General features: G+C 74.4%; 56 protein-coding genes and 1 pseudogene (1 of these 57 cut by a window edge). 31 read left to right on the top strand and 26 right to left on the bottom strand.

What is annotated here, in order from left to right:
- A protein-coding gene (locus IE305_RS22450; RefSeq protein WP_190131493.1) for an NAD(P)H-dependent flavin oxidoreductase crosses the window boundary here: on the bottom strand, window positions 1-1,057 show its 5' portion. Its footprint begins 59 nt before the window's first position; only the first 1,057 of its 1,116 coding nucleotides appear in the window; it begins with the start codon at window positions 1,055-1,057; its stop codon lies off the left edge, out of view.
- Window positions 1,058-1,299: 242 nt separating this feature from the next.
- A pseudogene (locus IE305_RS22445) lies at window positions 1,300-3,628 on the bottom strand (serine/threonine-protein kinase).
- 256 nt (window positions 3,629-3,884) lie between these two features.
- Here IE305_RS22445 and IE305_RS22440 point away from each other — a divergent pair.
- From IE305_RS22440 to IE305_RS22420, 5 genes are all read left to right on the top strand, one after another.
- Window positions 3,885-4,562 (top strand): hypothetical protein, encoded by a 678-nt coding sequence (locus IE305_RS22440; RefSeq protein WP_190131492.1) that lies wholly within the window; start codon window positions 3,885-3,887, stop codon window positions 4,560-4,562.
- A complete protein-coding gene (locus IE305_RS22435) occupies window positions 4,559-5,779 on the top strand; it encodes an MAB_1171c family putative transporter (RefSeq protein ID WP_190131491.1) in 1,221 nt (406 codons plus the stop codon). Before IE305_RS22440 ends, IE305_RS22435 begins: the two co-directional genes overlap by 4 nt.
- Window positions 5,776-6,711 (top strand): NsdA family TPR-like regulatory protein, encoded by a 936-nt coding sequence (locus IE305_RS22430; RefSeq protein WP_190131490.1) that lies wholly within the window; start codon window positions 5,776-5,778, stop codon window positions 6,709-6,711. Before IE305_RS22435 ends, IE305_RS22430 begins: the two co-directional genes overlap by 4 nt.
- Window positions 6,712-6,770: 59 nt before the next feature.
- Window positions 6,771-7,247, top strand: coding sequence for a DUF3574 domain-containing protein (locus tag IE305_RS22425; RefSeq protein WP_190131489.1), 477 nt, complete (start codon window positions 6,771-6,773; stop codon window positions 7,245-7,247).
- 126 nt (window positions 7,248-7,373) lie between these two features.
- Window positions 7,374-8,513: an NADH:flavin oxidoreductase gene (locus IE305_RS22420; RefSeq protein ID WP_229891362.1), complete on the top strand. Its 1,140-nt coding sequence runs from the start codon at window positions 7,374-7,376 to the stop codon at window positions 8,511-8,513.
- A 93-nt stretch (window positions 8,514-8,606) separates the two neighbouring features.
- Here the strand turns inward: IE305_RS22420 and IE305_RS22415 are convergent, their stop codons facing one another.
- Entirely contained in the window at window positions 8,607-9,008 is a 402-nt protein-coding gene (locus IE305_RS22415; RefSeq protein WP_190131488.1) for a DUF5997 family protein, read from the bottom strand.
- Between the two features lie 58 nt (window positions 9,009-9,066).
- Here IE305_RS22415 and IE305_RS22410 point away from each other — a divergent pair, with 58 nt between their 5' ends.
- Window positions 9,067-9,885, top strand: a complete 819-nt coding sequence (locus tag IE305_RS22410; RefSeq protein WP_190131487.1) for a LysR family transcriptional regulator substrate-binding protein — start codon at window positions 9,067-9,069, stop codon at window positions 9,883-9,885.
- Window positions 9,886-9,900: 15 nt separating this feature from the next.
- On the opposite strand, the gene IE305_RS22405 is transcribed toward IE305_RS22410, so the two are convergent.
- The 3 genes from IE305_RS22405 to IE305_RS22395 all read right to left on the bottom strand — a co-directional run bounded on the left by IE305_RS22405 (window position 9,901) and on the right by IE305_RS22395 (window position 13,179).
- Window positions 9,901-11,088: an acyl-CoA dehydrogenase family protein gene (locus IE305_RS22405; RefSeq protein ID WP_190131486.1), complete on the bottom strand. Its 1,188-nt coding sequence runs from the start codon at window positions 11,086-11,088 to the stop codon at window positions 9,901-9,903.
- Between the two features lie 124 nt (window positions 11,089-11,212).
- Window positions 11,213-11,998, bottom strand: a complete 786-nt coding sequence (locus IE305_RS22400) for a phosphatase PAP2 family protein (protein ID WP_190131485.1) — start codon at window positions 11,996-11,998, stop codon at window positions 11,213-11,215.
- Window positions 11,999-12,183: 185 nt separating this feature from the next.
- Window positions 12,184-13,179, bottom strand: a complete 996-nt coding sequence (locus tag IE305_RS22395) for a CapA family protein (RefSeq protein ID WP_229891360.1) — start codon at window positions 13,177-13,179, stop codon at window positions 12,184-12,186.
- 162 nt (window positions 13,180-13,341) lie between these two features.
- On the opposite strand from IE305_RS22395, the gene IE305_RS22390 reads away from it, so the two are divergent.
- The 3 genes from IE305_RS22390 to IE305_RS22380 are packed head-to-tail and all read left to right on the top strand — an operon-like array spanning window position 13,342 to window position 14,689.
- Window positions 13,342-13,581, top strand: a complete 240-nt coding sequence (locus IE305_RS22390; protein WP_190131484.1) for a hypothetical protein — start codon at window positions 13,342-13,344, stop codon at window positions 13,579-13,581.
- Complete coding sequence (locus tag IE305_RS22385) at window positions 13,578-14,120, top strand: RNA polymerase sigma factor (protein WP_190131483.1); 543 nt, start codon at window positions 13,578-13,580, stop codon at window positions 14,118-14,120. Before IE305_RS22390 ends, IE305_RS22385 begins: the two co-directional genes overlap by 4 nt.
- The gene (locus tag IE305_RS22380) at window positions 14,117-14,689 is read left to right on the top strand and encodes a hypothetical protein (protein ID WP_190131482.1); all 573 of its coding nucleotides are present in this window, start codon (window positions 14,117-14,119) and stop codon (window positions 14,687-14,689) included. The genes IE305_RS22385 and IE305_RS22380 overlap by 4 nt, the downstream gene beginning before the upstream one ends.
- Before the next feature lie 18 nt (window positions 14,690-14,707).
- On the opposite strand, the gene IE305_RS22375 is transcribed toward IE305_RS22380, so the two are convergent.
- From IE305_RS22375 to IE305_RS22355, 5 genes are all read right to left on the bottom strand, one after another.
- Window positions 14,708-15,112, bottom strand: coding sequence for a VOC family protein (locus tag IE305_RS22375; RefSeq protein WP_190131481.1), 405 nt, complete (start codon window positions 15,110-15,112; stop codon window positions 14,708-14,710).
- Window positions 15,113-15,176: 64 nt separating this feature from the next.
- Window positions 15,177-16,274 (bottom strand): RICIN domain-containing protein, encoded by a 1,098-nt coding sequence (locus IE305_RS22370; protein WP_190131480.1) that lies wholly within the window; start codon window positions 16,272-16,274, stop codon window positions 15,177-15,179.
- A 20-nt stretch (window positions 16,275-16,294) separates the two neighbouring features.
- Window positions 16,295-17,410 carry an alpha/beta hydrolase gene (locus IE305_RS22365; RefSeq protein WP_190131479.1) on the bottom strand — a complete coding sequence of 372 codons (1,116 nt, stop codon included), beginning with the start codon at window positions 17,408-17,410 and terminating at the stop codon, window positions 16,295-16,297.
- 102 nt (window positions 17,411-17,512) lie between these two features.
- Window positions 17,513-17,866, bottom strand: coding sequence for a MazG-like family protein (locus IE305_RS22360; protein WP_229891358.1), 354 nt, complete (start codon window positions 17,864-17,866; stop codon window positions 17,513-17,515).
- A complete protein-coding gene (locus IE305_RS22355; protein ID WP_190131478.1) occupies window positions 17,851-18,501 on the bottom strand; it encodes a M15 family metallopeptidase in 651 nt (216 codons plus the stop codon). The genes IE305_RS22360 and IE305_RS22355 overlap by 16 nt, the downstream gene beginning before the upstream one ends.
- Window positions 18,502-18,742: 241 nt before the next feature.
- Here IE305_RS22355 and IE305_RS22350 point away from each other — a divergent pair, with 241 nt between their 5' ends.
- Window positions 18,743-19,285, top strand: a complete 543-nt coding sequence (locus IE305_RS22350) for a YajG family lipoprotein (protein WP_190131477.1) — start codon at window positions 18,743-18,745, stop codon at window positions 19,283-19,285.
- Window positions 19,282-19,758 carry a DUF3592 domain-containing protein gene (locus tag IE305_RS22345; protein WP_229891356.1) on the top strand — a complete coding sequence of 159 codons (477 nt, stop codon included), beginning with the start codon at window positions 19,282-19,284 and terminating at the stop codon, window positions 19,756-19,758. Before IE305_RS22350 ends, IE305_RS22345 begins: the two co-directional genes overlap by 4 nt.
- Here the strand turns inward: IE305_RS22345 and IE305_RS22340 are convergent.
- The 4 genes from IE305_RS22340 to IE305_RS22325 are packed head-to-tail and all read right to left on the bottom strand — an operon-like array spanning window position 19,733 to window position 23,338.
- On the bottom strand, window positions 19,733-20,506 hold the full coding sequence (locus IE305_RS22340) for an SDR family NAD(P)-dependent oxidoreductase (RefSeq protein ID WP_229891354.1): 774 nt from the start codon (window positions 20,504-20,506) through the stop codon (window positions 19,733-19,735). The genes IE305_RS22345 and IE305_RS22340 overlap by 26 nt on opposite strands.
- Window positions 20,503-21,762: a kynureninase gene (locus IE305_RS22335; protein ID WP_229891352.1), complete on the bottom strand. Its 1,260-nt coding sequence runs from the start codon at window positions 21,760-21,762 to the stop codon at window positions 20,503-20,505. Before IE305_RS22335 ends, IE305_RS22340 begins: the two co-directional genes overlap by 4 nt.
- The gene (locus tag IE305_RS22330) at window positions 21,759-22,667 is read right to left on the bottom strand and encodes a tryptophan 2,3-dioxygenase (RefSeq protein ID WP_229891350.1); all 909 of its coding nucleotides are present in this window, start codon (window positions 22,665-22,667) and stop codon (window positions 21,759-21,761) included. The genes IE305_RS22335 and IE305_RS22330 overlap by 4 nt, the downstream gene beginning before the upstream one ends.
- Window positions 22,664-23,338 carry a DUF6875 domain-containing protein gene (locus IE305_RS22325; RefSeq protein ID WP_190131476.1) on the bottom strand — a complete coding sequence of 225 codons (675 nt, stop codon included), beginning with the start codon at window positions 23,336-23,338 and terminating at the stop codon, window positions 22,664-22,666. Before IE305_RS22325 ends, IE305_RS22330 begins: the two co-directional genes overlap by 4 nt.
- Window positions 23,339-23,734: 396 nt before the next feature.
- On the opposite strand from IE305_RS22325, the gene yczE reads away from it, so the two are divergent.
- A complete protein-coding gene (yczE, locus tag IE305_RS22320) occupies window positions 23,735-24,361 on the top strand; it encodes a membrane protein YczE (protein WP_229891349.1) in 627 nt (208 codons plus the stop codon).
- A 15-nt stretch (window positions 24,362-24,376) separates the two neighbouring features.
- Here yczE and IE305_RS22315 read toward each other — a convergent pair whose 3' ends face one another.
- From IE305_RS22315 to IE305_RS22305, 4 genes are all read right to left on the bottom strand, one after another.
- Entirely contained in the window at window positions 24,377-24,778 is a 402-nt protein-coding gene (locus IE305_RS22315; RefSeq protein WP_190131475.1) for a rhodanese-like domain-containing protein, read from the bottom strand.
- On the bottom strand, window positions 24,775-25,329 hold the full coding sequence (locus IE305_RS22310) for a cupin domain-containing protein (RefSeq protein WP_190131474.1): 555 nt from the start codon (window positions 25,327-25,329) through the stop codon (window positions 24,775-24,777). Before IE305_RS22310 ends, IE305_RS22315 begins: the two co-directional genes overlap by 4 nt.
- A 70-nt stretch (window positions 25,330-25,399) precedes the next feature.
- Window positions 25,400-25,486: a putative leader peptide gene (locus IE305_RS33830; protein ID WP_373311727.1), complete on the bottom strand. Its 87-nt coding sequence runs from the start codon at window positions 25,484-25,486 to the stop codon at window positions 25,400-25,402.
- A gap of 32 nt (window positions 25,487-25,518) precedes the next feature.
- A complete protein-coding gene (locus IE305_RS22305; protein WP_190131473.1) occupies window positions 25,519-26,916 on the bottom strand; it encodes an MFS transporter in 1,398 nt (465 codons plus the stop codon).
- Between the two features lie 588 nt (window positions 26,917-27,504).
- On the opposite strand from IE305_RS22305, the gene IE305_RS22300 reads away from it, so the two are divergent.
- The 7 genes from IE305_RS22300 to IE305_RS22270 are packed head-to-tail and all read left to right on the top strand — an operon-like array spanning window position 27,505 to window position 34,497.
- Window positions 27,505-28,284 carry a tRNA-dependent cyclodipeptide synthase gene (locus IE305_RS22300; RefSeq protein WP_190131472.1) on the top strand — a complete coding sequence of 260 codons (780 nt, stop codon included), beginning with the start codon at window positions 27,505-27,507 and terminating at the stop codon, window positions 28,282-28,284.
- A gap of 2 nt (window positions 28,285-28,286) precedes the next feature.
- Entirely contained in the window at window positions 28,287-29,270 is a 984-nt protein-coding gene (locus IE305_RS22295; protein WP_190131471.1) for a 2OG-Fe(II) oxygenase family protein, read from the top strand.
- Window positions 29,267-30,217, top strand: a complete 951-nt coding sequence (locus IE305_RS22290; protein ID WP_190131470.1) for a 2OG-Fe(II) oxygenase family protein — start codon at window positions 29,267-29,269, stop codon at window positions 30,215-30,217. The genes IE305_RS22295 and IE305_RS22290 overlap by 4 nt, the downstream gene beginning before the upstream one ends.
- Window positions 30,214-31,749 carry a cytochrome P450 gene (locus IE305_RS22285; RefSeq protein ID WP_190131469.1) on the top strand — a complete coding sequence of 512 codons (1,536 nt, stop codon included), beginning with the start codon at window positions 30,214-30,216 and terminating at the stop codon, window positions 31,747-31,749. Before IE305_RS22290 ends, IE305_RS22285 begins: the two co-directional genes overlap by 4 nt.
- Window positions 31,746-32,687: a 2OG-Fe(II) oxygenase family protein gene (locus IE305_RS22280; protein WP_190131468.1), complete on the top strand. Its 942-nt coding sequence runs from the start codon at window positions 31,746-31,748 to the stop codon at window positions 32,685-32,687. The genes IE305_RS22285 and IE305_RS22280 overlap by 4 nt, the downstream gene beginning before the upstream one ends.
- A 14-nt stretch (window positions 32,688-32,701) precedes the next feature.
- The gene (locus tag IE305_RS22275) at window positions 32,702-33,583 is read left to right on the top strand and encodes a 2OG-Fe(II) oxygenase family protein (protein WP_190131467.1); all 882 of its coding nucleotides are present in this window, start codon (window positions 32,702-32,704) and stop codon (window positions 33,581-33,583) included.
- The gene (locus tag IE305_RS22270) at window positions 33,580-34,497 is read left to right on the top strand and encodes a 2OG-Fe(II) oxygenase family protein (protein ID WP_190131466.1); all 918 of its coding nucleotides are present in this window, start codon (window positions 33,580-33,582) and stop codon (window positions 34,495-34,497) included. Before IE305_RS22275 ends, IE305_RS22270 begins: the two co-directional genes overlap by 4 nt.
- A 55-nt stretch (window positions 34,498-34,552) precedes the next feature.
- Here the strand turns inward: IE305_RS22270 and IE305_RS22265 are convergent, their stop codons facing one another.
- Complete coding sequence (locus tag IE305_RS22265; RefSeq protein WP_190131465.1) at window positions 34,553-35,977, bottom strand: RtcB family protein; 1,425 nt, start codon at window positions 35,975-35,977, stop codon at window positions 34,553-34,555.
- Window positions 35,978-36,020: 43 nt separating this feature from the next.
- Window positions 36,021-36,461, bottom strand: coding sequence for an archease (locus IE305_RS22260; protein WP_190131464.1), 441 nt, complete (start codon window positions 36,459-36,461; stop codon window positions 36,021-36,023).
- Window positions 36,462-36,506: 45 nt separating this feature from the next.
- On the opposite strand from IE305_RS22260, the gene IE305_RS22255 reads away from it, so the two are divergent.
- The 5 genes from IE305_RS22255 (at window position 36,507) to IE305_RS22235 (ending at window position 44,132) form a co-directional block, all read left to right on the top strand.
- Window positions 36,507-37,445, top strand: coding sequence for a cyclase family protein (locus tag IE305_RS22255; RefSeq protein WP_229891347.1), 939 nt, complete (start codon window positions 36,507-36,509; stop codon window positions 37,443-37,445).
- A gap of 85 nt (window positions 37,446-37,530) precedes the next feature.
- Window positions 37,531-40,368 carry a SpoIIE family protein phosphatase gene (locus IE305_RS22250; RefSeq protein WP_190131462.1) on the top strand — a complete coding sequence of 946 codons (2,838 nt, stop codon included), beginning with the start codon at window positions 37,531-37,533 and terminating at the stop codon, window positions 40,366-40,368.
- Between the two features lie 56 nt (window positions 40,369-40,424).
- Window positions 40,425-41,927, top strand: a complete 1,503-nt coding sequence (locus tag IE305_RS22245; protein ID WP_229891345.1) for a sugar ABC transporter ATP-binding protein — start codon at window positions 40,425-40,427, stop codon at window positions 41,925-41,927.
- Window positions 41,924-42,937: an ABC transporter permease gene (locus IE305_RS22240; RefSeq protein ID WP_190131460.1), complete on the top strand. Its 1,014-nt coding sequence runs from the start codon at window positions 41,924-41,926 to the stop codon at window positions 42,935-42,937. Before IE305_RS22245 ends, IE305_RS22240 begins: the two co-directional genes overlap by 4 nt.
- A 22-nt stretch (window positions 42,938-42,959) precedes the next feature.
- Window positions 42,960-44,132 (top strand): substrate-binding domain-containing protein, encoded by a 1,173-nt coding sequence (locus IE305_RS22235; protein WP_229891344.1) that lies wholly within the window; start codon window positions 42,960-42,962, stop codon window positions 44,130-44,132.
- Window positions 44,133-44,139: 7 nt separating this feature from the next.
- Here IE305_RS22235 and IE305_RS22230 read toward each other — a convergent pair whose 3' ends face one another.
- On the bottom strand, window positions 44,140-44,886 hold the full coding sequence (locus IE305_RS22230) for a phosphatase PAP2 family protein (RefSeq protein WP_308440270.1): 747 nt from the start codon (window positions 44,884-44,886) through the stop codon (window positions 44,140-44,142).
- Window positions 44,883-45,602 (bottom strand): DedA family protein, encoded by a 720-nt coding sequence (locus IE305_RS22225; RefSeq protein WP_190131459.1) that lies wholly within the window; start codon window positions 45,600-45,602, stop codon window positions 44,883-44,885. The genes IE305_RS22230 and IE305_RS22225 overlap by 4 nt, the downstream gene beginning before the upstream one ends.
- A gap of 174 nt (window positions 45,603-45,776) precedes the next feature.
- Between IE305_RS22225 and IE305_RS22220 the strand changes: the two genes are divergently transcribed.
- The 3 genes from IE305_RS22220 (at window position 45,777) to IE305_RS22210 (ending at window position 48,730) form a co-directional block, all read left to right on the top strand.
- Entirely contained in the window at window positions 45,777-47,381 is a 1,605-nt protein-coding gene (locus IE305_RS22220) for an ABC-F family ATP-binding cassette domain-containing protein (protein WP_190131458.1), read from the top strand.
- A 168-nt stretch (window positions 47,382-47,549) separates the two neighbouring features.
- The gene (locus tag IE305_RS22215; RefSeq protein WP_190131457.1) at window positions 47,550-47,957 is read left to right on the top strand and encodes a DUF7144 family membrane protein; all 408 of its coding nucleotides are present in this window, start codon (window positions 47,550-47,552) and stop codon (window positions 47,955-47,957) included.
- Window positions 47,958-48,046: 89 nt separating this feature from the next.
- Entirely contained in the window at window positions 48,047-48,730 is a 684-nt protein-coding gene (locus IE305_RS22210; protein WP_229891341.1) for a transglycosylase SLT domain-containing protein, read from the top strand.
- Between the two features lie 26 nt (window positions 48,731-48,756).
- Here the strand turns inward: IE305_RS22210 and IE305_RS22205 are convergent, their stop codons facing one another.
- Entirely contained in the window at window positions 48,757-49,854 is a 1,098-nt protein-coding gene (locus IE305_RS22205; protein WP_229891340.1) for an AI-2E family transporter, read from the bottom strand.
- A 116-nt stretch (window positions 49,855-49,970) separates the two neighbouring features.
- A complete protein-coding gene (locus IE305_RS22200; RefSeq protein ID WP_190131455.1) occupies window positions 49,971-50,840 on the bottom strand; it encodes a YceI family protein in 870 nt (289 codons plus the stop codon).
- 234 nt (window positions 50,841-51,074) lie between these two features.
- Between IE305_RS22200 and IE305_RS22195 the strand changes: the two genes are divergently transcribed.
- Window positions 51,075-52,253, top strand: coding sequence for a PP2C family protein-serine/threonine phosphatase (locus IE305_RS22195; RefSeq protein WP_229891337.1), 1,179 nt, complete (start codon window positions 51,075-51,077; stop codon window positions 52,251-52,253).
- A 19-nt stretch (window positions 52,254-52,272) separates the two neighbouring features.
- Here the strand turns inward: IE305_RS22195 and IE305_RS22190 are convergent, their stop codons facing one another.
- A complete protein-coding gene (locus IE305_RS22190; protein ID WP_190131454.1) occupies window positions 52,273-52,728 on the bottom strand; it encodes an Lrp/AsnC family transcriptional regulator in 456 nt (151 codons plus the stop codon).
- A 156-nt stretch (window positions 52,729-52,884) separates the two neighbouring features.
- Here IE305_RS22190 and IE305_RS22185 point away from each other — a divergent pair, with 156 nt between their 5' ends.
- The 3 genes from IE305_RS22185 to IE305_RS22175 all read left to right on the top strand — a co-directional run.
- Window positions 52,885-53,895, top strand: a complete 1,011-nt coding sequence (locus tag IE305_RS22185) for an asparaginase (RefSeq protein ID WP_190131453.1) — start codon at window positions 52,885-52,887, stop codon at window positions 53,893-53,895.
- Between the two features lie 62 nt (window positions 53,896-53,957).
- Window positions 53,958-55,403 carry an aspartate ammonia-lyase gene (gene aspA, locus IE305_RS22180; protein ID WP_190131452.1) on the top strand — a complete coding sequence of 482 codons (1,446 nt, stop codon included), beginning with the start codon at window positions 53,958-53,960 and terminating at the stop codon, window positions 55,401-55,403.
- A gap of 32 nt (window positions 55,404-55,435) precedes the next feature.
- A partial coding sequence (locus IE305_RS22175; RefSeq protein WP_506005207.1) for an ACT domain-containing protein occupies window positions 55,436-55,681 on the top strand: 246 nt, incomplete at its 3' end.

Below are 55,681 nucleotides of genomic sequence, written 5' to 3'. Positions count from 1 at the left end.
TCAGCTCGTCGACGACGGCCCGCACGGGCCGTACGGCGTCCATGCGGCCGACGATCTGCCCGACGGGCGTGCCCAGCAGCGGCAGCACCTCGTGGTGCTGGATGCGGGTGAGGGCCTCGGCGACCAGGAGCCCCTGCAGGGGCATGGGCAGCGGGCCGGGGCCGGCCGGGTCGTCCCAGGCGTCGGTCCAGGCGGTGCGCAGCTGCCGGGCGGGCTTGCCGGTGAGGGCCCGGGACCGGACGGTGTCGCCGGAGCCGGCGGCGAGCAGCTTGGCCGTGAGGGCCGGGGAGGACAGGGCGGCCTCCTCGGTGGTGAGCCACAGCGAGCCCAGCCACACGCCCTGGGCGCCCAACGCGAGGCCGGCGGCGATCTGTTCGCCGCTGCCGATGCCGCCGGCGGCGAGCACGGGCAGCGGGTCGACGGCCCGGACGACCTCGGGCGTGAGGACCATGGTGGCGATCTCGCCGGTGTGCCCGCCGGCCTCGTAGCCCTGGGCGACGACGACGTCGACGCCGGCCTCGGCATGCCGGCGGGCGTGCCGGGCACTGCCGGCGAGGGCCGCCACGAGCATGCCGTGCGCGTGGGCGCGGGTTACGACGTCGGCGGGCGGCGGACCGAGCGCGTTGGCCAGCAGGGCGACGGGATGGTCGAACGCGACGTCGAGCTGGGCGCGGGCGACGTCCTCCAGCCACCCGGTGACCCGCCACCCGGCCCGCTGCCCACCGGGCAGGGCGGGTACGTCGTGGGCGGCGAGGATCTCGTCGACGTACCGCCGGTGGCTCGCGGGGATCACCGCCTCGACGTCGTCCTCCCCGAGCCCCTCGGTCCCGGGGGCACGCCGCGCGGGCATGACGACGTCCAGCCCGTAGGGCGCGCCCCCGGTGTTCCGGTCGAGCCAGTCGAGATCCCGTGCGAGCTCCCCGGCGTCGCGGTACCGCACGGCCCCGAGCACGCCGAAGCCACCGGCCCGGCAGAGCGCGGCGGCGACCGCGGGAAAGGGGGTGAAGCCGAAGAGCGCGTACTCGATGCCCAGCCGCGTGCTCAGCTCGGTCCGCATGAGGCGCAGGATGCCGCAGCGGGAGGGGGCAGGGAAGGCGTACCGCCGGACTTTCTGACGGTCAGTCAGGTAAAGGGGTGAGGGGCGTGGGTGCGGGCGGGCGCTCGGGGACCCGGCGCCGGGGCCGCGTCGTGGCGGCGGCCGGAGCGGCAGCCGCCCCGACGCCGGGCGGCCGCGCCGCGGTGCCCCGCTCGGGGCCGGCCAGCGGGCCTGCGCCGTCCGGCCGGTCCCGCCCCGCTCCCCTACCCCGGCGGCGGCCGGTTTCCCCGCGTCGCGCGCGTGCGGCGCAGGGCCGCCACCTGGCGGTGGAGTTCCGCGGCCTCCGCCGAGCGGCCCAGTTGTTCCAGGCAGTGCGCTTCGTCCTGACGGCTCGCCAACGCGTCCGGGTGGTCGGCGCCCAGGACCCGTTGGCGGGCCTGGGCCACGTCGCGGTAGACCGCCAGTGCGTCGCCCCAGCGGCCCAGCCAGCCCAGGCCCACGGCCACCTCGCGGCGGCTGACCAGGGTGTCGGGGTGGTCGGCGCCCAGGACGCGGGCGCGGATCGCGTACACGTCGCGGGCCTCGGCCAGGGCCTCCTCCCAGCGGCCCAGGCGGCCCAGGTTCACGCCCAGGCCGTGCCGGGCCCGCAGCGTGTCGGCGTGGGCCGGGCCCTGGGCGCGGGTGCGGTCGGCCACCAGGTCGCGGTAGAGCTCCAGCGCCTCCGTGCTGCGGCCCAGCCGGCCCAGGCAGATCCCGGCCTCGTAGCGGGCGGCGAACGCGTCGGGGTGGTCGGGGCCCAGCACCCGGGCGCGGGCCGCCGCCACCTCGTGGTACGTGCGCAGGGCCTCCGCCCAGCGGCCCAGCTGGCCCAGCGCCCAGCCCACCTCGTACCGGGTGACGAGCGTGTCGGGGTGGTCCGGGCCCAGCACCCGGGCGCGGGCCGCCGCCACCTCGCAGGCCATGGCGTAGGACTCCTCGGGCCGGCCCAGGCGGCCGAGGCTGAACGCCAGGTTGTGCCGGCAGCGGAGGGTGTCGGGGTGGTCGGTGCCCATAACGCGTTCCCGGGTCGCCAGGACGGCCGTGTACACGCGGTGCGCCTCGACGTGCCGGCCCAGCTGCCCCAGCACGTACGCCGTCTCCTGACGGGCCGCCAGCGTGTCGGGGTGCTCGGGACCGAGCACCCGCTCGCGGCCCGCGGCCGTGCGGGCGAACTCGCGCAGCGCCTCGCCCGGGCGGCCCGTCCGGCTGAGGGCGAACCCCACCTCGTAGCGGCTGTCGAGCGTGTCGGGGTGGTCCGGCCCCAGCAGCCGCTCCCGCTCCGTGACCACGGCGCGCTGCACCTCCACGGCCTCGGCCCAGCGGTCGAGCCGGGCCAGGCGCAGGCCCTCGCTGTGCCGGCCGGCGAGGTGCGCCAGCACCTCCGCGGGGGGCGGGGTGCCGGCGCCGCCGGTACGGGGGGCGGGCAGCGGGCCGATGCCGGTGCGGCCCGTGCCGCCCGTGTGGCCCGTGACGCCGGCCGTGCCGGCACCCGTACCCGGCCACGGGCTCGTCCACGTACCGGTGAGCGCCGCCGCGGGGTCCGGCGCCCGGCCGGCGCCGGCGGTGCCGGTGGCCTTGGTGCCGGTGGTCATGTTCCGGGCCCAGCCCGGCAGCCGCGGAGGCTCGGTGGGGCGCACGGATGCGCGGGCGGGCGCGGGAAACCCGCCCGGTGGTGTGCGCGGCACCGGCACGCCCGCCGCCCGGCCCTCGGGCAGCGGCGACGCGGTCGACCAGGTCGGCGGCGTCCTGCGGCCGGTCGTCGGGGTCCTTGGCCAGCAGGTCGAGGACCAGGCCGGCGAAGCCCGCGGGCAGTTCGGGCCGGATCTCGCGGAGCGGCCGCGGCGGCGTGTCGCGGTGGCCCACGAGCACCGCCCAGGCGTCGTCCATGTCGAAGGGCGGCGCGCCGGTGGCGATCTCGTAGAGCACGCAGCCCAGGGAGTACAGGTCGCTGCGGTGGTCGACGCTGCCGCCGCCGATCTGCTCGGGCGACATGTAGTGCGGGGTGCCCATGGCGATGCCGGTGCCGGTGAGCCGCGCGGAGAAGCCGATGTCGTGGCCGAGGCGGGCGATGCCGAAGTCGCAGATCTTCACCGTGCCGTCGGTGACGCGCACGATGTTGGCGGGCTTGAGGTCGCGGTGCACCACGCCCTGCCGGTGCGTGTACGCGAGCGCGGCCCCGACCTGCGCGGCGATGTCGACGACCTCGGGCACGGGCAGCGGGTGCTGGTCGCCGTCCTCCAGCAGCTGGCAGAGGTTGCGGCCGTCGAGCAGCTCCATCACCAGGTACAGGACGCCGTCGTCCTCGCCGAAGTCGTGCACGACGGTGATGCCCCGGTGCTGGAGGGCCGCCGCCACCCGGGCCTCGCGCCGGAACCGCTCCCGCAGCACCCGCAGGTAGGCCGGGTCGTGCTGACGTCCCATCGGCTTGAGGCACTTCACGGCGACGTGGCGGCCCAGCGCTTCGTCGCGCGCCCGCCACACCTCTCCCATGCCGCCCCGGCCGATCAGGTCGAGCAGCTGGTACCGGCCCTGGATCAGCCTGGTGTCCGCCATCCCGCGCCGCCGCCCCCGTCGTTTCGCCGTGCCCTCCCCCGGTTCCCCAAGTATGGCGGCCGCTCAGGGCGGCTTGTAGGGCGACGTGCTGGCCGGCCCGCACGCCGACGTGCGCGCCGGCCGGCGGGCGGGCCGGGCGCCCGTCCTTGCTTGCGCAGTGCAATGGCATAGCGGCAGAGTGTGCGGCGGTGGGCAGGAACCCGGACGCGGATGCTGTTGTTCCGGGCATGGAGGCCGCGGGAAGGAGTGCTGTGCTGTGGTTTCGTGGGCGGGACGGACCCGGCGTACCGAGCTGAAACGGCTGCGGCGCAGGTGCGAGGAGTTGCTGGCCGGTCTGGACATTCCCGTCGGTTCGGACCTCTCGGTCGTGCGCCGGCGGTTGAGCGAGCAGCGCGGCCGCCCCATCTACCTGGCCCCCGTGGCCTTGCGGAACCCGACCCTCTACGGCCTGTGGATCGGCACCGACACGATCGACGTCATCGCGTACGAGTCCGACACCAGCCGGGCGCACCAGGAGCACATCATCGCCCACGAGTTCTCGCACATCCTGTGCGGCCACGCGCAGGGCATGGTGCTGGGCGATTCCACGTCGGCCGGGCTCTTCACGGAGCTGGACCCGGAGGTGGTCCGCCGGGTGCTCCAGCGCTCGGGGTACTCGGACGCGGACGAGCGCGAGGCGGAGACGATGGCCTCCCTCATCCTCACCCGCACCAGCTGGAGCCCCCAGGTGCTCCCCCAGGCGCCGCCGGAGGTGGCGGGCGTGCTCGCCCGCATCGAGAGCGTCATCGGCACCGGCCGGCCCGCGCCCGCTGGTGCGGACGGCTGTGCCGGCCCGGCGCCGGCGCCCCTGCGGCACGGCGGACCGCCACACCCCGCGGACGCAGGCACAGATCCCCAGGACGACCCCGCGCAGGACGGACCGGCCCACCCGTGAACACGCTCTACGACATCCTCGCCTACCTCTGCGCCGCCGCAGGGCTCACGGCCTTCCTCTACAAGTTACCGGCGCTCGCCCGGCAGCCCCGCGACCCGGCGCTGTACGCCCTGTGCACGTACTTCCTCGGCTCGGCGGTCAGCTTCCTCATCGACCTCAACCAGATCCGGGACGACGTCGCGGAGTTCCTCGACTTCCCCAACGTCACCACCGTCATCACCCAGGGCGCGGTGGTCGTCCTGACGGCCGCCCAGCAGGTGGTCCTCATCCACTGGTCGCACGCGCCCGGGGAGAGCGGCCCCCGCGCGGGCCGGCGGATCCTCGGCTTCGCCGCGGCCCTCGCCGTCCTCCTCGCCTTCTTCTTCCTCATCGCTCCCCCGCGCAGGGTGACGTCCGCCGAGGAAACGCTCCTGCTGAACATGCACAACCCCCGCTACGCCGTCTACCTCTGCTTCTACCTGGGCATCTGCGCGGTCGGCCAGGTGGCGACGGTCCGGCTGTCGTACCGGTACGCGCACTTCTCGCCGTGCGGCTGGCTGCGCGTGGGCATGTGGTCCGTCACCGCCGGCGCCGCGCTGATCCTGCTCTACTGCTCCATCCGCTACATCGAGATCGCCGGCACCCACCTCGGCTTCGACATGTCCCACTGGGAGTACGCGTACTGGCTGGCCGGCGACCTCGGGTCGCTGCTCCAGATCTTCGGCTGGACCGTGCCGTCGTGGGGGCACCGCCTCCCGGCTCTCACCCGCTGGGTCGTCAACTACCAGTCGTACCTGCGGCTGCGCCCGCTGTGGTGGCCCCTGTACCGGGCCACGCCCGACATCGCCCTCGACGAGCCGCGCCGCGAGCGCCTCGACTGGCTGCCGCCGCGCGACCTGGAGTACCGCCTCTACCGCCGCGTCATCGAGATCCGCGACGGCCAACTCGCCCTGCGCCCCTACTTTCCCTCCCCCGGCGGCCCGGGCGACGACGGCCGGGACCGCGCCCCGGCCGTCCGCGAGGCCCTGCTGCTGCACCGCGCGCTGTGCTCCCGCAAGCGGGACGGCGTGCCGCCGGTCGGCGACCCCGCCGACGTACGCCTCCCCGCACCGCCGCAGGGCGACATCGCCAAGGAGATCTCCTGGCTGACGGCAGTGGCCACGGCCTTCGCCCGGATCACGGCGGACGAGGCACGGCAGCGGCCCGCCGAGCCCGTCGCCGGCGGGGGCCGGCCGTGACGCAGCCACCGCACCCGGATCCCGCGGCCGGTGGCGCCGCCGGTCTGCGCGCCGCGACCGGCGCGCTGTTGGACCTCGACCGGGTGCAGGGCGCCGGTGCCGCGGCCGCACCCGCCGCCGCGGCCGTGGCCCGTGCCAGGGCAGGCTGGCGGGCCGCCCACCGGCACCGGGCCCCGGACGCGGCGGCCCTGTCCGCCCTCGCGGAGCTGCTGGAGGTCGCGGGCTGGATCCTCTTCGACGCCGAACGGCACGACCGGGCCCTACGCCTCAACCGGCAGGCGCTCGCCCTCGCCCGGCACGCCGGGGACCGCTCCCTCGCCCGGCTCGTCGTCGCCAACCTCACCATGCAGCAGGCGCACCTGGGCGACTCCGCCGCCTCCTACCGCACGGCCACGGCGGTCACCGACGCCGGGGGCCTCACCCCGCGCGTCGAGGCCGTCTTCCGTATCCGCCAGGCCCACGCCCTCGCCGACGCCGGCCACCGGGCGGAGGCGCTACGGGCCCTCGCCCGCGCCCGGAGCCTCTTCCTCGACGGCCCCTCCGACCGCGACCCGCCCTGGGCCTGGTGGATCGACGAGGACGAGCTGACCGGCCACCACGGCATGGTGCTCGCGCGCCTGGGCGACCTCGACCGGGCCTCCGGCCTCCTGCACGCCGCGACCGGCTCCGGGCAGGGGCCCGCCTACCGTTCGCTGTTCACCGCCGAGCTGCTGGACGTCCTCGTCCGCTCCGGCGCGCACGACGAGGCCGCCGCCCTGATGGGCGCCCTCGCGCCCCACCTCGCCGGCATCGGCTCCGTCCGCGCCCTGAACTCCCTGCGCCGGACGGCCGGTGCGGCGGCCCTGGCCCGTGGCCCGGCCGGCGACGTACGGGACGCGGCACGCGACCTCGCACGGCTGCTGGGCGCGGGGCCCCCGTCCCGGCGCCTCTGATCCCCCTTTTCCGTTCCCCTCTCCCTACGAGGAACTTTCACCCGAAGGACTGTGTTGCCATGGCTCTGTTCCGCGGACGGCGTCCGTTGGTCCTCGCCTCGATCGCACTCGCGGCCGTCTACGCCGTCGGGGCGCCCTTCGCGGGTGCCGTGTTCGCCGGGGCCGTCGGGCCCGTGGCGGCCCACGCCTCCGAACCCAAGGCGGCCCAGCCGTTCATGGAGACCCACCTGTTCTTCGGCACGGGCCGGCACAACGGCGCGCCGCCGATCACCGACGACCAGTTCCGCGACTTCCTCCAGACGTACGTCACGCCCCGCTTCCCCTCCGGCTTCACCTTCCTCACCGGCAACGGCCAGTGGCGCGACCGGCAGGGCTCGATCAACCAGGAGCGCTCGCACGAGCTGATCGTCCTCTACCCGCGCGCGGAGGCGCAGCAGCGGTCCGCGGACATCGAGGAGATCCGGAGCACCTACACGCGCCTGTACGAGCTGGAGTCGGTGGGCCGCGCGGACGTGGAGGTGCGGGCCGACTTCTGACGGCTTCTGACGGCTTCTGACGGCTTCTGACGGCGCGACGCACGGGACGGACGTGAAATACGGGGCGGTGCCCTGTGGTTGGTGGGAGGTGGTACCCCACCCCATGATGCAAGGAACGGACACCCCATGACGACGATGCCGGCACCCCTGGACGAGCGCACCCCCTCGCGGGCCGCCCGTCTGCTCGGCCGCCCCTTCTCCCTCGGCGGCGTGACCGTACGCAACCGGATCGCGATGGCGCCCATGACCCGCTGCTTCTCGCCGGGCGGAATACCCGGCGAGGACGTCGCGGCGTACTACGCGCGGCGCGCGGCCGGCGGCGTCGGGCTGATCATCACCGAGGGCACGTACGTGGGCCGGGACGCGGCCGCCGCGTACGACGGCGTGCCCTCCTTCCACGGCGAGGAGGCCCTCGCGGGCTGGGCTCGGGTGGCCGAGCGGGTGCACGCGGCGGGCGGCCGGATCATGCCGCAGCTGTGGCACACCGGTGTGGCGCGGCCCGACGGCAGCCTGCCCGAGGGCGTGCCGGCGGAGGGCCCGTCGGGTGTCGACCTGAACGGAAAGCCGCACGGCCGGGCCATGACGGCCGCCGACATCGACGCCGTCGTCGCGGCGTTCGCGCAGGCCGCCGCGGACGCCGAGCGGCTGGGCTTCGACGGGGTCGAGCTGCACGGCGCCCACGGCTACCTGATCGACTCGTTCCTGTGGTCCGTGACCAACCGGCGCACCGACGCGTACGGCGGCGACGTGGCCTCCCGGGCCCGGTTCGCCACCGAGATCGTGGCGGCGGTGCGCGCCGCCGTGGCGCCGGACTTCCCCGTCGTGTTCCGGCTGTCGCAGTGGAAGAGCGAGCACTACGACGCCCGGATCGCCGGGACGCCGGAGGAGCTGGAGCAGCTGCTCCGGCCGCTCGCGGAGGCGGGTGTGACCGCCTTCCACGCCTCGACGCGCCGCTACTGGCTGCCGGAGTTCGAGGGCAGCGACCTGAATCTGGCGGGCTGGACGAAGAAGCTGACGGGCCTGCCGTCGATCACGGTCGGCTCGGTGGGCCTGGACAAGGAGTTCACCGGCCCGGAGGGGCGTGCCCCGCAGTCCGGTGTCACCGGCATCGACCTGCTCCTGGACCGTCTGGAGCGCGACGAGTTCGACCTGGTGGCGGTGGGGCGCGCGCTCGTCGCCGACCCGGAGTGGGCCGCCAAGGCGCTCGCGGACGAGCTGGACGGGGCGCTTCCGTACGACGTGTCGCAGCTCACGACACTGGTCTGAGGCGCGGGCTCCGGTCCGAGGCGCGGGCTGCGGAACGGAAACGGGCCGGCCCCGGGGTGCCGGGGGCCGGCCCGTACGAATGGTGCGGGGCGGTCAGGAACGCGGCTGCGGCTCGTCGCCGCCGGCGGCGTGCTTCTCCTTGATGCGCGCGGCTTCCTTCCGCACCTCGGCCTGGGTGGCGCGCTCCTTGCGCAGCCACTCCGGCTCCTCCTGCTTCAGGGCCTCGATCTGCTCGGTGGTGAGCGCCTCGGTGATGCCGCCGCGGGCCAGGCCCGAGATGGACACGCCGAGCTTCGCCGCGACGACGGGGCGGGGGTGCGGGCCGTTGCGGCGCAGCTCGCGCAGCCACTCCGGCGGGTCGGCCTGCAGGGCGTTGAGCTCGTCGCGGGAGACGGCACCCTCACGGAACTCGGCGGGGGTGGCCTCGAGGTACACACCCAGCTTCTTCGCCGCGGTCGCGGGCTTCATGGTCTGGGCGTTCTTGTGCGACGTCATGCCGTCAAGGATATCGAGCGTGTGTGCCCGGTTTGACCACGCCCGGTAACCTGGCCGGGTGACAGGCTCGGAAGCACCCTCTTCGCCCTCTTCGTTCAGGCTCGCCTACGTTCCGGGCGTGACGCCCGCGAAGTGGGTGCGGATCTGGCAGGAGCGCCTGCCCCACATCCCGCTGGAGCTCGTCCAGGTGACCGCCGCCGAGGCGCCGGGCGCGCTGCGGCGCGGCGAGGCCGACGCGGGGTTCCTGCGGCTGCCGTGCGACCGGGCGGAGCTCAGCGCGATCCCGCTGTACACCGAGACGACGGTCGTCGTGGTGCCCAAGGACCACCTGGCGGCGGCGTTCGACGAGGTGGCGGCCGAGGACCTGGCCGACGAGATCGTCTTCCACCCCCTCGACGACACCCTCGACTGGGAGCAGCCGCCGGGCCGGCCCGCGTTCGAGCGGCCCGCCACGACGGCCGACGCGATCGAGCTGGTGGCGGCCGGGGTGGGCGTGCTGTTCGTGCCGCAGTCGCTGGCCCGCCTGCACCACCGCAAGGACCTCACCTACCGGCCGGTCACCGGCGTGCCGCAGTCGCGCGTCGCGCTGTCGTGGCCCGAGGAGCGCACCACCGACCAGGTGGAGGACTTCATCGGCATCGTCCGCGGCCGTACGGTCAACAGCAGCCGGGGCCGTCGTACGGAGGCGGCGGAGCAGCCCGCGGGCCGCAAGGCCGGGACCAGGGCGGGGACGGGGGCCAAGAGCGGGGCCAAGGCCGGCAGCAAGGCCGGGTCCGGAGGCAGGACCGGCGGCAAGGGATCCGCCGGCAAGGGAGCCCGGGCCGGGTCCGGTGCGGCCGCCCGGCGCGGGAGCGGGAAGCCCCGCCGCCGTTCGTGACCCCGCCGGGGCTGCTCACCTGCGGACGCGGGGCATGCCCAGGCCCGTCCAGGCGATGATCTCGCGCTGGATCTCGTTGTTGCCGCCGCCGAAGGTGAAGACCACGGCGCTGCGGTAGCCGCGTTCGAGCTCGCCGTGCAGGGCGGCGCCCGCGGATCCCTCCTTCAGGGGACCCGCCGCGGCGAGCACCTCCATCAGCCAGGCGTAGGCGTCGCGGCGGGCCTCCGAGCCGTACACCTTCACGGCCGAGGCGTCCTGCGGGGTGAGCGCGTCGCGGCACAGTGCGTCGACCATGCGCCAGTTCAGCAGCCGCATGGCCTCCAGTCGCACGTGCGTACGGGCCAGCAGGCCGCGGACCCAGCCCAGGTCGAGGACGCGGCGCCCGTCGGGCAGGGCGGTGGCCGCCGCCCAGGCGCGTACGTCGCGCAGGGAGCGGACGGCCGCGGTGCCGTGGGCGGCCAGGGTGACGCGTTCGTGGTTGAGCTGGGTGGTGATCAGCCGCCAGCCCCCGTTCTCCGGGCCGACGCGGTGGCCGACGGGCACCCGTACGCCGTCGTAGTAGCCGGCCGTGGTGTCGTGCGAGGCGATGGTGTGGATGAGGGTGCAGGAGTAGCCGGGGGCGCTGGTGGGGACGAGGAGGATGCTGATGCCCTTGTGCGGCGGTATGCCCTCCTGGCGGGGTGTGGTGCGCACGGCGAGCCAGACCCAGTCGGCGGTGTCGCCGTTGGTGGTCCAGATCTTCTGCCCGTCGACCCGGTAGTGGTCGCCCTCGCGCACCGCGCGGGTGGTGAGCGAGGCCAGGTCGGTGCCGGCGCCGGGCTCGCTGTAGCCGATGGCGAAGTCGATCTCGCCGGAGAGGATGCGAGGCAGGAAGTAGGCCTTCTGCTCGTCCGTGCCGTAGCGCATCAGGGTCGGGCCGACGGTGTTCAGGGCCATGAGCGGCAGGGGCACGCCGGCCTGGGCGGCCTCGTCGAAGAAGACGAACTGTTCAGCGGGGCCGAGTCCGCCGCCGCCGTATTCGGCGGGCCAGCCCAGGCCCAGCATGCCGTCCTGGCCGAGGCGGCGGATCGTCGCGCGGTAGAAGCGCTTGCGCTCGGCGGGGTCGGCGTGGCGCGCGTACGCGTCGTCGGGGACGACCTCGGCGAAGTAGGCGCGCAGCCGGTCCCGCAACCGTTGCTGCTCGGGCGTGTACGTCAGGTCCACGGGGCCTCCCTGGGCCGGCGGCGGGGCTGCGGCGCACACGGTAGAACGCGTTGCAGAAGAGGGGAAGGCAGAGAAAGGCAGAAGGCGGGCCCCGCGGGGCCCGCCTTCTCGCTCTCAGCCGTCTCTAGCGGCGCCGGTGCCGGCCTCCGCCGGAGGCCGGGGCCGCGCCCGTCCGGCGCCGGCCGGGGCCGGGCACGGGGGCGCCGTAGCCGTGGCCCTGGGCGGCCTCCAGCTCGGCGCGCTCCTCTTCCAGGCCGAAGCGGTGCAGCAGCGGCAGCCGGTCGAGGTTGGGGAGCAGCCAGGCGTGCCACACGCCGGTCACGAAGAAGATCGCGGAGCCGGCGACGAGGACGGAGCCGAAGGTGTCGGTCGGGTAGTGCGCGCCGATGTACATCCGGGAGAAGGCCACGAGCAGCACCGCGAGGACGCCGAGGACGGCGACGGTGCGGCGGTGCCGCGAGTTGCGGAAGAGGAAGTACACGGCGACGGCGACGGCCACGGTGAAGGCGGTGTGGCCGCTGGGGAAGCTGTTGGAGCCGATCTCGGGGTCGAGGGAGAACTCCCGGGGCGGCCGGTTGCGGGCCACGATGGCCTTGGCGATCTGGGTGCTGTTCCAGCCCACGGCGACCACGAGGAAGGTGGCGCAGGCCGTGATGGGCCGGCGCCGCAGGAAGAGCAGCCAGCCGCACCAGACCGCGAGGATGATCACGCCGGCGACCGGCGAGGCGCAGTAGCTGACCAGCTTCATGGTGGTGTTCAGCCAGCCGGTGCGGGTGTTCGTCTGGATCGTCCGGTCCAGATCCAGGTCGTGCGGCTGGATCAGCTGGGTGTGTGCGGCGATCAGCCCGAGCACGATGGCGGTCGCGAAGAGCAGGACCGAGTTGCGCAACCAGTGGCGCACGTAGGGCATGGGCGGGGCGTCCTTCAGGTCGTCGTGGGGCGTCGCATGACGAGTACGTCGCGTGCGTGCGCACCGGGACCCCGGTGCGGCACGTACGCGGTACAGGAAAAACTACACGCGCCGCGAGGTGCACCTGGCCGGACGCCGGACCCGGCCCCCACGGTTGCCCGGCTGCGGCGGCCACGTGATCGTTCTCACGTCGTGGCGGGCCAGTCGATGCGGAGCCGGCCGTCGTGGTCGGACACGGTGGTGCCGAGCTCCTCGCAGGCGCGGCGGAACCGCGCCTTGATCCACTCGCGCTCGGCGCCCTCGGCGGGAACGGTACGGCAGAAGTCGAGGAGGAGGGGGATCGCCTCGACGCGGACGGGACGGACGGGGGTGCCGTCGGGGGCCTCGAAGGTCACGAGGAAGAGGAGCCCCAGGTCGTTGCGGAGGCGGGGGTCGACGGCGTAGTCGTCGACGAAGTCGCCCATGTCGTGGATCACACGCTCGGCGACGCCGTGGAAGACGTGGGCCGAGTGCCCGGCGACGAGGGTGGCCCCGGCGCGTAGCAGCACGGGCGCGGCGGCGCGTACCCAGTGCGGGGGGCGGGTGGTCATGTTGGGGCCCCAGTGGGGGGTGACCAGCACGGCGTCGGCCTCCTGGGCCGCCTGCGCGATGAGACCGGTGAGCCAGTCGGGGACGCCGGTGCGCAGGTCGGCGTAGGCGACGCCGGGCCGGGCGGGGCCGGCGGCGAAGTCGTCGGGGTGGTCGGTGACGCCGACCACGGCCAGCCGGAGCCCGCGGGCCTCCAGCACGGCGTACGCCCGGGCGGCGGTCACGTCGGGCCCGGCGCCGACGGTGCGGACGCCGGCGCGGGCGAGGAGGGCACCGGTGTCGGCGAGGGCGTCGTAGCCGTAGTCGAGGGCGTGGTTGTTGGCGAGCGTCACGCAGTCGACGCCGAGCTCGGCGAGCACGTCGGCGGCGGCCGGCGGGGCACGGAAGAAGAAGGGCTTACCGGGCGCGGCCCAGGGCTCACCGCGCCCGGAGACACAGCACTCGAGATTGAGCACGCACAGGTCGGCGGCGCCCACGACCTCGCACAGCTCGGGCGCCAGCACGGTCCCGGCCTCGGGCGCCGCCTCCAGCCGCTCGGCCACGCACCGCCCGAGCATGGTGTCCCCGGCCAACGCCACGGTGACGTCCACCACCCGGACCACCACCTCTGTGCTGCACGTACGGGTGCCCTATGTGCAGCGTAGCCCCGGGACGTGACCCACCTCACACCTGCCCGGCGTCACGCATGACTGTCCCCGGCGCACTACAGAAGAGATGCGGCGCGAGGGGCGCAGCAGACTGACTTCGGAGGGCCCGTGGACCCGGTGGTCGTGATCTACGCCTTGGGAGCGGCACTCATCACAGGTGGTACGCGTCTCGTGTACATGTGGTTGCGCGGGCGCATCACCATACGGCTGACCCAGTTGCAGGAAGAGGGACTGAACGACCGGCTGCGGGAGTTGCCACCGGGCAGCAGACTCCGGCAGCGGCGCACGGCGGGGGACGAAGTGCTCATCGAGGTCGGCGGCCGGGCGCCGTCCGGGGGGTGGTCGTGAGCGATCATGTGATTCTGCGGCAGGCAGGCGCCAGAGCCGCCGGCCCTGCGGGCAGCGCCACGCGGTCGCAGTTCGCGGAGTTCTACGCGGAGAACTACCCCTTGATCGTCCGGTTCTTGATGCGCCAGGGTCTCGACGCGCACGAAGCCGCCGATGCGGCGCAGGCGGCGTTCGTGGAGGCGTTCAGGTGCTGGGGACTGATCGAGCGTCCTCGGGCATGGCTGCGGACGGTTTCCCATCGGATGCATCTCAAGCAGGTGGCCTGCCACCACGACCTTTCCACCGGCGTGCTCCCGGAACGACCGAGCACCAGTACCGGCCCACTCGGGCAGGTCGTGCTGAAAGAAGAGGAACAGCGGGTCCTCGCAGCCCTCGCGGCACTCTCGGAGCGACAACGGTTGGTCATGGCCTGGCGCCTCGACGGTTTCTCCCACGAGGAGATCGCGCGGGAACTGGGCATGACCGCTGCGGCGGTACGACAGGCGTACGTGCGGGCCCGCACCGCCCTGAAGGCCCGGCTGCTGGGAGAAGCCTCATGAACCCGACCGACGACGCCCTCCTCGACCTGGCCCTTGCCGACGCCGACCGGGGCATCCTCAACGCCTTGACGGCCGCGGCCGACCTCGACGCCGGCCGGGCTGCGATCTTCCGGGGCGTGACGGTGCCCGAGGACGAGGAGGACGCCCGGAAACGCGAAGAGCAGGACAGCCTCCTACGGGAACCCGCCGCCACCGGGGTGCTCTCGTTCATCCTGCAACTCGCCGAAGTACATGTCCGGCTGACAGCCATCGTGGCCGACCGAGACGTGCCACGTCGGATACGCAGCAACGCCAAGACGGCCATCGAGGACGTTCACCAGCTGGTGACCGGCGTCGGAGAGAGACGGCTGGCCCTGGAGGAGGTCCTCGGGCTCCTGCGGGCCATCCGCAGCCGGTTACGTCCCGCACACCGCCGGCTGACGCCCGCGCCCTCGGACGCGCCCGCCAGCCTCGCCGCCACCCCGGAGGCCGTCACGGAGGTGATGGGCATCCTGGAACGACTCATGGCCCAGGCCCCACGGCTCTTCGAGCCGCACTTCGGCGGCGTCGTATTGCAGCCGGTGCGGTAGGCCGTCCGCCGGGGGCGGTCAGTGTGGGGGGCCGGCGGTGGCCGGCTGGATGAGGTCCCAGCGGTTGCCGTAGAGGTCGCGGAAGACGGCTACCGTGCCGTACGGCTCGTGGCGGGGGGCCTCCTCGAAGACGACGCCGGCGGCGCGCATGCGGGCGTGGTCGCGGTCGAACGCGTCGGTGTGCAGGAACCAGCCGACGCGGCCGCCGGTCTGGTCGCCGACGCGGGCCTCCTCGTCGGGGCCGGTGGCGCGGGCAAGCAGCAGGCCGGACTCCTGTGTGCCCGGTGGGGCGACGACCACCCAGCGCTTGCCGGTGCCGAGAGGGGTGTCCTCCACGAGCCGGAAGCCGAGGGCGTCGGTGTAGAAGGTGATGGCTTCGTCGTAGTCGCGGACGAGCAGGGCGGTCAGTGCGAGGCGGGACATGGGGTGATCATGCCAGTGCCGCCCGGCGGGGCGCCGGGCGGCACTGGTACGGGGCAATGTGCGGTCAGACGCAGGCTGTGTACGTCGGGGCCGCGTTGGCGACGTACACCGTGGCGCCGCCGTTCGGGTCGTCGCGCAGCGGGACCGTGACGGTGTCCTCGGCCTTCCAGGGGAAGCCGTGCGCGTCGAACGTCCAGGTGCCGGTCACCTTCTTGGCCAGCACGGACAGCGTCACCCAGCCGTACTGCTTCGGCGGGACGGGGATGGTGACGCTGTTGTTGACGCTCTTGGAGCCCTGCCAGGTGTGCGTGCCGACGAGGGTCTCGGCGATCGTCGCCGTCAGGCCCGGCATCGTGCCGGCGGTGAGGCTCGTCGTCATGTTGAACCCGATGGTGTTGGCCCAGCCGGTGGTTTCCGTGACCCCGAAGGTCTGCTGCACGGCGTCATTGGTGTTGTTGTACCAGACCGCCGAGGCGCAGACCTTGGGCAGCGGGGCGGCGGGCGCCTCGCTCTTCAGCACCCAGGTGCAGGTGGAGCTGTCCTGCTGGCACTGGTACGCGGCGTGATCGACGGCCAGGTTGCGGGCGCCGGGCGCCGAGACGCGCCACTGCTGGTTCGCGCCGGCGTGGCAGGCGGACTTGCCGGTCCAGGCGTCGTCGTACTGGGCGTTGGCGATCAGGTCGAGGCAGGACCCGTCGCTGCCGTTCCGGATCATGAACGTGTCGGCGGCGCCGCCGGCCGGCTGGAGGTACCACTTCTGGGTCTTCCCGCCGCGGCAGGTCTGCTGGCGCAGGGCCGGCCAGCTGAGGTCGATGCACTTGCCCGTCGTGTTGTTGATGATCGCGAAGGAGGCGTCCTTCGGGTCGACGCTCAGGCGCCAGGACTGGTAGTAGCCGGGTGCCGAGTTGGTGACGACGTACGCGCCGTCGGCGCGGGTGCCGTTCTGCACGTCGAGGTGGCGGCCGTTGCTCGCGGAGGTGAGCGTCACGCACTGGAAGGGTGCGCTGGCGCTGCAGTTCTCGTCGGCGTACGCCGGGGCGGTGGTGCCCGGGGCGGCGAGGAGGCCGAGCGCGATGCCGCAGGTCATCAACGCGACGACGAGGGCGCGGAGGGCGGAGGCCCGCCGTCTGGGCGGGTGAGCGGGTGCGGGTATGGACGACACGGGTCGTTTCCTTTCTCGGTTCAGGGGGACGGGACGGCGGTGGCGAAGGCCGTTTCCAGCCGCGGTACGTAGTCGGCGAGGTCCTGCGCCCAGCAGCCGCTGGTGTGGCCGCCCTTGCAGGCGGTGCCCCAGCCGGTGCCGTTGCCGTAGTTGACGTAGTGGGAGGGCAGGCCGAGGGCGTCCAGGCGCTCCTTGACGTGCCGGGTGGCCGACTCGACCCAGAACTCCATGTCGGCCGGGTTGCCGCCGCCGTTGCCGGCGTAGAGCGCGACGCCGGTGCGGGCCAGCTTGTCGGCGTTGGCGACGGGGTCGGCGGCGTTCCAGCGCCAGTCGGCGTCGAAGAAGGGGTACGGTGTGCCGAAGATGGCGTCGCTGGACACGGTGGGGCCGAAGTTGAGCGCGCAGTCGGCGCCGCCGCTGGGGCCGCAGAGCGCCGCGCCGGCGTTGGTCAGCGTGGCCACGACGGCGCCACGCATGACGGCGTGGTTGCGCGACAGCTCGTTGGCGCCGGAGAGCGAGGCGACCTGCCCGAACAGGTCGGGGTGGGCCTGGGCGTAGTGCAGGGCGCCGAAGCCGCCCATGGACAGGCCGCCGACGGCGCGTGCCGTGCGGCCGGTGAGGGTGCGCAGGTTGGCGTCGATGAACGGGACGACCTGCTTGATGTGGAAGTTCTCCCAGTTCTGCGCGCCGGCGGCGGTCTTCTGGTCGAGCCAGTTGGTGTACCAGCCGCGCCGGCCGCCGTCGGGTATGACGGTGATCATCGACTGGGTGGCGGTGAGGGCGGGATAGGCCACGCCCGGGTTGCCGGGGTCGTCGGAGGCGCCGTGCAGGAAATAGAAGACGGGGTAGCGCCGGTTCGGGTCGGCCGCGTAGTCGCGGGGCAGCAGGATGCGAATGCGGTGCTCGCCGCTCACTTCGGGCGTCGTGACGGTGACGACGAAGTTGGTGGCGGTACCGGTGACGCTCCCGGTCTGCGTGAGGCCGAACCCGTCGGTCAACGGGGGTGGCGCCCCGGCCGGGTCGGCGTGGGCGGGGGTGACGGGTGCGGCCAGGGTGAGCAGGGCGGTGGTGAGCAAGGCCGCCAGTACCGCGACCACCGCTCTGGCAGGCGGCAGCCGGGAGGGGCTGGATGACATGGGGCGAGTCTCGCCCGTTCAAGTGAGCATGTTGAGACGATTTTTAGAAAAAATTTCGGGAACCTGACGCGGATTGTCGCGGGGGGGGGCGCCCGTTCCTGGCTACGGAGCGGGGGTCGCCGTCCCGGGCCCGTCCAGGTGCCGCTCGGCCACGCCGGCCAGGTGCCGGGCGAACACCTGCGGGGCCTCCGGGGTGAGCCGGTGGAGGGCGACCATGGCCGTGACGATGACGTCGCACACCTCGGCCTGTACGTTGTCCCAGGTGTGGGAGAACCCCTTGCGGGGGTTGGCGCCCATGGCGCCGATCACCGCTTGCGCGGTTTCCCCGGCTTCTTCGGCGATCTTGAGGATCTGGAGGATGCGACGCTGATCGACGGGGAGGGCACTGAGGTCGTCCAGTCGGTCCGTGAGACGCCGCACCGTCTCCCAGGGGAGTTCCGTCACGGCGCGGCGCACGGGCCGTAGTGCGCCGGCCGGGAGCCGGTCATGAGGGACCAGTAGCGGTCGCCGACGCTCCAGTGCCACCACTTGGCCGGGTAGTTGACGAAGCCCGCCTCCGTGAGTGCCGAGGCGAGGATGCGCCGGTGGTAGCGGGCCTTGGCACCGATGTTCTTGGCGGCCATGTGGCAGGCGCCGTCGCTCTGCTCCGGCGTGATATTCGCGCTGGTGCCGAGGTCGAGCTCGCGGCCGTCCGGGTCGGCGAGGGTGATGTCGACGGCCGCCCCCGCGGTGTGCGGGGCGACAGCGGGCGGCGCCACGAACCGGCCGGCCGCCCGGTGCACCTGGTCGTGCGACCAGTCCGGGTGGGCGGCGCGCAACTCCTCGGCGTACCGCGTGAAGTACCGCTCCTGCACCGCCGGTGGCCGGTAACCCTCCACCAGCAGCAGCCGCACCCCGTCGGGCAGGGCGGCCTGCGCAGCGAGCAGCCGCTCCAGGACGCCCTCCCGTACGTGGGCGAACACCCCCTCGGCGTCCTGCCGCCGCGGGTCGACCCGCACCCGGCTGTACCGCACGTCCACCAGCCGCTCACCGCACTCACGCACGGGCATCGCCGCAACCCGCGGATCACTCATCAGTACGATCTCCGCCACGGCCTTCCCCCTCACCCATCCGCCCCGCTGCTCAACGGCTCAGGACGGGTGAAGGACACGGCCGGTCCTGAGTATCGCCGGGGCGCCGTCTGAGTACGGGAACCGATGCGCGTGGCCGGTTCTCCCTGTGTGATGGCGCCGGCATGGGGGGTGCACATCCGTTGTCGGGGGCATGCCCAGGCGGCAGGTAGGCTGCCCCGGCGCCGAGAAGATGAATACGAAATTCCGTTTGGGGGACGTCATGAAACGCCGGGCTGCGTGTGCCGTGGTCGTGGGGGTGCTGGCCCTGACCGGGTGCGGTGAATCCGGGCCGTCGCTGGCGTTCGGTGAGAAGGCGACCGTCACCGGGGACCGGAGCGGTTCCGTCGGGGTGACCGTCGTCCGCGTCGAGAAGGGCACGCACGCCGACCTCTCCCGGCTCGAGGACGCGGCGAAGTACGCCGGCAAGACGCCGTACTACGTGCGCTTCAAGCTCACGAAGACGGCCGCGGGGAACGATGACGACGAGACCTCGCATTTCGAGGTGTACGCGGACGGCAAGCCGCTGTCCGAGCTGATCATCCTCCCGTCCTTGCAGCCCACCGGCGACCCCTCCGAGCCGCTCACCAGCGGCCGCTTCGACAAGTGCGAGGGCGCCGACCACACCCGGTACAAGGAGGCCGCCGAAGGGCAGAGCGTCGACGGCTGCACCGTCTTCGTCGCGCCCGACAGCGCCGCGGCACCCTCCACCGTGAAGTGGACGCGCCGCAGCAAGACCCTGGCAACCTGGAAGGCCGCCTCGTGAAGACGACGGAGAACCTGCGGCCGCTGGGGCCGAAGGGCCGGCGGTGGCTCGCCGGCGGGCTGATCGTCTTCGGGACGGTGTTCCTCGCCATCGGGCTGGTCCTCGGCTGGATGTCGCTCTCGCTGGCGACGGACGGCAAGCGCACCCACGGCACGGTGGTATCCCTCGACTGGCGGGATGGCGACCAAGGGCCCGTGGCGTACGCCGTGGTCGGCTTCACGTCTGCGGACGGCGAGAAGCAGACGTTCCAGGACTCGTTCGGCTCCAACCCGCCCGCCTACAAGGTGGGTGAGCGCGTCGAGGTGCTGTACCACGCGGACCACCCCGACGACGCCAGCATCAGCGGGTTCGCCTCACTGTGGGTGCTGCCCCTGATCTTCGGTGGCGCGGGGCTCGTCGTCGCCACCGTCGGGACGGTCATCGCCGTCCTCTCCCGGAGGCGCCGCCTCAGTGCAGGTACGACCCGCCGTTGAGATGCAGCACCGCCCCCGTGGCGAACTCGGCGGCCGGTGAGGCGAACCACGCCACCGCCGAGGCGATCTCCGCGGGATCGGCGACGCGGCCCAGCGGGTGCTGGGCCAGTACCGCCTCGGCGGCGGACGGGTCGTCGAGCAGGTCCGCGGTCAGGTCGGTGCGGGTGAAGCCCACGGCCAGGGCGGCTACGGCGATGCGGTGCGGGCCCAGGGCCACGGCCAGGGACTGGGCCAGGGCGTGCAGGCCCGCCTTGCTCGCCCCGTACGCCGGGACCCGCGGTTCTCCGCGGTACGCGCCCCGCGAGCCGATCATGATGATGCGGCCGCCCGCCGGTCCCTCCGGCCGGTGCAGGAGGTGGTCGACGACGCACCACGCGGCGTTGGCCGCCGCCACCAGGTTGACGTCGAGGTGCCGGCGCCACATCGCCTGCCACTCCACGTACGAGGTGGACGTGACGGGGTGTTCGCGGTAGATGCCGGAGTTGCTGACCAGGACGTCGACCCCGCCGAGGCCCTCGACCGCCTCGGCCACCACCCGGGCCACCGTGTCGGCGTCGGTGAGGTCCCCGGTGACCGCCACGTGCCCCTCGCCGGGGAGCCGGCCGGCCACGGCTTCCGCGGCGCGCGTGTCAGCGCGGGCGTGGACGGCCACGGCGGCGCCCCGCTCCGCCAGCGCCGCGGCCACCGCCGCCCCGATCCCGGCCGGCCGCGAGGCCCCGGTGACCAGCACCCGTTGGCGTCGGCTCACGCCGTCCTCCCCTCACCGCGGCCGTCCACCACGTCCACGACCCGGCACATCCGCTCCACCGCCTCGCACAGGTCCGTGAAGCGCGTCGACAGCGGCACCGGCGAGATCCGCACCCGGTCCGGCAGCGCCGGGTCGACGAACACCCCTGCCTCGGCGAAGAACGGCACCAACTCCGGCGCCCCCGGCCGTTCGTACGTGAGGTGGGCGCCCCGCCGGGCGGGCTCCGGCGGGCTGGCCGGGCGGAAACCGCGCGGCACCAGCTCCCGGTCCGCCAGCCGCTGGAAGAAGCCGGTCAACGCCGTGCTCTTGGCGCGGATCCGGTCGAGGCCGGCCTCGGCGATCAGGTCCAGGCCCGCGCCGGACGCCACGATCGACAGCACCGGCGGACTGCCGGTGAGGAAGCGCCGGATGCCCGGGTCGGGCTCGTACGCGGGCAGCAGCGCGAGCTGGTCGCGGTGGCCGTACCAGCCCTGCACCGGCTGGGTGAGCAGCGGTTGCAGGTCACGGCGTACGTACAGCAGGGCGGGGCTGCCGGGCCCGGCCAGCAGGTGCTTGTACGTCGAGCCGACGGCGAGGTCCGCACCGCAGCCGGTGAGGTCGATCGGTACGGCACCGGCCGCGTGGCTGAGGTCCCACAGCATCAGCGCCCCGGCCTCGTGCACCGCGGCCGTGATGCCCGCCATGTCCAGCAGGGCGCCCGAGCGCGGCGCCACCAGGCACAGGCACACCAGGGCCACCCCGTCGTCGAGCGCGTCGCGCAGCACCTCCGGGTCGAGGCCCAGGTCGGGGTGGGCGGGCAGGACGCGGAGTGTGGCGCCGGCGTCGGCGGCGACGCCGGACAGGACGTAGCGGTCGGTGGGGAAGGTGTCGTCCTCGACGAGCACGGTGGCCCGGCCGGGCCTGGCGCGCAGCGCCGCGACGGCGAGCTTGTAGAGGTTGACGCTGGTGCAGTCGCCGACCACCACCTCGCCGGGGCGGGCGCCGAGGGCGACCTCGGCGATCCGGTCGCCGGCGCGCCGGGGCAGGTCGAGCCACTGCGCACGGGCGTGGGCGAGGCGGTCGCCCCACTGGCCGCGCAGCACCTCGTCCACCAGGGCGGGCGTCGCGGCCGGCATGCGCCCCAGCGAGGCGCCGTTGAGGAAGACGGTGCCCTCGGGCACGGGGTGGAAGCGGTCGCGGAAGCCGGACAGGGGGTCCTCGGCGTCCAGCCGTCGCGCCTCGGACAGCAACAGCGGATCAGCCGGCAGGTCGGTCACAACGTCCCCCTCGCAGTCCAGAGTTCGGGGAAGAACCGGTGCTCGGTGACCCGGCGCAGCCACGCCACCCCGTGGGTGCCGCCGGTGCCGGGTTTGAAGCCGATGACGCGTTCCACCGTCAGCAGGTGCAGGGCCCGCCACCGGTACATCCCCTCGGCCACGTCCATCAGCGCCTCGGCCAGCAGGAACAGCGGGTCGGCGGGGTCGGCGCGGCGGGAGACGCCGGCCCAGGCGCGTTCGACGTGCGGGTCGGGCTCGTAGGGGCGGGACATGTCGCGCGTCAGTACGGCGGCCGGGATGTCCGCGCCGTGGCGGGCGAGCAGCGCGAGCGCCGCGTCGTAGACGCTCGGGGAGTTCAGGGCCTCCTGGACGGCCTCGCTCACGCCGGGCACGCGGCGGTGCGGGCGGGCCAGTGCGGGCTCCTTGTTGCCCAGGACGTACTCGACCATCCGGTACATGTACGACTGGAGGCCCGACGCCTGCCCCAGGTGGTCGCGGAACGCGTTGAACTCGGCCGGGGCGAGGGTGCCCAGCACGTCCCACGTCGAGACGAGCAGTTCGATCACCCGGCGGGAGCGGCGCAGCGACCACACCGCGTCCGCCGTGCGGTCCTGGTCCAGCAGCCCCCGGACGCGCACCATCTCCTCGTACACCAGCTTGAACAGCAGCTCCTTGACCTGCCCCAGGATGTAGAAGGTCAGCTCGGGGGCGGCGCCGGACCGCGGGTGCTGGAGGCCGAGGAGCACGTCGATGCTCTGGTAGTCGATGTAGGGGGTGCTGCGGCCGGCGAAGTCGAGCAGCGGCGTGCCGCCGGTGCCGGCCGCCGTCGCGGCGCGCTCGGCGTCGCTGCTGACGCCCAGGTCGGGTGGCGGGTCCCCGGGGCCCGGGGGCGGCGGGCCGGTCACCGGTCCGTCCCGGCGCATGGCCCCGGCGGCCGTGGGTCGTCGCCCCACGCCTGCCGGGCCTGCGCGAAGAGGCGTACGAAGAAGGGGTCGGGCACCGTGCCCTGGTCGTACCGGTCGCCGTACCGCTCCCGGTAGGCCGCGAACCACGCCGGATGGCCGTGCAGGAAGAGCACGTCGTGGAAGGCCATGCGGCGCAGGGCGAGCAGCGGCACGGGACAGAGGGACACCGGGAAGCGCGGGTTGCGTGCGGCCGGTTCGGGGCAGTGGGGGTGGAACTGGCCCAGCATCAGGCCGCGCCGGGCCAGGGGCGTCTTGGCCTCGGCGTGGGCGGCGTCGAGGATGCCGAAACGTTCCGGCGCGAGGCCGCGCACCACCACGACCAGGGCGTGCAGCGCGGGATTGTGGCCGGTCCAGGCCATGGCGTCGAAGGCCTCGGTCATCCGCCGGACGACGTCCACCATGCCGGCCACACCGGTGTCCGGTGCGACGTCCCAGGCCCGGAGCTCCAGCGAGCCGGCCTTCAGGGACGGTTCGACGAAGGGGCACACCGGGCCGGGTCTGCCGAGCCGGTCGTGGGGCCGCGTCACGTACTCGGCGAACCACTGCCGGGCCGTGCCGAGGACCTCCGCGGGCGGCGGGCCGGGAGCCGCCGGTCCGTGCCGCACCATCATGCCGACCCCCGTCCGGCCGTCTCGGTCCGCGCGTCCCCGGCCGGCCGGCACCGGGGCGGGCAAGGCCAGAGTCGCACGCACGGTGACGGTGCCCAGGAGCCGGTTCCCGGACAAAGACGGGGCACGGAGCAGCCCGGACCGGGCGCCTCCGGGGTGGGCTTCGCCCGGCTTCCACCGGTACGGGGCTCGGCGCCCGTCCCGTCGTCCGCACGTACGCCCCGGCCAGGGGCACGTCACGGAGCCCGGTGGCCCATGCGCCGCGTTGGCCGACGACCACCCTTGCGGGGGACGCGGCTTTCGGGCAATAGCGAGCGGCCGGCGGTGAGAATGGGACGGCCGCCGCCACCGTCAGCCCGCCGGAGCACGCGCCTCCCCCACCCCCGGGAGCTGGTCACCATGTACCTCGCACGCCGGCTCGTCCACCTCTACGCGGGCCTGGTGCTGTACGGCGTGAGCGTGGCCCTCCAACTGCGGGCCGGACTGGGGCTCAACTCGTGGGACGTCTTCCACCAGGGCCTGGCCCGCCACACCGGCCTGTCGATGGGCACGGTCGTCATCGGCGTCTCGGCCGCCGTGCTGCTGCTGTGGGTGCCGCTGCGCGAACGGCCGGGCGTCGGCACCGTCTCCAACGTCCTCCTCGTGGGCCTGTGCATCGACGCCTCCCTGCGCCTGCTGCCCGCGGCGCACGCCTACGCCGTCCGGGTCCCGCTGCTGCTCGGAGGCGTGGTGCTCAACGGCGTGGCCACCGCCCTTTACATCTCCGCGCGCTTCGGGCCCGGGCCGCGCGACGGGCTGATGACCGGCCTGTGCCGCCGGACGGGCCGGCCCACCCGGCTGGTCCGCACGGCGATCGAGGTCGTCGTGCTGGCCGCCGGGTTCCTGCTGGGCGGCTCCGTCGGCGTCGGCACCGTCCTGTACGCGCTGGCCATCGGCCCGCTCATCCAGTACTTCCAGAAAGTCATCACCCCGCCACTGCCGCCGGACGGCGGTGGCCTGGCACTGGCCGGGCCCGCGGAGGACTGACCTCGCGGGGCGCGGTCACCCCTCCGGGAGCAGCACCGGCAGGCCCGCCGCCCGCCAGGCTTGGTAGCCGCCCACCAGGTCGGTGGCCCGCCACAGGCCGAGCCGGCGCAGCGACACGGCGGCGAACGACGAGGCGTAGCCCTCGTCGCAGACGACGACCACCGGCAGGTCGTGGCCCGTGGCCTGCGGGAGGCGGTGGGGGCAGGTGGGGTCGAGCCGCCACTCCAGGACGTTGCGTTCGACGGCGAGGGCGCCGGGGATGGTCCCGTCGCGCTCCCGCTGGGCGGCGGTGCGGATGTCCACCAGCAGGCCGCCGCTCGCCTGGACGCCGGCCGCCTCGGCCGGGCCGAGGCGGACGAGCTCGGCGCGGGCCGCGGCCAGCAGGGCGTCGACGCCGCTCGGCGTGGTTCCGCTCATGCCCACTCCTGCGGCCGCTCGACGCGTTCGAGCCGCAGTGTCCGGCCGGTGCGGCCGTAGCGGCGCATCATGGGCAGCGGCGGGTAGTAGACGTGCACGGACACGGCGTGCCGGTCCGGTGAGGCGTTGCGGACCTGGTGCACGTGGTGCGGTCCGAAGGCGCGGCCGTCGCCGGGGGTGAGGGTCCGCTCGCGGTCGACGTCGTCGGCCAGTTCGAGCATCGTCCAGCCGCCGGTGGGGAGTTGGGCGGCCACGGACTGCTCGGTCAGCCGGCCCTCGGCCGTGGCGAACGCGCCGTACGAACCGCCGTGGTCGTGCCATCCGGTGGCGCTGCCGGGCGGCCAGCCGATGAGCCACGCCTCGCTGCCGCCGGGCCCGTTGAGGCAGATCCAGGTGCGGCCCTCGGGGTCGAGCGGCAGCGCGTCGGTCAGCTGGCGGTCGGCCGCGGTGCGGCGCGCGAAGGCGAGCAGGTCGGCAGCGGTGGGCGGCCCGCCCGGCGATGCGGTGGGGGCGGGGCGTGGGGGCGCGAAGGCGCGTACGGGGAAGAACATGGTGACCGTCCTGTGAGGCGTCGCGAAGGGCGCGCGGCGGTACGGTGACGGCCGCGCGGAGGGTGGCGATTCAGCAGGACGGACGACAGACGCAGCCCGCGTAACGGACGAGGTCCAGATGGACCCGCCGCCAGAAATGCACGCGGTTGCCTGTCATGCGGCGGAGTCAATCACGCGCATCGGGGCTGGTCAACGCTTGGCCGTAGCCTCACGGGGACCGGTGGGGCGCCGGGGACGGCCGGGTGTGCGGGGCGTGTGCCGGAGCCAGAGCAGGAGCACCGCGCAGGCCGCGAGGCAGCCCGCGGCGGTGGCCAGCAGGGCGGTGCCGACGGCGTGGCCGTCGCCGCCGGGGGCGGCGACCGGGCCGGCGAGGGCCACGCCGAGGCCGGCGGCGACGGTGATGACGGTCTTGGTGACGCCGGACGCCTCGCCGGCGCGTTCGGGCCTGATGACGGCCTGGGTGGCCACGAGGGTCAGGGCGTTGCCGAGGCCCAGCACGGCGCCGCCGAGGGTGGCGGCCGCGAGGTACACGGGCAGGTGCGGCGCCCCGGCCAGGCAGGCGAGGACGAGTGCGCCGGTGCCGAGGCAGGCGGCCATCACGGGGACGGCGTGCGGGGGCGCGACCCGGCCGGCCAGGGGGCCGGCGGCGGCCATCGCGACGGCCGGGGCGAGGAAGGCCACGCCGGCGGCGGCCACCGACAGCTGCCAGGGGCCCTGGAGCGACAGCGGCACGACGAACAGGAACATGACGGTGGCGGTGTTGGCGACCGCTCCGGCGAGGGTGAGGGCGACGTAGGGCCCGTTGCGGAACAGGCCGAGGCCCACGAGGGGTGCGGCCGCGGTGCGTTCGCACCGGACGAACCAGGCGAGGAGCAGTACGACGAGGGCGAGGAGCAGGGCGGTGCGGCCGGTCGCCCAGCCCCAGCGGCTGCCGCGGTCGACGAGGACGGCGAGGGCGGCGAGCGCGGCGGTGCCGGTGAGGAGGCCGGCCCGGTCGACGGTGCGGGGCCCGCTGGTGTCGCGGCTCTCCGCGGCCCGGGACGCCCAGAAGGCGCCCAGCGCGGCCAGCGGCACGTTGAGCCAGAACACCGCGCGCCAGGACACCGCGTCGGTGAGCACGCCGCCGGCGAACGGGCCGCAGGCGGTGGCGATGCCGCCCACGCCCAGTGCCCAGCCGGTGGCCCGGCCGCGCTGCGCGGCGGGGTAGGCGTTGGTGACCAGTGCGAGGCCCACCGGCATGATCAGGGACGCGCCGGCGCCTTGGACGACGCGGGCGGCGACCAGCAGGGGCAGGGTGCTGGCGAGGGCGCACGCCAGGGATGCGCCGCCGAACAGCGCCAGGCCGGTGACGAGCAGCCGGCGCCGGCCGAACAGGTCGCCCAGGCGTCCGGCGCCGAGCATGAGGGTGCCGGTGGCGAGCAGGTAGGCGCTGACGGCCCACTGGAGGCCGCCCTCCCCGGCGTGCAGGTCGTGGCCGATCCGGGGCAGGGCGAGGTTGAGGGCGAAGGCGTCGAGCTGGATGCAGAACACGCCGGTGGACAGGGCCAGGAGGGCCCCGCGTGCTCCGGGCGGGCCGTTCCGGTGCATGCCCGGCCTCCCTTCTCGCTGCGGTGCGCAGCGTGGTCGAGGGTCGTCGTCGAAGGTCGTGGCGGGAGGTGGCGGGGAGGGCGGTGCGCGGCCGGGAACGGGCCCGCAGGAAAGGGGCGTCGCGCGGGGGAACCGGGGACGGGACCGGGAGGGTCCGCCGGTGAACGGCTTCGTCCTGCCGCCGGGAGGCCGGGGCTCTCGCACCGGGGGCCGGATCGGAAGCGCCTCCACCGTAGCCGACGGCCCGGGGGCTGCCAACCCCTTTCCTGACGTGCGCAACCGTTTGCCGTGAGGCGTTCAACCGCTCGCGGCCGATCACGTTTCGGCCATCACGACCCGGCGTGGCGCCCGGTCCCCACGACACTGCCGAGCCATGCCATTGGCCCTTACATGCAAGTTGAGCAGGAGAATTGACGGTGGGCATACGGCACGGTCGGTCCGGACCGAAACGTGCCCCTCGGGGATTGATGATCACCTGACGCCTCTGTTAGCAAGGACCGGCGTCCGGGCCGACGAGAAGACCACCCCCACTCCCCCGTCCTCACCTTTCGACCGCCACGCATTTCCGCGACCTACCAGGCTGGTGCGATGTCGTCAGACACCCAAGAAGCAGTCGGAATTCCCGGAACCCCCGCCATCGGAATCCCCACCCTCGATCCGCCGAACAGGCCGGCCCACCGGACGCGTTACAAGGCCGAGATCGGCTTCGTCTCCCCCCAGTCGAGCAGGGACACCTTCGAGCAGCACGACACCTGTTTCCTCGGCGTGAGCCTGGAGAACAGCAACTTCACCGTCCCGAAGCTCACCGCCATGCTGAAGTGGATATCCCGCCGCTTCTCCCATTGCACTGTGCTCGTCGGTGACAGCATTCACCGGATCACCCTGGAGTCGACCCGCGCACTGCCCCCGGACGAGGCCCGCACCACCGCGCTCGGCCTCGGCCGCCGGTTCCTCGCGGACACCCGCGAGGTCTTCGACAGCTACCGGGACAGCACCGACTTCACCTTCCTCACCTGCGGCGACGTACAGACCTGGGACGCCTGCACGGAATTCCACGACCGGCTGCGCACGTTCTTCGCCGACGACGACACCTTCCGGGCGTCCGTCGAGTCGTTCGGCCGCTCCTACCACGCCAAGCGGTCCACGGGGCTGTCCGAGGCGGAGCGGGAACGGCGCATCCGGAGGTCGTCGGAGTACTTCCTGGAGGAGTTCGCCATCTTCGCCTGCCTCCGGCAGCGCGGCCTTCCGGTGATGGTCTACCCCGGCTCCTTCAGGACCCTCTCGGAAATCGCCCGCGGACTGCACCCCGGCGCCCCGCAGGAACTCCGCGACCTCATTGTCGTCTCGCTCCACCTGAAAGGCCGGTGACCATGACATCCGCACACCACGGCCTCACCCCCGACATCCGGCGGGGACGCATCTACCGGAACGTCTACGAAAAGCGGGACAAGGCCCGCCCGGCCCTCGGCGAAGCCAGCCTGGAACGCGCCCGCATCGCCCCCGGCGAACACGACGACGGCGAACTCCTCTTCGCCGATTCCGCATCCCGCGACCGCGCATTCCGGGACGGCGTCTTCCTCCTGGAAATCCCCCAGGACCTCGACGTCGCCGGCGGTGACGCCTTCGCCCGCCAGTTCCACCAGGGGCCGGAGGCCGAACCGTACGGTCGTTTCCGTCTCCTGGACAGCGACCACTTCGGCGACCCCCTGCTGGGATTCCACCAACGCGTGAACCAGATCGAGCAGTTCCTGCTGGAACGGCGCTTCTGGGCCGCCCACTACCCGCCGGAGATCACCGCGCTCGGCGAGGCCCTCACCCGTCTGTCCGGGCAGGTCCTCCGCTCGGTCCTGGCCCACGCCGGCATCCCCGAGGCTGACTGGCGCCGCGCCACCGGTGGCTGCTCCGCCGGCGAGGGCTCGTACCACCTCACGTTCAACCACTACCGGCCGGCGCTCGACGACATCGGCCTGAGCTCCCACAAGGACGACGGCTTCCTCACCATCCTGCGCACCACCACCCCCGGACTGGAGATCAGCCGTGGGGACCACTGGGAGACCGTGCCGCGCGCCACCGACTGCTTCGTCGTCAACTTCGGCCTGTCGATGGAGATCCTCACCGCCGCCTGCGGCACCCCCGTCGCCGCCATCATGCACCGCGTCGCCCACCAGGGCACCGACCGGTCCAGCTTCGGGCACTTCAGCTCCAGCAGCTGCCGGCCCGGCGAGGACGAGGGCATCCACCGCTACGTCGCCGGACGCGGCCTGGAGCGCGTGTGCGGGTCGCGGGAGCTCATCGACGAGAACGACCACGAGATCTACGCGGGCACCGACGCCCCCGAAGGGAGGCCCGCATGACCGCCGCACCCTCACCCGTCCCCGCGCCCCCACCCGCCCCCGCGCCGCCCCTGGACCTCCAGCGGGCCCACGCCGAAGGCACCACGCTGGTCTTCGACACCCCCGGCGGACTGCCCCGCGCCCTCGCCGACGGCTGCTTCCGCCTCGCCGTGCCGCCCGGCCTCGACCCCACGCCCGGCCTCACCCTCTGCCGCGAGTTCCACCGGCCCGCCGCCGGCGCCCCGGCCCGGCTCCGGCCCTACCGCGGCTACCGCGACCGGGAGGGCCTCTACTTCGACCGCGAGCACTTCCAGACCGAGCACCTGCTCCTCGACGCCCCGGCCCGGGCCCGGCACTTCCCGCCCGAGCTGTACGCCATGACCGAGCACATGAGCGCCCTCACCCTTCTCGTGCTGCGCGCCGTGCTCACCGGCCTGGGCGTGCCCGAAACCCTGTGGACCACCGTCACCGGCGGCGCCGTGGAGGGCCGCGGCACCCACTGGTTCGCCGCCAACCACTACCGCCCGGAACGCGACCGGCCCGGCTGCGCCCCGCACCAGGACACCGGCTTCGTGACCGTCCTCCACCTCCAGGAACCCGGACTGGAAGCCGCCACGGGCAACGGCACCTGGGCGCCGGTCGACCCGCTCCCCGGCCACTTCGTCGTCAACTTCGGCGCCGCCTTCGAACTGCTCACCGAGGACCTCCCCCGCCCCGTGCGCGCCCTCACCCACCGCGTACGGCAGTGCGTGCCCCGGCCCGGCGAGCCGGACCGTGTCTCCTTCGCCGCCTTCGCCAACCCGCCCGCCACCGGCGACCTGTACCGGCTACGGCCCGACGGCACGGCACACCCGGCGCGCAGCTCCGAGGAGTTCCTGCGCGAGTTCAACGCCCGTACCTGGTCCGACCATTATGCCGACTTCGGCATCGCCGACACCGCCCCCGCCGCTCCCGGAGCCGCCCCGTGACCGTGACCGCCCCCGCCGGGGCGCCCTACCCCGGCGTCCTCGCCCACCACCCCGGGCCGAGCGCCGCCGACGGCCACGAGCAGGCGTTCCACGAGGCCACCGTGGTGCGCGGCGAACCCGCCTCGGCCTACTTCCGCGCCTCCGGCATCAGCGCCTGCGCCGAGGCCGGCGGCGGCCTGTGCACCTTCCGGACCGGCCGGGGCTTCGCCGTCTACCAGATCACCAACACTCCGCTGCTCACCGAGGAGGTGCTCGCCCCGTCCACCGACACCAACCGCGACCTCTTCGGCGACTTCATGGGCTCCCTCCTCCACGACCACCCCGACCGGCCGGCCAAACGCGGCGCGGTCGAACGCTCCCTGGGCAGCGCCGCGTTCGTGGCACGCATCGAACCCCACGTCCGCCGGCACACCGCCGCCCACCTCGCACGGGTGGCGGGACGCGAGCTCCCCCTGGACGACTTCGCCCTGGAACTGGTGGCCCACGTCGACAGCATGGTGCCCGGCGTGCTCGACCTCACCGAGCGCCCCCTCCCCGAGTACCTGCGCTCCCCCGACTACGGCGAGGTCGTCCGCGGCTTCTTCGACCTGGCCTCCGACGTCATCTGCAACGTCAACCCCGACGCGATGCGCCAGGCCGACGTCATCGTGCCGTTCGTCCGCGACCTGCTGCTGGCCAACTTCCGTCCGCTGTCCGCCGCCCCCGCCACCAACCTCGTCCGCCGGTACTTCGCCCTGTGGGACCTCCCCTTCACCCGGGAGAACATCGCCCGCCTCGACCCCGCCCGCGTCAAGGAACTCGGCACCGTCGTCGTGGCGACGTACGACACCACCGCGCTCAGCCTCCTGTGGACCCTGGGCCACCTGGAGACGACGCCGACGGTCAAAGCTCAGGTCGTCGCCGAGGCACGCGGCCGCGCCGGCGCCCCCGGCACCGCCTGCCCCCACGCCGGGCCGTCCCTCACCGAACTGGCGGTCCTGGAAGCCGTACGCCTGGGCGGCAGCAACCCCTGCGCCCTGTGGCGGCGCACCACCCGCCCCTTCCTCCTCCGCCACCGAGGACACGAGGTGACCGTGCCGGCGGGCACCATGATGTGGCTCGACCGGTGGCAGGCCAACCGCGACCCGCACGCCTTCCCCCGGCCCGGCAGCTTCGACCCCGACAACGTCCGGGCCATCGCCCGCTCCGGCCGCGAGACGGTCTCCTCGCTCCTCTCCCGCAGCCGCTACGAGATCAACTCGTTCAGCATGGTCAACACACGGCGCAACCCCCGCAAATGCCCCGGGCGGCTGTTCTCCGTCCGCATGCAGGCCGCCGTCCTCGGCGAGCTCTACGGCCGCTACGACGTCACCACGCACGGCATCGACCTGCGGCTGAAGCACCACGCCGCCATGCCGCGCCCCGCCGGCCCCGGCACCATCGAGCTCCGGCCCGCCCGGCAGGACACCGCCCCGCAGGACACCGTCCCTCAGGACACCGGCAGCCGCACCCCGGCCGGCCCGCACGACGCGATCAGGGAGCCCACGCCATGACCCTCCACCCGTCCGCCACCACCCGGCCCCCCGTCCCCCTGCCGCCGATGCCCGCCGAGCAGGACGCCACCACCGGCCACCCGCCCGTCCCCCTGGAACGCTGCCGCCTCGACGACGACGACCTGCTCTTCGACCGCCCCGAAGGCTTCGACCACGCCCTGCGGCAGGGCTTCTTCCTCCTCGCCATGCCCGACGGCCTCGACCCCGCCCCCGGCGACCGCTTCGCCCGCCACTTCCACGAGGACCCCGCCGGCGACGCCCCCGACCCCTACCGCGGCTACCGCCACGTCGACGTACCCGGCCCCTACCAGGGCTACTTCGACCGCGAACACGACCAGTGGGAGAACTTCTACATCGAGAAGGCCAACTGGGCCCTCCTCCCCCACGAGGTCGCCGCACTCGGCGCGCGGATGGCCGCCCTCGGCATCGCCGTGCTCCGCGCCGTCCTCCGCCACCTCCACGTACCCGAGCCCGTGTGGAGCATCGTCACCAACGGCCTCACCGACGGCCACGGCCACCAGATGCTGGCCTTCAACCACTTCCGGTCCGCCAAACCCACCCGCGGCTCGAAGTTCCACCGCGACTCCGGCTGGGTCACCGTCCTCCGCTCCACCGAACCCGGGCTGCTCGCCCTCGTCGACGGACGCCTCGGCGCCATCGATCCCGAACCCGGCCACTTCATCGTCAACTTCGGCAGCTCCCTCGAAGTGCTCACCGAACGCCTGCCACAACCCGTCCGCGCCAACGTGCACGGCGTCGTGTCCACCCGGCGCGCCCCCGGCCGCCCCGACCGCTTCTCGTACGTCACCTTCCTCGACTCCGCCCTCGACGGCACCGTCCACCGCCTCGAGAACGACGAGCCGCGCCCCGTGCAGTCCGTCGCGGACTTCGCCGCCCAGGAAGTCGCCCGGACCTACGACGACACCACCGCCCTGTGAGGAGCACCCCGCCCATGGACCACCTCACCCTGCCCTCCGCCACCGTCCGCTCCGGCCGCCTCCGCTTCACCGACCCCGACGGCGCCGCCCGGGCGCTCGCCCTCGGTGCCTTCTCCCTCGCCGTGCCCGACGGCCTCGACGTCACCCCCGGACTCGACTTCTGCCGCAGCTTCCACCTGCCCTCCCGCGGCCCCGAAGACCGCCGCCGCGGCCACCGCGAACACGGCCACCCCCGCTCCAAGCTCGGCTACGAGGACCGGCCCGACCAGGTCGAACAGCTCCAGCTGGAGAGCTTCCTGTGGGACGACTACCTGCCCGCCGACGTCGCCGCCCTGCTCCGGCGCATGAAGGACCTCACCCTGGACACCCTCCACGGCGTCTTCGACGCCGCCGGCGTGCCCGAGCACGACCGCGACCTCGTCACCGGCGGCGCCCGGCAGGACACCGGCCTCTGCTACACCACCGTCAACCACTACCGCTCCGACCTCACGGGCCGCGCCGGCATCGTCGAGCACTCCGACAGCGGCTTCATCACCGTCATCTGCACCGACCAGCCCGGCTACGAGATCCTCCACGAAGGCCGCTGGCTGCCCGTCCACCAGCCGCCGGGGCACTTCACCGTCAACCTCGGCGACGCCTTCCGGGTCCTCACCGTCAAGACGCCCCGCCCCGTGACCGCCGTCTACCACCGCGTGCCCGAGCTGCACCCCGAACCGCCCGCCACCGACCGCTCGTCGTTCACCGTCTACATGGGGCCGCGCTACGACATGATGCTGTACCAGTACGACACCGACGGCGTCCTCCTCCCCTACCAGGGCTTCCGCGACTTCTCCGTCGAGAAGGCCAAGGACCTCGGCTACGCGTTCCACTCCCGCATCGAGGCGGCCCACCGATGACCGGCACCGCCCACCCCACCGCCCCCCGGCTGTGGCAGCGCGCCCGCCTCCACGACGGCCGCCTGGAATTCACCACCCCCGACGGCCTCGAACAGGCCCTGCGCGACGGCTTCTTCCACCTCGACCGCCCCGCCGGCCTCGACCTCACGCCCGGCGACCGCTTCGCCCGCAGCTTCTACCTCCCGGCCGGCGACCGCACCCACCACGACCCCTACCGCGGCTTCCGGCACTGGACCGCCGAACGGCTCGGCCCCCACCAGGGCTACTACTGCCGCGACGCCGACCAGACCGAACAGTTCTTCCTGGAAAAACGCTGGTGGAACACCGTCTACCCACCCGCCCTCGCCCACCAGGCCACCGCGATGCGCGACCTCGCCCTCGACGTCCTGCGCGCCGTCCTCACCCACCTCGACCTGCCCCGCGACCTGTGGGACGAGGCCACCGGCCACGCCCTCACCGCCCACGGCACCCACACCCTCACCTTCAACCACTTCCGCCCCGACGTGCCCCGGCGCGGCCTGAACATCCACAAGGACTCCGGCTGGGTCACCGTCCTCCGCTCCACCGAACCCGGCCTCGAAGCCGAACGCGACGGCGCCTGGCACCCCGTCGACCCCCTCCCCGGCACCTTCATCGTCAACTTCGGCTGCGCCCTGGAGATCCTCACCCGCGCCACCGCCACCCCGGTGGCGGCCGTCGCCCACCGCGTCGTACGCCAGCCACCCGGCCCAGGCGGCAAACCGGACCGCTTCTCCTACGCCCTGTTCGTCGACAGCACCCTGGACGACTCCGTCTCGCCCGGCCTCTTCCGCTACGAACCCGGCACCGGCCTCCACCTCGAAACCGGGTTCGGCCGGTTCCTCGACGAGATCCTGCACAACACCTACCGGCCGGACGGCACCGGCCTGTACTGACCCCCGGCGGCCGGCCCCGGCCTCCGGGCCGGCCGCCGGGCCACCGCCACCCCCCTCAGCCCTTGACGACCCCCAGCGGACGCAACCGCACCACCAGCCGGGCCAGCCCCGCGCCCTCCGTGGCCGCCGCCACCGCGTCGACGTCCTTGTACGCGCGCGGCGCCTCCTCCGCCAGCCCCCGCCACGACGACGGCCGCACCGCGATGCCCCGTGCCTCCAGCTCGCCCCGCAGCTCCTCGCCCCGCACCTGCCGCAGCGCCTGGTGGCGGCTCCACACCCGGCCCGCGCCGTGGCACGCCGACCGGAACGCGTCGTTGCCGACGGTGCCCACCAGCACGTACGACGCCGTGCCCATGCTGCCCGGCACCAGCACCGGCTGCCCCGCCGCCGCGAGATCCTCCGGCAGCTCCGGGTCACCGGGCGGCAGCGCCCGCGTCGCACCCTTGCGGTGCACGCACAGGCGGACCGGCGCGCCGTCCACCTCGTGGGTCTCCAGCTTCGCGGTGTTGTGCGACACGTCGTAGACCAGCTCCAGGTCCGCGCCGACGGCCGAGGCGAAGGCCCGGCGCGCGGCCTGGCCGAGCAACTGCCGGTTGGCGCGCCCGTAGTTGGCGGCGGCGGCCATCGCGCCCAGGTAGGCGCGGCCCGGCGGGGAGTCCACCGGCGCGCAGGCCAGTTGCCGGTCCGGCAGGGAGATGCGGTACGTGCGCAGGGCCTGGTCCATGGCGCGTACGTGGTCGGTGCACACCTGGTGGCCCAGGCCGCGCGAGCCGGTGTGGATCATGACGCAGACCTGCCCGGCGCGCAGCCCGAAGGCGGCCGCGGTCTCCTCGTCGTAGACCCGGTCCACCGCCTGCACCTCCAGGAAGTGGTTCCCCGCGCCCAGGCTCCCCACCTGGCCCAGGCCCCGTTCCACGGCCCGCGGCCCCACCCCGGAGGGGTCCGCTCCGGGCAGCCGGCCGCCGTCCTCGCAGCGGTCGAGGTCGCGGGGGACGCCGTGGCCGCGCCCGACGGCGTACACGGCGCCGCCGGCCAGCAGCTCCGCCATCTGCCCGGGGCCGGTGAGGTGCCACAGGCCGCCGCGGCCGGTGCCGCGGGGCACGGTGTGGCCGAGGGTGTCCATCAGCTGCCGCATCCGGGGCGCGAGCCGGCCGGTGTCGAGGTCGGCGGCGAGCAGCCGGACGCCGCAGGAGATGTCGAACCCGACGCCGCCGGGCGAGACGACGCCGCCGGCGTCGATGTCGGTCGCGGCCACGCCGCCGATGGGGAAGCCGTAGCCCCAGTGCACGTCGGGCATGGCGAAGGAGGCGCGGACGACACCGGGGAGGGTCGCGACGTTGGCGACCTGTTCCAGCGACTTGTCGCCGGCGGCCTGCGGCAGGAGTTCGCGGGTCGCGAAGACGACGCCGGGGACCCGCATGGGGTCCTGTTGTTCCAGGCGGAACCGGTAGGGGCTCTCGGCGACGAGGGTGAGGTCCATGGGCGTTCCCCTCTCGTGATGGCTCGTGACGCCGCTGTGCCGCTCAGACGTCGAGCGTCACTGCGCAGGCCCATCCGCCGGGGGTGGGGCCGCACTCCAGGCCGTGCAGGGTGACGGCCTTGGGCGCGGCGCCGATGGTGGGCAGGGAGGCGGCGTCGGCCATGCGGAAGGTGGCGTGCAGGCCGCCGGGGACGGCGGTGAGGCCGGTGTCGACGGGGACTTCGCCGTCGGTGTCGAGCCGGTACACGACTTCGTCGAGGAGGGCGACGAGCAGGTCGTCGTCGCTGGCGGCGCGCACGACGTGGTCGCGCGTCCGGACGGGCGTGGCGCCGGTGAGGTCGAGGAAGGCCGTGCAGACGCCGCGCACCGCTTGGGCGAGGCATTCCTCGCGGGTGGGGGCCCACGCCTCCACCCGCAGGTCCGCGGTGTGCGGCACGCTGCGGTGGCCGGCGCGCGGCTCGGGCGCGTCCCCGGGTCGGTCCACCCCTCCATGGTCGCGCGGCCGGGGGTGCGCGGCCACACTGGAGGGGTGAGCGCTCGGTCCGGCCCGCAGGGGCCGCCGGTGTCGCGCCGGGAGTTCGAGGCGTTGTTCGCGTCGGTACGGACGTGGGGGCGCTGGGCGGACGCGGGCCGGGGCGCGTACAACCGGGTGACGCCGGAGGGCGTGCTGCGGGCGGTGGCGCGGGTCCGGACGGGGACCGTGGTGCCGCTGGGCCGCCCGTGGGACACGGTCGCGGGCCCGGACAACGCCCGGCCGGCGCTGCACTACATGACGGACCTGGGGGACGTGGAGCCGCCGGAGCCGGCGACGTACAAGGACTTCCTGGGCGCCGACTACCACGGCAAGGGGGTCAGCCACCTGGACGCGCTGGCGCACGTGGCGTACGGCGGGCTGCTGTACGGCGGTGGTACGGCGCGGGAGCTGGTGGGCGGCGGGGGTGCGCGGTTCGGGAGCGTGGCGGAGCTGGGCCCGCTGGTGACGTCGGGCGTGCTGCTGGACGTGCCGGCGGCGCGGGGCCGGGCGTGGCTGGAGCCGGGGGAGGCGGTGCGGTCGGGGGACGTGGTGGCCGCGGAGGAGGCGCTGGGGGTGCGGATCGGCGAGGGGGACGCGGTGCTGCTGCGTACGGGCCGGTTCCGGCGGCGGGCGGAGCGGGGCGCGTGGGACGTGGACGCGGCGGGGGCGGGGTGGCACGTGGAGGCGGTGCCGTTGCTGGCGGAGCGGGGGGTCGCGCTGCTGGGGAGCGACGGGGACAGTGATCTGCGGCCGTCGCCGGTGGAGGGGGTGCACTCGCCCGTGCATGCGCTGGCGGTGGCGGCGATGGGGGTGCCGCTGCTGGACAACCTGGACCTGGAGGGGCTGGCGGCGGCGTGCGCGGAGGCGGGCCGGTTTGCGTTTCTGCTGGTGGTGGCGCCGTTGAACGTGCCGGGTGGGACGGGGTCGCCGGTGTGCCCGGTGGCGGTGCTGTGAGGTGGCCTCCGGGAGCGGATCGGGGTCCGGTAAGGGGCAAACGTTCTAAAATTGGTCACGCGTACCGAAGAGGGAAGTGATCCGGATGGTGCTCGCCCCGGACCTCGGCCCCGTGGCCGCCCGGGAGCGGTTCTTCCGCGACGGGCAGCCGGTCGCGGGCGCCGTGCGGAGCCAGATCCTCAGTTCCTGGCAGCGTGCGCAGTCGCTGGGTCTGTCGCCGGACGGGTGCGAGCTGCCGTTCGTGGACGACCTTGATCTGGAGGGCCGCCTGGTCCGTGCGGCGGCGCCGGTCCTGGACCGGCTGGAGGCGCATTTCGCGGGCCGGAACATGAACGTGGCGCTGGCCGACGCGCGCGGCGCGGTGCTGGAGCGGCGGTTCGGCGAGGCGTCGCTGGCACGGAAGCTGCCGCCGATCCAGAGCCTGCCGGGGTTCGTGTTCGCGGAGGAGTACGCGGGGACGAACGGCATCGGGCTGGCCCTGTCGGAGCGGCGGCAGATCAATGTGTACGGTGCCGAGCACTTCGCGGAGCGCTCGCAGTCCAACGCGTGTTCGGCGATTCCGGTGCGGGACCCGCTGAGCGGCCGCATCGAGGGCATTCTGTGCTTCGGTTTCCCGCACGCCGACGCCGATGTGGGGCTGGACGTCGTGATCCGCCGGGCGGCGGCGGCCATCGAGCACCGGCTGCTGGAGGAGAGCACCGAGCGGGAGCGGACGCTGCTGGAGGCGTACGCGGCGGCGCGGCGGCGGTTCCCGGCGGGCGCCGGGCGGCGGGACGGGCGGCCGCCGCTCGCGCTGGGCCCGACGGACCGGGTGGTGCTGCGGGAGAGGGCCGTGGAGCTGCTCTCCGCGGATCAACGGGCGGCGGTGGACGTGGCGTTGCCGGGGGGCCGGCGGGTGACGCTGGTGAGCCGTCCGGTGACGAGCGCGACGGGTGTGGCGGGCCTGGTCGTGGAGGTGGTGACGCCGGAAGGGAGCGAGCAGCTGGCGGTTCCCGCGGACACGAGGGACGCGAGGGACGCGGAGGCCGCGCCGGACGCCGCGCCGCGCCGGGCGCGTACCGCCGCACGCGGCTCCTCCCGGGGCCCGGCGGCCGCGGCGGACGGGGACGTGGTGCTGGTGGGCGAGCCGGGGGTGGGGCAGTACGCGGTGGCGGCCCGGCGCCGTCTGGAGCTGCTGTCCGAGGCGAGTACCCGGATCGGCACCACCCTGGACGTGGCGCGTACGGCGCGTGAGCTGGCGGAGATGGCGGTGCCGCGGCTGGCGGACTTCGTCACCATCGACCTGCCGGAGGCGGTGCTGCGGGGCGAGGAGCCCTCGGATCCCGCACGGGACCTGCACCGCACGGTGGTGCACGGCATCCGTGACGACTGCCCGTTCTACCCGGTCGGCACGCGCGTGGAGCTGATCCCGACGACGCCCCTCATGCGCTGTCTGGCGACGCGGCGGACGGTGCTGGAGCCGGACCTGCGGACGGCCACCGGCTGGATCGCGCAGGACCGCGCCGGTGCGCAGCGCATCCTCGCGCACAACGTGCACTCGCTGATCGTCGTGCCGCTGCTGGCGCGGGGCATCGTGCTGGGCATCGCGGCTTTCTACCGGGCGCGGGACCCGGCGCCGTACGGGGACGACGACCGGTCGCTGGCGCAGGAGCTGGCCACGCGGGCGGCGATCTGCATCGACAACGCGCGCCGTTACACGCGGGAGCACGCGATGGTGCTGGCGTTGCAGCGCAGTCTGCTGCCGCACGGCTTCCCCGAGCAGAACGCGGTGGAGGTGGCGCACCGCTACATGCCGGCCGAGTCGGGGGTGGGCGGCGACTGGTTCGACGTGATCCCGCTGTCGAGCACGCGGGTGGCGCTGGTGGTGGGGGACGTGGTGGGGCACGGGCTGCACGCGGCGGCGACGATGGGCCGGCTGCGCACGGCGGCCCGCAACTTCGCCGAGCTGGACCTGGAGCCGGACGAGGTCCTCACCCATCTGGACAACCTGGTGGGGCGGCTGGACCGGGAGGAGTGCGGGGAAGCGCGGGAGGGCCTGACGGGCATCATCGGCGCCACGTGCCTGTATGTGATCTACGATCCGGCGTCGCAGGAGTGCGCCATGGCGCGGGCCGGTCACTGCCCGCCGGCGCTGGTCCGTCCGGACGGCACGGTCACGTTCCCGGACCTGCCCGCCGGCCCGCCGCTGGGACTGGGCGGGCTGCCGTTCGAGACGGCGCGGTTCCCGTTGCCGGAGGGGAGCCAGCTGGTGCTGTACACGGACGGGCTGATCGAGGACCGCGAGCGCGACTTCGACACGGCTCTGCAGCAGTTGCGGCAGGCGCTGGCGCACCCGGGCCGGGCACCGGAGGACACGTGCCGGGCCGTGGTGGAGGCGGTGGTGCCGGAGCATCCGGAGGACGACGTGGCGCTGCTGGTCGCGCGGACGCACAGCCTGGACCCGCACCGGGTGGCGAGCTGGGACGTGCCGGCGGACCCGGCGGAGGTGTCGTCGGTGCGGGCCGCGGTCACCCGGCAGCTGGCGGCGTGGGGGCTGGACGAGATCGGTTTCTCCACGGAGCTGCTGCTCAGCGAGCTGGTGACGAACGCGGTGCGGTACGGCACCGAGCCCATCCGGGTGCGTCTGCTGTACGACCGCTCGCTGACGTGCGAGGTCGCCGACGGCAGCAGCACGTCGCCGCATCTGCGGCAGGCGGCCACGACCGACGAGGGCGGGCGGGGCCTGTTCCTGGTGGCGCGGCTGTCCCAGGCGTGGGGCACGCGCTACACCGCGGGCGGGAAGGTGATCTGGGCGGAGTGCCCCTTGGAGGTGCCTCCGGGGAAGCCGGGCGCCGAGGACGCCGCGCCGGGCCCGCCCGACGGGCCGGAGGCGTTCGGTGACCTGGGTCCGCTGGGCTCCTTCGACGACATTCCGGCCATCTGACGTCCCGCCCGGCGTGGTGGCCGGAACCGGGCGGAAGGGTTCGTAGCATGACGGGCATGCGGAGCCCGGAGCCCCTCGTGCGCATCCGCGGCCTCGGCAAGCGGTTCGGCGGCACCCTCGCGCTGGACGCGGTCGACCTCGACGTCGCGGCGGGCAGCGTGCTGGCCCTGCTGGGGCCCAACGGTGCGGGGAAGTCGACGCTGATCAAGGTGCTGGCGGGGGTGCACCGCCCGGACGCCGGGGAGGTCACCGTGGCCGGGCACCCGCTCGGCACCGAGGCGGCCTCGCGGGCCATGGCGTTCATCCACCAGGACCTGGGGCTGGTGCCGTGGATGACGGTCGCCGAGAACATCGCGCTGGGCGCGGGCTATCCGCGCCGGGCTGGCCTCATTTCGTGGCGGGACGCCCGGCGGCAGGGTGCCGCGGCGCTGGCACCGGTGGCCGCGCACCTGGACCCGGCCGCCGTCGTGGGCGACCTGCCCCGCGCGGAGCGTTCGCTGGTGGCGGTGGCGCGCGCCCTGTCGGCCCGGGCTCGCGTCCTGGTCCTGGACGAGCCGACGGCGAGCCTGCCCGCGGCGGACTGCGACCGGCTCTTCGGCGTGCTGCGCGGGCTGCGGGACCGGGGGCACGCCGTCGTGTTCGTCACGCACCGGCTGGACGAGGTCCACCGGGTCGCCGACGCCTTCGCCGTCCTCCGGGACGGCCGGGTCGCCGGCCGGGGCCCGCTCGCCGGCCACGCCGTCGACCGGCTGGTGCAGGCCGTGGCGGGCCACGACCCCGTACGGTCCCGGCCCCCGGCGCCGGCCGCGGGGCCGGACGTCCTGCGCCTGGAGGGGCTGCGCACCGCGGGTGCCGGGCCGGTGGACCTGCGGCTGCGCGCCGGGGAGATGCTGGGGCTCACGGGCCTGACGGGGGCGGGGCACGTGGCGGTGGGCCGTGCGGTCGCGGGGGCCGCGCCCGTGCTGGGCGGCCGGGCCCTGCTGTGCGGGCGGCCGTACCGGCCGGGTTCGGTGGCCGGGGCCGTCGCGGCGGGCGTGGGCCTGGCGACGGGCAACCGGGAGGAGGGCTTGGCGGGGGCGCTGACGGTGCGGGAGAACTTCCTGGCCAACCCGGGTGCGGGCGGACTGCGGGGCGTGCGCCGGCTGGGGCCCCGGCGGGAGCGTGCCGAGGCGGCCGCCCTGATCGACCGGTTCGGGGTGCGTCCCCGGGACGGCGAGGCGCCGGTGGCCACGCTGTCCGGCGGCAACCAGCAGAAGGTGGTGGTGGGCCGGTCGCTGGGGCTGGGGCGGCTGCTGCTGGTCCTGGAGGAGCCGACGGCGGGCGTGGACGTGGGGGCCAAGGCGGCCGTCCACGGCCTGCTGCGGGAGGCGCTGGCCGGCGGCCTCGCCGTGCTGTTCGTCTCCGCCGACTTCGAGGAGGTCGCCGAGGTGTGCCACCGGGCCCTGGTGCTCGTCCGCGGGGCCGTCGCGGCGGAACTGGGCGGCGGTGCCCTGACCCCCGCCGCCCTCACGCGGGCCGCCTCGGCGCTGCCGGCCGTCCCCGGGGCGCCCGGCCGATGAGCCAGGGACCGGCGTCCTCCCGTCCGCCCGCGCACCACCACCGTCTTGCGCACCTGGCCGGCGCGTACGGGCTGCTGGCCCTGACCGGGCTGCTGTTCCTGGCCTTCTCCCTCGCCCTGCCGGACACCTTCCCGACGCTGGACACCGTCTCCGCCGTCCTGTCCCAGCAGTCGATCCCCGCCCTGCTCGCACTGGGCGCGACCCTGCCCGTCACCACCGGCAAGTTCGACCTGTCCCTCGGCTACGGGCTGGGCCTGGCCCATGTCCTGACGATGCGGCTGGTCGTGGCCGACGGCCGGTCGTGGCCGCTGGCGTGCGCGGCGGTGGTGCTCGGCGGGGCCGTGGCGGGGGCCGTCAACGGCGTCGTCGTCGAGTACGGGCGGATCGACTCGTTCATCGCCACGCTCGGCACGGGCAGCGTCATGTACGCCTTCACCGGCCGGCTCACCAACGGCGCCCGGATCGTGCCCGGCCCGGAGGGCCTGCCGGCCGCGTTCACCGCGCTGTACGACTCGCGGTTCCTGGGGCTGCCGGTGTCCGCGTTCTACGTCCTGGCGCTGACCGCCGTCCTGTGGGTGGTCCTGGAGCGGCTGCCGCTGGGCCGGTACCTGTACGTCATCGGTGCCGGCCGGCGCACCGCCGAGCTCGTCGGCATCCGGTCCCGCCGCTACGTGGTCGTGGCGTTCGCCGGTTCGGGCCTGGTCGTCGGGGTGGCCGGGGTCCTGCTCGCGGCCCAGCAGCGGACCGGGAACCCGAGCGTGGGCATGGACTACCTGCTGCCCGCGTTCGTGGGGGCGCTGCTGGGCTCCACGGCGATCCGGCCGGGCCGGGCGAACGCGCTGGGCACACTGGTCGCCGTCGCCGTCCTCGCGGTGGGCCTGGCGGGCATCGGCCAGTTGGGCGCCCCGTTCTGGGTCACGCCGTTGTTCGACGGCTGCACGCTGCTGATCGCCGTGGGCCTGGCCGGGTACGCGGCCCGGCGGCGGCTGCGGCAGCAGCGGGCCGTCTGACGGCCCCGGCGAGGAGCAGCCCGTGCACGCGCGCCGCAGGAGCCGCCCGGGAGGGAGGGCCGCCGCCGTCGCCCTGGTGCTGGCGGCGGCCCTGGTGCCCGGCTGCGAGCGCGGCGCGTCGAACGGCGCGGCGCCCTCCCCCGGCGGGCCGGCCGGGCCCGGCTGTCCCGCCGCTCTGGCCCGCGCCGAGGACGCGGTACGCCGGGCGGTGCGGCCCGACCCGGCCTGGCACGGGCCCGTGCGGGGGCCGGCGGCGGTGCCGGGCAAGGACCTCGTCGTGGTGGCGCAGACCATGACCAACCCGGGCGTCGCGGGCGTCGCCGGCGGCGTGCGGGAAGCGGCCGGGGCCATTGGCTGGGGGGTGCGGGTCGTCGACGGGCAGGGCACGCCCGCCGGCATCGAGGCGGCGTTCGGCGAGGCCCTCGCGCTGCGGCCCGCGGGCATCGTCGTGGCCGGCTTCGACCCGAGGCTGACGTCCCGGCAGGTGACGCAGGCCGCGGAGCGGCGCATCCCCCTGGTGGGCTGGCACGCGGTGGACGCGCCCGGCCCCAGCACCGCGCCGCGGCTGTTCACCAACGTCACCACGCGCGTGGAGGACGTCGCCCGGATCAGCGCGGACTGGATCGTCGCCCACGCGCGGGGCTCGGCCGGGGTCGTGGTGTTCACCGACGCCTCGGTGCCGTTCGCCCGGCACAAGTCCGGTCTGATCGAGCGGGAACTGGCCACGTGCGCGGGGGTGCGGCTCCTGGACGTGGAGAACATCCCGCTGCCGGACACCAGCAGCCGTACGCCGCAGGCCGTGGCGTCGCTGCTGTCCCGTTTCGGCCGGCGCTGGACCCACTCGGTGGCCATCAACGACGTGTACTTCGCCGACGCGGCCCCCGCGCTGCGCGCGGCCCGCCGCAAGGGCGCGGGAGCCCCGTACAACATCGGCGCGGGGGACGGCGACCCGTCGGCCTTCCAGCGCATCCGCGACCGGCAGTTCCAGGCGGCCACCGTGCCGGAGCCGCTGTCCGAGCAGGGCTGGCAGATCGTCGACGAGTTCAACCGCGCCTTCTCCGGCGCGCCGGCCAGCGGCTACGTGGCGCCGGTGCACCTGACGACCACCGACGACGTCGACGGGGCCTCGTCGTGGGACCCGCCCGGCTACCGGGCGGCGTACCGGAGGATCTGGCGCGCCGGCACGGGTGACTGACCGGGCGTCATGGGGTGGCCGGCCTGCCGGGGAGGGCCGGGAGCAGGCGGGCTGCCGCCCAGACACACGTGGCGTACCAGGCGGTGGCGAAGAGCCAGCCGCCGACGACGTCGCTGAACCAGTGCACGCCGAGGTAGACGCGGGTCAGGCCGACGGTGACGCCCCAGCAGACGAGGGGCGCGGCGAGCGCCAGGAGGCGGGCGCGCCGCCCCGGGGGCGAGCGGAGCAGGACGGCCGTGACGAGGAGGGCGGTGGTGAGGGCCGCGGTGGTGGCGTGGCCGGAGGGGAACGACCAGTCGGAGGCGTGCGTGGCCCAGTCGGCGGCGGGCGGCCGGGAGCGGCCCACCGCGTACAGCACGGCGCGGCGCAGGCCCTGCCCGGCGCCCAGGCAGAGCAGGGCGAGGGCGGCGGCGAGGAGCCGCTGCCGGGCCGTGCGCCCGGCGACGACGCCGGCCAGGGCGGCGAGCGCGTACGGCGCCACGTCCGTGCCGGTGCTGGTGACGGCGCGGGCCGTGGCCACGGCGGGGCCGGGGCGGTGGCCGACGGCCCAGGACAGCAGGGACGCGTCGGGCGGCAGCGGGCTGCCGTGGCGTACGGCGACGACCGTGGTGAGCAGGGCGAACGCGGCCAGGGCGGCGAGGGCGACACTGCCGGCGGTGCGGCGCACCCGGGTGGCGGGGCCGGTCACGCGGCGGTCGGCGGGGTTCCCGTAGGCGGTCCCGTCGGCCGGGGCACCGCCGGGGGCCGTGGTCACCGGTCCGCCTCCTTGCTGCGGGACGTGGCGTTCCTGCGGGAGCGGAGGAGTTCGAGTGCCAGGGGCGTCACCGAGAGGGCGACGATGACGCCGATGACCGGCAGCAGGTAGTGGTCGATGTCGGGCACGGACGAGCCGAGGGCGTAGCCGGCGAGGGTGAGGCCGACGACCCACACCAGGCCGCCGGCGATCTGCCAGAGGGTGAAGGTGCGGACGGGGACGCCGAGCGCGCCGGCCATGGGGTTGAGGACCGTGCGCACCACGGGGACGAAGCGGGCGAGGGTGATGGCCTTGGCGTGGCCGTACCGGCTCAGCAGGTCCTCGGCACGCCGGGCGCCCTCGCGGAGGCGGGCCGAGCGGGTGCGGGCGAGGAGCGCGGCACCGGCCTTGCGGCCGAGGAGGTAGCCGGTCTGCGAGCCGGCGAGGGCGCCGGCGACGGCGCAGGCCAGGAGGGGGCCGAGGGACAGCTTCACGGTGGCGTCGGGGCCGCCGGTGCACAGCAGGCCGGCGGTGAAGAGGAGCGAGTCGCCGGGGAGGAAGAAGCCGACCAGGAGGCCGGTCTCGGCGAACAGGACGACGCCGACGCCCAGGACGCCGAAGGCGGCCAGGAGGGAGTGGGCGTCGAGGAGGTTGACGGCGAGGGAGGGGGGTGCCGTTCCGGCCGCGCCGGACACCAGGACGGACAAGGGTGCGGACAAGGGTGCGGGCCCTCTCATAGACGGTCTTCTGCACAGTAGACGACAGCGCGGCGAGGACGGTTCGGGAAAACCGGATGCACCGGCCGCGAACCGTCCGTTACCGTGACGGCATGTCTACGCCCCGAGTTTCCTAGCGAAGGACCCGCTTCCCCGCCAGAAGTGTGTCCTTTTGCTTTCTCGGAGCGTCATCCCATGCTTACCGTTCGCGACGTCGAGCTGCGCGCGGGCGCGCGCCTGCTGCTGTCCGGCATCTCCTTCACCGTCTCCCCCGGCGACCGCATCGGCCTGGTCGGCCGCAACGGCGCCGGCAAGACCACCCTCATGACCGCCCTGGCCGGGCGGACGAAGCCGGCCGCCGGCACGGTCACCGCCACCGGCCCGGTGGGGTTCCTCGCGCAGGACTCCCGCGCCGCCGACCCCGCCGTCACCGTCACCGACCGCATCCTGTCCGCCCGCGGCCTGGACCGGGCCCTGCACCGGCTGCGCGCGGCGGAGACCGCCATGGCCGAGGCCGGTGACCCCACCAAGCTGGAACGCGCCCTGCGCGCCTACGCCCGCGCCGAGGCCGCCTTCCAGGCGGGCGGCGGGTACGCGGCGGAGGCCGAGGCGGCCCGCGTGGCCGCCGGCCTCGGCCTGCCCGACCGCGTGCTCACCGAGCCCGTCGGCACCCTCTCCGGGGGCCAGCGCCGCCGCGTCGAACTGGCCCGCATCCTCTTCGCCGGCCACGACGGTGTCCTGCTGCTGGACGAGCCCACCAACCACCTCGACGCCGACTCCGTCGTCTGGCTGCGCACCTTCCTCCAGGGGCACCGCGGCGGCCTGGTGATGATCAGTCACGACACGGGGCTGCTGGACGCGGTGGTCAACCGGGTCTTCCATCTGGACGCGACCCGCTCCACCATCGACGTCCACAACACCACCTGGCGCACCTACCTGACGCACCGGGAGGCCGACGAGCGGCGGCGCGCCCGGGAGCGGGCGAACGCCGAGCGCAAGGCCGCCGCCCTGCACGCGCAGGCGGAGAAGATGAAGGCCCGCTCGGCCACCGCCGTCATGGCCCGCAGCATGGCCCGGCGCGCCGACCGCATGCTGGCGGACCTGGAGCCGGCGCGCCGCACGGAGAAGGTGGCCCGCATCCGGCTGCCCGAGCCGGCGCCGTGCGGCCGCATTCCGCTCGGCGCGGTCGCCCTGGCCAAGTCGTACGGCGGCCACCGCGTGCTCGACGGCGTGGACCTGGCCGTGGACCGCGGCAGCCGCCTGGTCGTCCTCGGCCTCAACGGCGCCGGCAAGACCACGTTGCTGCGCCTCCTCGCCGGCCGGGAACGCCCCGACAGCGGACGGGTGGTGCACGGCCCCGGGCTGCGCCTGGGCTACTTCGCGCAGGAGCACGACACCCTCGACCCGGCCCGTACCGTCCGGGAGAACCTGGCCGCCGCCGCGCCGCACCTGACGGACGGCGAGGCGCGGCGCGTCCTGGGCGCGTTCCTGTTCACCGGGGACGACGGCGACAAGCCGGCCGGGGTCCTCTCCGGCGGGGAGAAGACCCGCCTGGCGCTGGCGGGGCTCGTGCACTCCGGGGCGAACGTCCTGCTGCTGGACGAGCCGACCAACAACCTCGACCCCGCCTCGCGCGGCGAGGTCCTGGCCGCCGTCGGCTCCTATCCCGGGGCCCTGGTGATGGTCACCCACGACGAGGGTGCCGTGGACGCCCTCCGCCCCGACCGCGTCCTGCTCCTGCCGGACGCCGACGAGGACCTGTGGAACGAGGGCCACCGCGACCTGATCGCCCTCGCCTGACCGCGCCCGGCCCGGTCCGCCCCGCCCGGCGGCCCCCGCTCCCGGGGGCCGCCGGCGCCGGTGTGCGATCACCGGACGGACGTGGTGACGATGGAGTGAGCGGTTCTGTCCGGGGCGGGCTCCCCGCCCCCGCCGCAACCACCGACCATCAGCCGAAGGAGGGGGACCATGTCGCCCTCGTACGATCACCACCACTCCGAGGGGTCCCTGGCAGCAGCGGCGGGCCTGACGGTATTTGCGGCCGTGATGCTCCTGCTCGTGGGGTTCCTCGACCTCCTGCGGGGCATTTCGGCCATCGTCCACGACTCCGTGTACGTGCACACGCCCGACTACGTCTACCGCTTCAACGTGGCGGGCTGGGGCTGGATCCACCTGTTCCTCGGCATCGCGGCCATCATGGTGGGCATCGGCCTGTTCAAGGTCTCCACCTGGGCGCGGGTGCTGGGCATCGTCATCGCGGGGCTGGTGCTGCTGGCCAACTTCCTCTTCCTGCCGTACTACCCCCTGTGGTCGCTCGTGGTCATCGCCCTGTGCGCCTTCGTGATCTGGGGGCTGTGCGTGGTGCGTCACGACTGAGGCGGCACCGCGGCGTCCGCGGGCACGCCCGGGGGTTGTACAGTTGCGCAAAGCAGCAAGCGTAGGCCCCCGACCGGATGGGAGTGTGCGTGCTCCTCCACGTGCTCGTGCGCCGTGGCCGGCGGCCGGCGGTGACGGCCGCCGTGACGGTTGCCGCGGCGGCCTGTCTGGCCGCGTGCGGCGCCCCCGGCCGTACGGATGCGGCGCCGCCCGGCCCGTCCCCCTCGCCCGGCTCGTCCATCCCGGCGTTCCAGGGGCCGGCGCCGGCGACCCGCGGCCCCAATGACGACCCGGCGCACTTCGCCCGGCAGGTCGTCACCCACGCGAAGGCCGCCGGGATCAGCCCGCGGCTGCTGATGGCGATCCTCTACAACGAGTCGTACAAGCCGCACGACCCGGGGCTGGAACGCGCCTGGCAGCGCATCAAGCCCGACTCGGCGTTCGGCGTCGCCAACATGCACCGGGCCGCCTTCGACGAGACCAAGCAGGGCCGGGACTTCGCCGGCCGGTCCTGGGAGGAGCTCCCCGACGACCCGGACCTGGCCGTCGAGGCCGCGGCCTGGTACCTGCACGACCTGGCCGCCGGGCTGCCGGCGCAGCCCGGGAACACCTACAGCAAGGACGAGTTGCTGGCGATCGGGTACAACGCGGGGCCCGGCACCCTGCGGACCGTCGCACGCGGCACGCCACCGGGCCCGGCAGCACGCTCGTACCTGGACCGGCTGCACGCCAACTGGGACCGGGCGCAGAAAGCGCTGGACGGAAAGGGCTGACCGGCCGGCCGGCACCGCCTGCCCGGTCAGAGCGCGTCGATGCGCGGGAAGACCGACTCGTCCAGGACGATGCCGATGCCGGCCGCGACGGGCACGGCGATGAACGCGCCGACCACGCCGAGCAGGGCGCCGCCGACGACGACGGCGATCACCGTGACGACCGGGCGCACGCTCACCGCGTAGCTCATCGCCTTGGGCATGATCAGGTAGTCCTCGGCGAGCCGGAACCCCGTGTAGAAGCCGGCGGTGCTGAGAGCGACGGGGAACGACACCGCGAGCGCGACCGCGCTGACGACGATGCCGCCGATGGTGGAGCCGACCACCGGCACCATGTCCATCAGGGCGACGAACACGCCGAGCGCGGCGGGGTAGGGCACGTCCAGGCCGACGCACCACAGGAACGTGGCGAAGCCGGCGATGGCGGAGGTGACGACGTTGCCCAGCATGTACGCGCCGACCCGCCAGAGGATCTCCTCGGTGAGGCCGACGACCACGGGCCGCCGGCTCAGCGGCACGAAGCGGTAGGCGTACCGCTTGAGCTGTTCCATGCCGGCCATGAAGTAGACGGCCAGCACCACGACGAGGGCGGTGCCGGTCACCGCGCTGACGACGGCGTGGCCGGCGCCCAGCAGGCCGCCGAGGAGGGCCGAGCCGCCGCCGGCGGAGAGCTGGTGCCGGGCCTTGGCGATGACGTGGTAGCGGTCCTCGAGGCGGCCGAGGAAGGAGTGGTGGTCGTGGAGCTGCCGCAGCCACTTCGGGAGGGCTGCGGCGAGGGCGGAGACCTCCTGGGAGACGGGCGGGATGACCAGGGCGAGGAAGCCGGCCAGCAGGCCGAGGAGCACGACGATGACGACGACCACGGCCCAGGCGCGGCCGAGCCGGTGCCGGGCCAGCCAGGCGACGAGGGGTTCCAGGCTGATGGCCACGAACAGGGCGAGCAGCATCAGGGTGAGGAGGCCGCTGATGCGCAGCACGGTCCCGAAGAGGGTGTAGGCCAGGGTGAGGCCCAGGCCGGCACCGAAGCCGGCGGTGAACCAGGACGCGGACGGCCGGACCCGGAGGCCGCGCTCGGGGCGCGGTGTCCGCGGTGCGCGCCCGGTTCCGTTCCCTGCCAGCTCCGCCACCTTTCCGCCGGGGTCCGGTCGGTGGATACCCGTACGGGCCCGGTGACCGGCCGCCCGGCGTCCAAGACCACCTGCTGGGACCAATGGAAGGGCGGCGCGGGAGTGCGGACGGGTGGTCAGGTGGCCGGGACGGCCTGGATGTCGAGCTCGACGCGGATGGTGGTGCCGATCATGACGATGCCGCGCTGGAGCATGGACCGCCAGTTGAGGGTGAAGTCCTCGCGGTGCAGCTCGGTGCCGGCCGAGCAGGCGGCGCGCGTCTCGCCGGCGATGCCCGTGCCGATGCCCAGGTAGCGGGTGTCGAGGGTGACGTTGCGGCTGACGCCGTGCAGGTTGAGCACGCCCTCGACGGTCCACCGGGAGCCGCCGCGGTGCACGAACCGGTCGCTGGTGAACCGCATGGTGGGGTAGGCGGCGGCGTCCAGGAACTCCGGTGAGCGCAGGTGGGCGTCGCGCCGTTCGACGCCGGTGTCGATGCTGGCGGTCTCGATCACCACGTCCAGGTGCGACTGTTCCATGCGCTCGCCGGCCCAGAGCGTGCCCTCGAACCGGTTGAACCTGCCGTGGACCTCGGCGAGGCCGATGTGCCGGGCGATGAAGCGGACGGCCGTGTGGTCGGGGTCGATGCGCCAGGGGCCCGGCGCGGGCAGGGCGGGGGTGGGGGCGGTGTCCATGTGGACGGGTTCGACGGTGGTGCGTGCCTCGGCGTCGCACGCGAAGGACCGGCGGGCGGGCTGGAAGCCCTCGGCGGTGACGGTGAGGCCGTACGCACCGGGCGGCACGGTCGCGCCGAACCGGCCGTGCGGGTCGGTCTGGCCGCGTACGACCTCGCGGCCGGCCGCGTCGCGGACGGACACCTCGGCGCGGGGCAGGGGCAGGTCCACCGGGTCCAGGACGAGGCAGTCGACGGCACCGGCGCCGGGCGGGATGGGCGGGCCCTCCTGCCGCGGGGAGTGGGTGAGGCGTCGCAGCAGCGCGAGGGGCATCCGGGCAGACCTTTCTCTGGGGTGAACCGCAGGTCCTAGATCACCACACCTCGCCTTTACAAGGCAAAACGGCCACTTGCCCTGCAAAAGCCCATAGCAGACCGGGTGTCACCGCAGGGAACCGGCCATGACGGGCCGTCTCTTCGACATGCCGCCGTCGGCCTAATCGGGGCGCGGGGCCGCCCGGCGGGCCAGGCTGGACCGGTCCTGGTCACGGTCGCTGGGGAGTGATGGGTGAGCCGGCAGCACCGCCGCGGCAGGGCGGCCGAAGGCCGTGGCGTGGAGCGGCTGAGCGCGGCGGGCCCCGAACTGCCCGCCCCGCCGGGCTGGATGCGCTGGCTGCCCGCCGCGTACGTCCTCGTCGTGCTGGTGCTGGAGCCGCTGACGCCCGTTCAGTGGCCCGTCAGCTTCGTGCTCGTCGCGCTGCCCGCGGTGGCCGCCTTCTCGCTGGGGCCGGTGGGCGTGGCGGCCGCCACGGTGTGCGGGGTCACCTTCGAGGCGCTCCTGGCCGGTACGCCCTGCTGCGCCGGCCGCTCCTCGCACGACCTGTGGGAGCGCCACTACGTGGCGGCGTACCTGTGCACCGGCCTGGTCGGCGCCCTGGGCATCGCCCTGGCCGCGTACCGGCGCCGCCAGGAGGCGCACCTGGTGCACGTCAACACGGTCTCCGAGACGCTGATGCGCACGCTGCTGCGGCCGCTGCCGGCCCGGCTGGACCACGTCGTGGCGGCCGGCATCTACCGCCCGGCGGAGAAGGGCACGCTGGTCGGCGGGGACCTCTTCGACGTCCGCGCCACCCCGGCGGGGGCCCGCGCGGTCATCGGCGACGTCCGCGGCAAGGGTCTGCAGGCGGTGCGCACGGTCGCCGAGGTGCTGGGCTGCTTCCGGCAGGCCGCGTACGAGCCGGGCGACCTGGTGGAGGTGGCGGTGGCCATGGAGCGGCGCCTGGTGCACGAGGCCGAGGCCCTGCGGGACGACGAGTTGTTCGTGACGGCGGCCCTCGTCGAGTACGACGCCGCCGCGGGGCGGCTGACGATCGTCAACCAGGGCCACATCGAGCCGGTGCTGCTGTCCGCCGGCTCGGTGCACGCCCTGACCGGGCCACCGTCGCTGCCGCTGGGCCTGGGCGTCCTGGCCGCCGAACGGCCCGTCGCGTACCACCATCCCTTCGGGCCCGGCGACGTCCTGGTGCTGTGCACGGACGGGCTGGTGGAGGCCCGCGACGAGGACGGCGCCTTCTACCCGTTGCTGGACCGGCTCCGGCACCGTTTCGGCGGCGGCCCGGCGCCCACCGCCGACGAGGTGGTCGACTTCCTCGACGGCGACCTGCCCCGGCACTCCCGGGCGTTCCACGACGACGTGGCGGTGCTCGCGCTCGGCCCGGTGGCGCAGGACACCGGGCCGCGGACGTGAACCGCCGGGCCCGGGCGGCTCAGCCGTCGACCGGGAGGCCGCGGGGTTCCTTGATCCGCTTCATGACGATCTGCGAGTTGACCTCGGTGACGCCGGAGAGCGTGGTGAGGCGCTCGATCCACAGCCGCTCGTAGGCGGTGATGTCGGCGACGGCGATGCGCAGCATGCAGCCGGGGCTGCCGAAGAGGCGGTACGCCTCGATGACGTCGGGGATGTCCTGGAGGGCCGCCTCGAACGCCTCCACCGCCTCCCGGTCGCGCCGGACCTCCACGGAGACCAGCACCTCGAAGCCGCGGCCGACGGCCTCCGGGTCGATCACGGCGCGGTAGCCGCGGATCACGCCGTCCTGCTCGAGCTGGCGGACGCGGCGCATGCACGGGGAGGGCGTGAGGCCGACCCGCTGGGCCAGCTCCTGAATGGTCAGCCGGCCGTCGTTCTGGAGCTCACGCAAGATATTTCTGTCGATGCGGTCCACCACGCAATTATCCACCACGGATGCCCGGGAATCCCGCTCGACTCGGCGATCCGATTGCGCGCGATTTGTCTTATGGTTGCGGCCGGCCCGGCCTCCGCGAACTCGTGTGCGAGGCGCGTCGGCCGTGATCAGCCGCAGGACCGACAGGAGCACCACGTGGGACAGGTCGTCGTCATCAGCACCGGAGGGACGATCGCCAGCCGCTGGCAGGGATCCGGTTACGCCGCCGACGCGCGGGGCGGGGACGTCCTCGCCACGGCCGCCGTGCCGGAAGGCGTGACCGTCCGGGTCGTCGACCTGATGAGCGTGAACAGCGCCCGGCTCACCACCGCGCACCAGCTGACGCTCCTGCGCACCGTGCGCGAGGTGCTGGCCGACCCCGCCGTCGACGGCATCGTCGTCACGCACGGCACCGACACCCTGGAGGAGTCGGCGTTCCTGCTCGACCTCCACCACGACGACCCCCGCCCGGTGGTCCTCACCGGCGCCCAGCTCCCGATGGAGGCGGCCGACGGCGACGGGCCGCGCAACCTCCACGACGCGCTGCTGACCGCCGCCACCGTGCGCGACCTCGGCGTCCTGGTCGTCTTCGACGGCCGCGTGCACGCCGCCCGCGGCACGGTCAAGGTGCGGACGCTGGCCGCCGACGCCTTCGCCGACCCCTCCGGCGAGCCGGTCGCGGACGTGACCGCGCACGGCGTCGTCGTCCGCCGGCGCCCCGAGCGCCCCGCACCGCTCCCCCTCCCCGCGGCCACCGGACCGCTGCCCCGCGTCGACGTCGTCACGCACCACTGCGACGGGGACCGCGTCCTCCTCGACGCGGCCGTCGCGGCCGGCGCCCAGGGCATCGTCCTGGTGGCGACCGGCGCGGGCAACGCCACCCCCGAGGTCTGCGAGGCCGTCGAGGAGGCTGTCTCCCGCGGCGTCCTCGTCGCCCTGACCACGCGCGTGCCCAGCGGCCCCGTGAAGGAGATCTACACCCACGGCGGCGCCGTGGACCTGGCCGCCGCCGGCGCCGTCCTCACCGGCACCCTGCGCGCCGGACAGGCCCGCATCGCCGTGCTCTCCGCCGTCCTCGCCACCGCCGACCCGGCCGCGCGCACCCGCGTGCTGCGCGAGGCGCTCGGCACCACCCCCAAGCCCGCCCCGGCGGGCGCGCCCGCCTGACGCGCGCGCCCACCCCCCTCCCCCCACCTCCCTCGTTCCTCCCACGCAACGATCGGACCCCCATGCCCGCATCCGCCCCCGCCTCCCCCCTCGACCAGCAGCTGGTGCGCACCGAGCACGACCTCCTCGGCGACCGGGACGTCCCGGCGGACGCGTACTACGGCGTCCACACGGTGCGGGCCGTGGAGAACTTCCCCATCACCGGCACCCCCGTCTCCGCCCACCCCGACCTCGTCGTCGCCCTGGCCGCCGTGAAGGAGGCCGCCGCCCGCGCCAACCAGGAGCTGGGGCTGCTGGACGCGCACAAGGCGGACGCCATCGTGCGGGCCTGCGCGGAGATCCGCGCCGGGCACCTCCACGACCAGTTCGTCGTGGACGTCATCCAGGGCGGCGCCGGCACCTCCACCAACATGAACGCCAACGAGGTCGTCGCCAACCGGGCGCTGGAGCTCCTCGGCCACGCCAAGGGCGCGTACGAGCACCTGCACCCGCTGGAGGATGTCAACGCCGGGCAGAGCACCAACGACGTCTACCCGACCGCCGTCCGGCTTTCGCTCCAGCTCGCCGCCGCCCGCCTGCTGGAGGCCATGGAGGTGCTGCGCGCGGCCTTCGCGGAGAAGGCGGCCGAGTTCGCGGACGTGCTGAAGATGGGCCGTACGCAGCTCCAGGACGCGGTCCCGATGACGCTGGGCCAGGAGTTCGCCGCGTACGCCGTGATGCTGGACGAGGACCGGGCGCGCCTCGCGGAGGCGTGCGCGCTGCTGCGCGAGATCAACCTCGGCGGCACCGCGATCGGCACCGGCCTCAACGCCCACCCCCGGTACCCGGCGACCGCCTGCGGCCACCTGAGCACCATCACCGGCATCCCGTTCGCCGTGGCCGGCGACCTCGTCGAGGCCACGCAGGACATGGGCGCGTTCGTGCAGCTGTCCGGCGTGCTCAAGCGGATCGCCGTCAAGCTCTCCAAGACCTGCAACGACCTGCGGCTCCTCTCGTGCGGCCCGCGCGCCGGCCTGGCGGAGATCAACCTGCCGCCGGTGCAGGCGGGTTCGAGCATCATGCCGGGCAAGGTCAACCCGGTGATCCCCGAGGTGGTCAACCAGATCGCCTTCGAGGTCGTCGGCAACGACGTGACCGTCACCTTCGCCGCCGAGTCCGGCCAGCTCCAGCTCAACGCCTTCGAGCCGGTCATCGCGCACAGCCTGCTGAAGAGCCTGGCACACCTGCGGGCCGGCTGCCTGACGCTCGCCGAGCGGTGCGTCAGCGGCATCACCGCCAACCGCGAGCACCTGGCCGCCCTGGTCGCGCAGTCCATCGGGCTGGCCACCGCGCTCAACCCGTACATCGGCTACGAGCGGGCCACCGCCGTCGCGCAGGAGGCCCTGACCACCGGCGCCTCGGTGCACGACCTGGTCCTGGCCAAGGGCCTGCTCACCAAGGAGCGGCTGGACGAGATCCTCCACCCGGACAACCTCGCCCGCCCGCACACGCGCGTCACCGCGTCCTGACCCCACCAGAACAAGAAAGAAGAAGCATTCCCATGGCAACGGCGCCCAGCGTCTCGTACTCGATGACGGTCCGGCTGGAGGTTCCTGCGGGCGGGACGGCGGTCAGTCAGCTCACCACGGCCGTGGAGTCCTCGGGCGGGTCGGTGACGGGTCTGGACGTGACCGCGTCGGGGCACGAGCGGCTGCGGATCGACGTGACGATGGCCACGACCTCGACCGAGCACGCGGACGAGATCGTGGAGAAGCTGCGCGGGATCGAGGGCGTGGTCCTGGGCAAG

Origin of the sequence: Streptomyces mashuensis, from assembly GCF_014654785.1 — a bacterium.
Taxonomy (GTDB): domain Bacteria; phylum Actinomycetota; class Actinomycetes; order Streptomycetales; family Streptomycetaceae; genus Streptomyces; species Streptomyces mashuensis.
The sequence above is the reverse complement of the archived record's forward strand: the minus strand, read 5'-3'. Positions and strand labels throughout refer to the sequence as shown.

Coding starts and splice junctions, on each gene's coding strand:
- IE305_RS22420 (WP_229891362.1), top strand. CDS start 7,374: ATGACGACGATGCCGGCACCCCTGGACGAGCGCACCCCCTCGCGGGCC.
- IE305_RS22275 (WP_190131467.1), top strand. CDS start 32,702: ATGGACCACCTCACCCTGCCCTCCGCCACCGTCCGCTCCGGCCGCCTC.
- IE305_RS22215 (WP_190131457.1), top strand. CDS start 47,550: ATGTCGCCCTCGTACGATCACCACCACTCCGAGGGGTCCCTGGCAGCA.
- IE305_RS22310 (WP_190131474.1), bottom strand. CDS start 25,329: ATGTTCTTCCCCGTACGCGCCTTCGCGCCCCCACGCCCCGCCCCCACC.
- IE305_RS22200 (WP_190131455.1), bottom strand. CDS start 50,840: ATGCCCCTCGCGCTGCTGCGACGCCTCACCCACTCCCCGCGGCAGGAG.
- IE305_RS22270 (WP_190131466.1), top strand. CDS start 33,580: ATGACCGGCACCGCCCACCCCACCGCCCCCCGGCTGTGGCAGCGCGCC.
- IE305_RS22415 (WP_190131488.1), bottom strand. CDS start 9,008: ATGACGTCGCACAAGAACGCCCAGACCATGAAGCCCGCGACCGCGGCG.
- aspA (WP_190131452.1), top strand. CDS start 53,958: ATGCCCGCATCCGCCCCCGCCTCCCCCCTCGACCAGCAGCTGGTGCGC.
- IE305_RS22305 (WP_190131473.1), bottom strand. CDS start 26,916: ATGCACCGGAACGGCCCGCCCGGAGCACGCGGGGCCCTCCTGGCCCTG.
- IE305_RS22380 (WP_190131482.1), top strand. CDS start 14,117: ATGAACCCGACCGACGACGCCCTCCTCGACCTGGCCCTTGCCGACGCC.
- IE305_RS22245 (WP_229891345.1), top strand. CDS start 40,425: ATGCGGAGCCCGGAGCCCCTCGTGCGCATCCGCGGCCTCGGCAAGCGG.
- IE305_RS22400 (WP_190131485.1), bottom strand. CDS start 11,998: ATGCCCTACGTGCGCCACTGGTTGCGCAACTCGGTCCTGCTCTTCGCG.
- IE305_RS22220 (WP_190131458.1), top strand. CDS start 45,777: ATGCTTACCGTTCGCGACGTCGAGCTGCGCGCGGGCGCGCGCCTGCTG.
- IE305_RS22250 (WP_190131462.1), top strand. CDS start 37,531: ATGGTGCTCGCCCCGGACCTCGGCCCCGTGGCCGCCCGGGAGCGGTTC.
- IE305_RS22365 (WP_190131479.1), bottom strand. CDS start 17,410: ATGTCATCCAGCCCCTCCCGGCTGCCGCCTGCCAGAGCGGTGGTCGCG.
- IE305_RS22315 (WP_190131475.1), bottom strand. CDS start 24,778: ATGAGCGGAACCACGCCGAGCGGCGTCGACGCCCTGCTGGCCGCGGCC.
- IE305_RS22290 (WP_190131470.1), top strand. CDS start 29,267: ATGACCGCCGCACCCTCACCCGTCCCCGCGCCCCCACCCGCCCCCGCG.
- IE305_RS22295 (WP_190131471.1), top strand. CDS start 28,287: ATGACATCCGCACACCACGGCCTCACCCCCGACATCCGGCGGGGACGC.
- IE305_RS22240 (WP_190131460.1), top strand. CDS start 41,924: ATGAGCCAGGGACCGGCGTCCTCCCGTCCGCCCGCGCACCACCACCGT.
- IE305_RS22265 (WP_190131465.1), bottom strand. CDS start 35,977: ATGGACCTCACCCTCGTCGCCGAGAGCCCCTACCGGTTCCGCCTGGAA.
- IE305_RS22375 (WP_190131481.1), bottom strand. CDS start 15,112: ATGTCCCGCCTCGCACTGACCGCCCTGCTCGTCCGCGACTACGACGAA.
- IE305_RS22350 (WP_190131477.1), top strand. CDS start 18,743: ATGAAACGCCGGGCTGCGTGTGCCGTGGTCGTGGGGGTGCTGGCCCTG.
- IE305_RS22425 (WP_190131489.1), top strand. CDS start 6,771: ATGGCTCTGTTCCGCGGACGGCGTCCGTTGGTCCTCGCCTCGATCGCA.
- yczE (WP_229891349.1), top strand. CDS start 23,735: ATGTACCTCGCACGCCGGCTCGTCCACCTCTACGCGGGCCTGGTGCTG.
- IE305_RS33830 (WP_373311727.1), bottom strand. CDS start 25,486: ATGACAGGCAACCGCGTGCATTTCTGGCGGCGGGTCCATCTGGACCTC.
- IE305_RS22225 (WP_190131459.1), bottom strand. CDS start 45,602: ATGAGAGGGCCCGCACCCTTGTCCGCACCCTTGTCCGTCCTGGTGTCC.
- IE305_RS22325 (WP_190131476.1), bottom strand. CDS start 23,338: ATGATGGTGCGGCACGGACCGGCGGCTCCCGGCCCGCCGCCCGCGGAG.
- IE305_RS22300 (WP_190131472.1), top strand. CDS start 27,505: ATGTCGTCAGACACCCAAGAAGCAGTCGGAATTCCCGGAACCCCCGCC.
- IE305_RS22280 (WP_190131468.1), top strand. CDS start 31,746: ATGACCCTCCACCCGTCCGCCACCACCCGGCCCCCCGTCCCCCTGCCG.